Source organism: Rhizorhapis sp., from assembly GCF_035276005.1.
Taxonomy (GTDB): Bacteria; Pseudomonadota; Alphaproteobacteria; order Sphingomonadales; family Sphingomonadaceae; genus Rhizorhapis.
Window position 1 is genome coordinate 1 of record NZ_DATEMB010000047.1, and the last position, 55,652, is coordinate 55,652.

General features: G+C 61.2%; 56 protein-coding genes, 1 tRNA gene and 1 pseudogene (1 of these 58 running past the window's edge). 36 read left to right on the forward strand and 22 right to left on the reverse strand.

Translation table 11 applies throughout. From position 1 onward, the window contains the following. Nucleotides 1-243 precede the first annotated feature (243 nt). Together VJS46_RS10260 and VJS46_RS10265 are read right to left on the reverse strand one after the other, a co-directional pair. Nucleotides 244-1,275, reverse strand: a complete 1,032-nt coding sequence (locus VJS46_RS10260; RefSeq protein WP_324059947.1) for an MBL fold metallo-hydrolase — start codon at nucleotides 1,273-1,275, stop codon at nucleotides 244-246. Nucleotides 1,276-1,332: 57 nt separating this feature from the next. Further along, the gene (locus VJS46_RS10265) at nucleotides 1,333-2,007 is read right to left on the reverse strand and encodes a peptidylprolyl isomerase (RefSeq protein ID WP_324059948.1); all 675 of its coding nucleotides are present in this window, start codon (nucleotides 2,005-2,007) and stop codon (nucleotides 1,333-1,335) included. A gap of 187 nt (nucleotides 2,008-2,194) precedes the next feature. Between VJS46_RS10265 and VJS46_RS10270 the strand changes: the two genes are divergently transcribed. The 9 genes from VJS46_RS10270 to VJS46_RS10310 all read left to right on the forward strand — a co-directional run bounded on the left by VJS46_RS10270 (nucleotide 2,195) and on the right by VJS46_RS10310 (nucleotide 10,093). Further along, nucleotides 2,195-2,268: transfer RNA gene (locus VJS46_RS10270), tRNA-Gln, on the forward strand. Between the two features lie 555 nt (nucleotides 2,269-2,823). Next, the gene (locus VJS46_RS10275) at nucleotides 2,824-4,032 is read left to right on the forward strand and encodes a GGDEF domain-containing protein (protein ID WP_324059949.1); all 1,209 of its coding nucleotides are present in this window, start codon (nucleotides 2,824-2,826) and stop codon (nucleotides 4,030-4,032) included. A 77-nt stretch (nucleotides 4,033-4,109) separates the two neighbouring features. Further along, entirely contained in the window at nucleotides 4,110-4,607 is a 498-nt protein-coding gene (locus VJS46_RS10280; RefSeq protein ID WP_324059950.1) for an SUF system Fe-S cluster assembly regulator, read from the forward strand. After that, nucleotides 4,604-6,088 carry a Fe-S cluster assembly protein SufB gene (sufB, locus tag VJS46_RS10285; protein WP_324059951.1) on the forward strand — a complete coding sequence of 495 codons (1,485 nt, stop codon included), beginning with the start codon at nucleotides 4,604-4,606 and terminating at the stop codon, nucleotides 6,086-6,088. Before VJS46_RS10280 ends, sufB begins: the two co-directional genes overlap by 4 nt. 180 nt (nucleotides 6,089-6,268) lie before the next feature. Continuing rightward, the gene (gene sufC, locus VJS46_RS10290) at nucleotides 6,269-7,012 is read left to right on the forward strand and encodes a Fe-S cluster assembly ATPase SufC (protein WP_324059952.1); all 744 of its coding nucleotides are present in this window, start codon (nucleotides 6,269-6,271) and stop codon (nucleotides 7,010-7,012) included. Between the two features lie 154 nt (nucleotides 7,013-7,166). Beyond that, on the forward strand, nucleotides 7,167-7,916 hold the full coding sequence (locus VJS46_RS10295) for a SufD family Fe-S cluster assembly protein (RefSeq protein WP_324059953.1): 750 nt from the start codon (nucleotides 7,167-7,169) through the stop codon (nucleotides 7,914-7,916). Nucleotides 7,917-8,058: 142 nt separating this feature from the next. Then, complete coding sequence (locus VJS46_RS10300; RefSeq protein ID WP_324059954.1) at nucleotides 8,059-9,264, forward strand: cysteine desulfurase; 1,206 nt, start codon at nucleotides 8,059-8,061, stop codon at nucleotides 9,262-9,264. After that, on the forward strand, nucleotides 9,261-9,734 hold the full coding sequence (locus VJS46_RS10305) for an SUF system Fe-S cluster assembly protein (RefSeq protein WP_324059955.1): 474 nt from the start codon (nucleotides 9,261-9,263) through the stop codon (nucleotides 9,732-9,734). The genes VJS46_RS10300 and VJS46_RS10305 overlap by 4 nt, the downstream gene beginning before the upstream one ends. Further along, entirely contained in the window at nucleotides 9,734-10,093 is a 360-nt protein-coding gene (locus VJS46_RS10310) for an iron-sulfur cluster assembly accessory protein (RefSeq protein WP_324059956.1), read from the forward strand. Before VJS46_RS10305 ends, VJS46_RS10310 begins: the two co-directional genes overlap by 1 nt. 98 nt (nucleotides 10,094-10,191) lie before the next feature. On the opposite strand, the gene VJS46_RS10315 is transcribed toward VJS46_RS10310, so the two are convergent. Continuing rightward, a complete protein-coding gene (locus VJS46_RS10315; protein ID WP_324059957.1) occupies nucleotides 10,192-10,473 on the reverse strand; it encodes a chorismate mutase in 282 nt (93 codons plus the stop codon). Nucleotides 10,474-10,574: 101 nt separating this feature from the next. On the opposite strand from VJS46_RS10315, the gene VJS46_RS10320 reads away from it, so the two are divergent. From VJS46_RS10320 to VJS46_RS10330, 3 genes are read left to right on the forward strand one after another with little or no spacing between them, the layout of a single operon-like run. Then, nucleotides 10,575-11,588, forward strand: a complete 1,014-nt coding sequence (locus VJS46_RS10320; RefSeq protein ID WP_324059958.1) for a polyprenyl synthetase family protein — start codon at nucleotides 10,575-10,577, stop codon at nucleotides 11,586-11,588. A 37-nt stretch (nucleotides 11,589-11,625) separates the two neighbouring features. Continuing rightward, nucleotides 11,626-14,121, forward strand: coding sequence for an ATP-dependent helicase HrpB (gene hrpB / locus VJS46_RS10325; RefSeq protein WP_324059959.1), 2,496 nt, complete (start codon nucleotides 11,626-11,628; stop codon nucleotides 14,119-14,121). A 53-nt stretch (nucleotides 14,122-14,174) separates the two neighbouring features. After that, on the forward strand, nucleotides 14,175-14,453 hold the full coding sequence (locus tag VJS46_RS10330; RefSeq protein WP_324059960.1) for an ETC complex I subunit: 279 nt from the start codon (nucleotides 14,175-14,177) through the stop codon (nucleotides 14,451-14,453). An 83-nt stretch (nucleotides 14,454-14,536) separates the two neighbouring features. Here the strand turns inward: VJS46_RS10330 and rdgB are convergent, their stop codons facing one another. Together rdgB and rph are read right to left on the reverse strand one after the other, a co-directional pair. Next, nucleotides 14,537-15,166, reverse strand: coding sequence for an RdgB/HAM1 family non-canonical purine NTP pyrophosphatase (gene rdgB, locus VJS46_RS10335; protein ID WP_324059961.1), 630 nt, complete (start codon nucleotides 15,164-15,166; stop codon nucleotides 14,537-14,539). Further along, on the reverse strand, nucleotides 15,163-15,879 hold the full coding sequence (gene rph / locus VJS46_RS10340) for a ribonuclease PH (RefSeq protein ID WP_324059962.1): 717 nt from the start codon (nucleotides 15,877-15,879) through the stop codon (nucleotides 15,163-15,165). Before rph ends, rdgB begins: the two co-directional genes overlap by 4 nt. Nucleotides 15,880-15,987: 108 nt before the next feature. Here rph and hrcA point away from each other — a divergent pair, with 108 nt between their 5' ends. From hrcA to VJS46_RS10360, 4 genes are all read left to right on the forward strand, one after another. Continuing rightward, nucleotides 15,988-17,031, forward strand: coding sequence for a heat-inducible transcriptional repressor HrcA (gene hrcA / locus VJS46_RS10345; protein ID WP_324059963.1), 1,044 nt, complete (start codon nucleotides 15,988-15,990; stop codon nucleotides 17,029-17,031). Continuing rightward, the gene (gene grpE / locus VJS46_RS10350; protein WP_324059964.1) at nucleotides 17,028-17,585 is read left to right on the forward strand and encodes a nucleotide exchange factor GrpE; all 558 of its coding nucleotides are present in this window, start codon (nucleotides 17,028-17,030) and stop codon (nucleotides 17,583-17,585) included. Before hrcA ends, grpE begins: the two co-directional genes overlap by 4 nt. 167 nt (nucleotides 17,586-17,752) lie before the next feature. After that, nucleotides 17,753-19,171: a helix-turn-helix domain-containing protein gene (locus VJS46_RS10355; protein WP_414708000.1), complete on the forward strand. Its 1,419-nt coding sequence runs from the start codon at nucleotides 17,753-17,755 to the stop codon at nucleotides 19,169-19,171. A 101-nt stretch (nucleotides 19,172-19,272) separates the two neighbouring features. After that, nucleotides 19,273-19,674 (forward strand): response regulator transcription factor, encoded by a 402-nt coding sequence (locus tag VJS46_RS10360; RefSeq protein WP_324059966.1) that lies wholly within the window; start codon nucleotides 19,273-19,275, stop codon nucleotides 19,672-19,674. 68 nt (nucleotides 19,675-19,742) lie between these two features. Here VJS46_RS10360 and VJS46_RS10365 read toward each other — a convergent pair. Continuing rightward, nucleotides 19,743-19,892: pseudogene (locus tag VJS46_RS10365) on the reverse strand (glutathione-dependent formaldehyde dehydrogenase); the annotation flags it as partial. 11 nt (nucleotides 19,893-19,903) lie between these two features. After that, nucleotides 19,904-20,563 carry an SRPBCC family protein gene (locus VJS46_RS10370; protein WP_324059967.1) on the reverse strand — a complete coding sequence of 220 codons (660 nt, stop codon included), beginning with the start codon at nucleotides 20,561-20,563 and terminating at the stop codon, nucleotides 19,904-19,906. Nucleotides 20,564-20,771: 208 nt separating this feature from the next. Between VJS46_RS10370 and VJS46_RS10375 the strand changes: the two genes are divergently transcribed. Then, entirely contained in the window at nucleotides 20,772-21,806 is a 1,035-nt protein-coding gene (locus tag VJS46_RS10375) for a hypothetical protein (protein ID WP_324059968.1), read from the forward strand. Nucleotides 21,807-21,864: 58 nt separating this feature from the next. Here the strand turns inward: VJS46_RS10375 and VJS46_RS10380 are convergent, their stop codons facing one another. Then, nucleotides 21,865-23,253, reverse strand: a complete 1,389-nt coding sequence (locus VJS46_RS10380; RefSeq protein ID WP_324059969.1) for a leucyl aminopeptidase family protein — start codon at nucleotides 23,251-23,253, stop codon at nucleotides 21,865-21,867. A 156-nt stretch (nucleotides 23,254-23,409) separates the two neighbouring features. Here VJS46_RS10380 and VJS46_RS10385 point away from each other — a divergent pair, with 156 nt between their 5' ends. From VJS46_RS10385 to grxD, 5 genes are all read left to right on the forward strand, one after another. Continuing rightward, entirely contained in the window at nucleotides 23,410-23,613 is a 204-nt protein-coding gene (locus tag VJS46_RS10385) for a hypothetical protein (protein WP_324059970.1), read from the forward strand. A 121-nt stretch (nucleotides 23,614-23,734) separates the two neighbouring features. Beyond that, nucleotides 23,735-24,274, forward strand: coding sequence for a peroxiredoxin (locus VJS46_RS10390; RefSeq protein ID WP_324059971.1), 540 nt, complete (start codon nucleotides 23,735-23,737; stop codon nucleotides 24,272-24,274). Nucleotides 24,275-24,428: 154 nt separating this feature from the next. Further along, a complete protein-coding gene (locus VJS46_RS10395) occupies nucleotides 24,429-24,755 on the forward strand; it encodes a DUF1476 domain-containing protein (RefSeq protein ID WP_324059972.1) in 327 nt (108 codons plus the stop codon). Between the two features lie 12 nt (nucleotides 24,756-24,767). Beyond that, nucleotides 24,768-25,001 carry a BolA family transcriptional regulator gene (locus tag VJS46_RS10400; RefSeq protein ID WP_324059973.1) on the forward strand — a complete coding sequence of 78 codons (234 nt, stop codon included), beginning with the start codon at nucleotides 24,768-24,770 and terminating at the stop codon, nucleotides 24,999-25,001. Between the two features lie 55 nt (nucleotides 25,002-25,056). After that, on the forward strand, nucleotides 25,057-25,389 hold the full coding sequence (grxD, locus tag VJS46_RS10405; RefSeq protein ID WP_324059974.1) for a Grx4 family monothiol glutaredoxin: 333 nt from the start codon (nucleotides 25,057-25,059) through the stop codon (nucleotides 25,387-25,389). Nucleotides 25,390-25,508: 119 nt separating this feature from the next. Here the strand turns inward: grxD and VJS46_RS10410 are convergent, their stop codons facing one another. Both VJS46_RS10410 and VJS46_RS10415 read right to left on the reverse strand, forming a co-directional pair. Next, entirely contained in the window at nucleotides 25,509-25,937 is a 429-nt protein-coding gene (locus VJS46_RS10410) for a VOC family protein (RefSeq protein ID WP_324059975.1), read from the reverse strand. 105 nt (nucleotides 25,938-26,042) lie between these two features. After that, entirely contained in the window at nucleotides 26,043-26,783 is a 741-nt protein-coding gene (locus tag VJS46_RS10415) for a Crp/Fnr family transcriptional regulator (RefSeq protein ID WP_324059976.1), read from the reverse strand. A 175-nt stretch (nucleotides 26,784-26,958) separates the two neighbouring features. On the opposite strand from VJS46_RS10415, the gene VJS46_RS10420 reads away from it, so the two are divergent. Further along, entirely contained in the window at nucleotides 26,959-28,257 is a 1,299-nt protein-coding gene (locus VJS46_RS10420; RefSeq protein WP_324059977.1) for an MFS transporter, read from the forward strand. Here the strand turns inward: VJS46_RS10420 and VJS46_RS10425 are convergent. Both VJS46_RS10425 and VJS46_RS10430 read right to left on the reverse strand, forming a co-directional pair. Further along, nucleotides 28,254-28,478 carry a hypothetical protein gene (locus tag VJS46_RS10425; protein WP_324059978.1) on the reverse strand — a complete coding sequence of 75 codons (225 nt, stop codon included), beginning with the start codon at nucleotides 28,476-28,478 and terminating at the stop codon, nucleotides 28,254-28,256. The genes VJS46_RS10420 and VJS46_RS10425 overlap by 4 nt on opposite strands. Nucleotides 28,479-28,586: 108 nt before the next feature. Further along, complete coding sequence (locus VJS46_RS10430) at nucleotides 28,587-30,269, reverse strand: type I secretion system permease/ATPase (RefSeq protein WP_324059979.1); 1,683 nt, start codon at nucleotides 30,267-30,269, stop codon at nucleotides 28,587-28,589. A 156-nt stretch (nucleotides 30,270-30,425) separates the two neighbouring features. On the opposite strand from VJS46_RS10430, the gene VJS46_RS10435 reads away from it, so the two are divergent. Next, nucleotides 30,426-31,898 (forward strand): oligosaccharide flippase family protein, encoded by a 1,473-nt coding sequence (locus tag VJS46_RS10435; RefSeq protein WP_324059980.1) that lies wholly within the window; start codon nucleotides 30,426-30,428, stop codon nucleotides 31,896-31,898. Here VJS46_RS10435 and VJS46_RS10440 read toward each other — a convergent pair. Genes VJS46_RS10440 through VJS46_RS10455 form a run of 4 tightly spaced genes read right to left on the reverse strand, consistent with a single transcriptional unit; the run spans nucleotide 31,867 to nucleotide 36,527 of the window. Continuing rightward, nucleotides 31,867-33,075 carry an ABC transporter permease gene (locus VJS46_RS10440; RefSeq protein WP_324059981.1) on the reverse strand — a complete coding sequence of 403 codons (1,209 nt, stop codon included), beginning with the start codon at nucleotides 33,073-33,075 and terminating at the stop codon, nucleotides 31,867-31,869. The genes VJS46_RS10435 and VJS46_RS10440 overlap by 32 nt on opposite strands. Further along, nucleotides 33,075-33,779, reverse strand: coding sequence for an ABC transporter ATP-binding protein (locus VJS46_RS10445; protein WP_324059982.1), 705 nt, complete (start codon nucleotides 33,777-33,779; stop codon nucleotides 33,075-33,077). The genes VJS46_RS10440 and VJS46_RS10445 overlap by 1 nt, the downstream gene beginning before the upstream one ends. Before the next feature lie 4 nt (nucleotides 33,780-33,783). Next, nucleotides 33,784-35,136 (reverse strand): efflux RND transporter periplasmic adaptor subunit, encoded by a 1,353-nt coding sequence (locus VJS46_RS10450; protein WP_324059983.1) that lies wholly within the window; start codon nucleotides 35,134-35,136, stop codon nucleotides 33,784-33,786. Further along, nucleotides 35,133-36,527, reverse strand: a complete 1,395-nt coding sequence (locus tag VJS46_RS10455; protein WP_324059984.1) for an efflux transporter outer membrane subunit — start codon at nucleotides 36,525-36,527, stop codon at nucleotides 35,133-35,135. Before VJS46_RS10455 ends, VJS46_RS10450 begins: the two co-directional genes overlap by 4 nt. A 159-nt stretch (nucleotides 36,528-36,686) precedes the next feature. Here VJS46_RS10455 and fabD point away from each other — a divergent pair, with 159 nt between their 5' ends. The 5 genes from fabD (at nucleotide 36,687) to mltG (ending at nucleotide 41,266) form a co-directional block, all read left to right on the forward strand. Beyond that, nucleotides 36,687-37,622 (forward strand): ACP S-malonyltransferase, encoded by a 936-nt coding sequence (fabD, locus tag VJS46_RS10460; protein WP_324059986.1) that lies wholly within the window; start codon nucleotides 36,687-36,689, stop codon nucleotides 37,620-37,622. A 94-nt stretch (nucleotides 37,623-37,716) separates the two neighbouring features. After that, nucleotides 37,717-38,454, forward strand: coding sequence for a 3-oxoacyl-[acyl-carrier-protein] reductase (fabG, locus tag VJS46_RS10465; protein ID WP_324059987.1), 738 nt, complete (start codon nucleotides 37,717-37,719; stop codon nucleotides 38,452-38,454). Between the two features lie 98 nt (nucleotides 38,455-38,552). Continuing rightward, nucleotides 38,553-38,789 (forward strand): acyl carrier protein, encoded by a 237-nt coding sequence (locus tag VJS46_RS10470; protein WP_184475079.1) that lies wholly within the window; start codon nucleotides 38,553-38,555, stop codon nucleotides 38,787-38,789. A 114-nt stretch (nucleotides 38,790-38,903) separates the two neighbouring features. Next, entirely contained in the window at nucleotides 38,904-40,163 is a 1,260-nt protein-coding gene (gene fabF, locus VJS46_RS10475) for a beta-ketoacyl-ACP synthase II (RefSeq protein WP_324059988.1), read from the forward strand. A 131-nt stretch (nucleotides 40,164-40,294) separates the two neighbouring features. Beyond that, nucleotides 40,295-41,266 carry an endolytic transglycosylase MltG gene (gene mltG, locus VJS46_RS10480; protein ID WP_324059989.1) on the forward strand — a complete coding sequence of 324 codons (972 nt, stop codon included), beginning with the start codon at nucleotides 40,295-40,297 and terminating at the stop codon, nucleotides 41,264-41,266. Between the two features lie 469 nt (nucleotides 41,267-41,735). On the opposite strand, the gene VJS46_RS10485 is transcribed toward mltG, so the two are convergent. The 5 genes from VJS46_RS10485 to serS all read right to left on the reverse strand — a co-directional run bounded on the left by VJS46_RS10485 (nucleotide 41,736) and on the right by serS (nucleotide 47,164). Next, nucleotides 41,736-42,062, reverse strand: a complete 327-nt coding sequence (locus VJS46_RS10485) for a PilZ domain-containing protein (RefSeq protein WP_324059990.1) — start codon at nucleotides 42,060-42,062, stop codon at nucleotides 41,736-41,738. 239 nt (nucleotides 42,063-42,301) lie between these two features. Next, on the reverse strand, nucleotides 42,302-43,636 hold the full coding sequence (gene rimO / locus VJS46_RS10490) for a 30S ribosomal protein S12 methylthiotransferase RimO (RefSeq protein WP_324059991.1): 1,335 nt from the start codon (nucleotides 43,634-43,636) through the stop codon (nucleotides 42,302-42,304). 266 nt (nucleotides 43,637-43,902) lie between these two features. Continuing rightward, the gene (locus tag VJS46_RS10495; protein WP_324059992.1) at nucleotides 43,903-44,961 is read right to left on the reverse strand and encodes a M23 family metallopeptidase; all 1,059 of its coding nucleotides are present in this window, start codon (nucleotides 44,959-44,961) and stop codon (nucleotides 43,903-43,905) included. 51 nt (nucleotides 44,962-45,012) lie between these two features. Next, on the reverse strand, nucleotides 45,013-45,780 hold the full coding sequence (surE, locus tag VJS46_RS10500; RefSeq protein ID WP_324059993.1) for a 5'/3'-nucleotidase SurE: 768 nt from the start codon (nucleotides 45,778-45,780) through the stop codon (nucleotides 45,013-45,015). Nucleotides 45,781-45,880: 100 nt separating this feature from the next. Further along, on the reverse strand, nucleotides 45,881-47,164 hold the full coding sequence (gene serS / locus VJS46_RS10505) for a serine--tRNA ligase (RefSeq protein ID WP_324059994.1): 1,284 nt from the start codon (nucleotides 47,162-47,164) through the stop codon (nucleotides 45,881-45,883). 123 nt (nucleotides 47,165-47,287) lie between these two features. On the opposite strand from serS, the gene VJS46_RS10510 reads away from it, so the two are divergent. The 3 genes from VJS46_RS10510 to dksA all read left to right on the forward strand — a co-directional run bounded on the left by VJS46_RS10510 (nucleotide 47,288) and on the right by dksA (nucleotide 49,748). Further along, nucleotides 47,288-47,728, forward strand: coding sequence for a host attachment family protein (locus tag VJS46_RS10510; RefSeq protein ID WP_324059995.1), 441 nt, complete (start codon nucleotides 47,288-47,290; stop codon nucleotides 47,726-47,728). A 164-nt stretch (nucleotides 47,729-47,892) separates the two neighbouring features. Then, nucleotides 47,893-48,720, forward strand: coding sequence for a hypothetical protein (locus VJS46_RS10515; protein WP_324059996.1), 828 nt, complete (start codon nucleotides 47,893-47,895; stop codon nucleotides 48,718-48,720). 563 nt (nucleotides 48,721-49,283) lie between these two features. Further along, entirely contained in the window at nucleotides 49,284-49,748 is a 465-nt protein-coding gene (gene dksA / locus VJS46_RS10520) for an RNA polymerase-binding protein DksA (RefSeq protein ID WP_324059997.1), read from the forward strand. A gap of 149 nt (nucleotides 49,749-49,897) precedes the next feature. Here the strand turns inward: dksA and VJS46_RS10525 are convergent, their stop codons facing one another. Further along, complete coding sequence (locus VJS46_RS10525; protein WP_324059998.1) at nucleotides 49,898-50,053, reverse strand: YdcH family protein; 156 nt, start codon at nucleotides 50,051-50,053, stop codon at nucleotides 49,898-49,900. 178 nt (nucleotides 50,054-50,231) lie between these two features. Between VJS46_RS10525 and VJS46_RS10530 the strand changes: the two genes are divergently transcribed. The 4 genes from VJS46_RS10530 to VJS46_RS10545 all read left to right on the forward strand — a co-directional run. Beyond that, nucleotides 50,232-50,429 (forward strand): YdcH family protein, encoded by a 198-nt coding sequence (locus VJS46_RS10530; RefSeq protein ID WP_324060002.1) that lies wholly within the window; start codon nucleotides 50,232-50,234, stop codon nucleotides 50,427-50,429. Between the two features lie 266 nt (nucleotides 50,430-50,695). After that, nucleotides 50,696-51,145 (forward strand): DUF1465 family protein, encoded by a 450-nt coding sequence (locus VJS46_RS10535; RefSeq protein WP_324059999.1) that lies wholly within the window; start codon nucleotides 50,696-50,698, stop codon nucleotides 51,143-51,145. 377 nt (nucleotides 51,146-51,522) lie between these two features. Further along, nucleotides 51,523-53,418 (forward strand): autotransporter assembly complex protein TamA, encoded by a 1,896-nt coding sequence (locus VJS46_RS10540; RefSeq protein ID WP_414708001.1) that lies wholly within the window; start codon nucleotides 51,523-51,525, stop codon nucleotides 53,416-53,418. Further along, nucleotides 53,418-55,652, forward strand: part of the annotated coding region (locus VJS46_RS10545; protein WP_324060001.1) for a translocation/assembly module TamB domain-containing protein (this coding region is incomplete at its 3' end). The annotated region continues 1,322 nt past the right edge of the window; 2,235 of its 3,557 annotated nt are in view. The genes VJS46_RS10540 and VJS46_RS10545, both read left to right, overlap by 1 nt.

Here is a 55,652-nt window from a genome sequence, read left to right on the forward strand (position 1 = left end):
GAGCCACTGGACGATGAAGCGCATGCCGAAAATGACCTGCGCGCCCATGCCCACGATCACCCACCAGAGCTCAGAGGTGCTTTCGACCTTGAAGAAAGCGAGAATATCGATCAGCGGCCTCCCATCGCTTTGCCGTTTATAGAGTGATTCCGGGCCGGATGGAATCATCTGGCGACTCGGAAATCACGAAAACAAAAGAAGTTAGGCTCCCTCCGGTTCGATCAGAACCGGAACGAGTCTAGTTCAGCGCCGGGACCACCACTGGATGCCTTGCGCGTCGTATTTCACGCTCGCAAGGCCTCTTGCACGCAGGCAGGCTAGGTGCGCCAAAGTTTCCCCCACTGCCATGATCTCCAGCCCCGGCGTAATCTCCCGCCGGAAAAGGACGGAATAAAGATCAGCGGGCCGCATAGGGACTTCAAGTGCCTCGGCAAGGGTGGTGAGGCTGCGTTCATGTCCCCCGATCAAATGGCCGATACGCTGGTGCAGGCCGTAAAAGGGCTGGCCATGGGCGGGCAGCACCATGACGTCATTAGGAACCAGTTCCCTCAACCGCTGAAGGCTGGCAAGCCAGAGCGTCAGCGGGTCGGCATCGGGCTCATAAGGATAGACCGAGACATTGCTGGAGATGGTGGGCAGGACCTGATCGCCGGAAATCAGAAGCTTTTTCTGAGGATTGTACAGGCAGGCATGTTCGGGCGAATGTCCCTTGCCGACAATGACGTGCCATTCGTCCCCACCAATAGCGACGCGGTCGCCATGTTCCAGGGCATGGAACGCGTTGGGCAGCGGATGCAGCATATGAGCGAACTGGCCGAAGCGGGACTTGAACCTGTCAATCGACGCTTCCGAAAAGCCCGTTGACAGGTAGAACCGAACCGCCTCCTCCGGCGCCGCCTTGCCAAGATCCGCAGCAAGCATGCGAAGCACGAAATATTCGAGGCGCGACATCCAGAGCCGGGAACCGAACTCGGCCACGAACCAGCCCGCAAGGCCCGTATGGTCGGGATGCATATGGGTGCAGAAGATGCGGGTGGGCCGGCCGCCATCGAACAGCGTTGCCGTCATGGTGCGCCAGGCGCTGATGCTCTCTTCGTTACGGAAACCGGTGTCGACGACTGCCCAATTTTCCCCGTCGCGCAGCGCCCAGACGTTTATGGCCTCGATCTTGCCGCCCATGGGCATGGTTGCCCAATAGACTCCCGGCGCAACCTCCCTGTATTCGCCGCTGCCGATGGCGGGTCTTTGGAGGTCCACATAGGTGAGTTCTGTCATGCCATTCCTATGTTGCAATCGCGAACCGGACGCAACCATTGAGGAAGGACCTGCCAATCAGCGGGGATTTTTCTTCATTTTAGAAAAGTCGGGAAGCTGGATCAGCCAAGGCTTGGACCGGCCCGTGGGGCTGGCTGTTCCGTCAAGGCGTAGCGCTTTGACCAGGCGGACCGGTCGAAGAATCATCTGCCCGCGCATGGCGCCGGTTCCGCCGCCCGTGGGCTTTGCAAGGATGCGGCGCACCACGTCCATGCCGGATACCACATGGCCAAAGGCGGCGTAGCCTGCGCTTTCTTCCCGCGCGTCGAGCGACGGGTTGGGGCCAACGGTGATGAAGAAATTCCCCATGGCTGATCCGGGCCGATCCCGCCGGGCCATTGAGATGGTGCCGTCAAGATGGGTGATCCCGGTAAGGGAGGTCGGTTCATGCTCCACAGGCGGCAGCGTTCGCCGGGCGTCCATGCGAGTGCCGCCCTGTATATAACCGTGCCCTGCAATATTCTTGCGCCGCGCGGCGCGATAGAAGCTGGTGCCGTCGAGGCGGCCGTCATCCACATAGGCCAGAAAATTGGCCGTCGTTTTCGGCGCGCGGCGAGAGTCGAGCGCCACCACGATCTCGCCCTCCGACGTCAGGAGACGAACCCGGACCAGGACGGGCTCCTCCGGCTTTGCGAAAAGGGGGCTGTTTGTCAGTATTGCTGCCGCGGCGGCGAGCAGAAACAGGAAACGCATCAGAGAATCTTCACGGCTGGAGGGCTGCCTTTAACCGGATCAGCCTTCCTCTGCCAGTCCGCACGAAAAGCTTGGAAGAGCGTGCTCGACAGGCCGTGCGATTTTTTAGCGGGCGGGAGCGCGACGGAAATTTACCGCACCTCCCTACTTGACCCGCAGAAACCCTGGCCCTATTTGCGCCGCACATTGCCCCGTCGTCTAAAGGTAAGACTACGGACTCTGACTCCGTCAATCGAGGTTCGAATCCTCGCGGGGCATCCAGTTTTCGGCTCGGCCATCGAAAATTTTCGCACCGTTGCGGATCGGCGGATTTCCGTTCCTTGCGGAGTCAGGCTGATGCCGTCGCTCATCCCAAGCCGATGCCCCGGAACAGCCCTGGCGATCAACCTCTGAAACCGTCCAGGCTGGTTTCCTCAGGAGAAATACGGCTTTCGGCAGTGCCGCACATTGCGGGTTAACAGCTTGAAAGCCTGATATTTTTATGTCCTCGTAACATTACTTATTGGCCGCCGGGCATCCGTTGGACATAACTATATCCAGCAAGAACGGGTCCAATCGGTTCAGATAAAAGGGATTTTGCAGAAATGATGGTCTGCCGCTCCGGGTCGTAGGGGAGAGCGGAACACAGGGGGTGGCGGCGAAATGAATCATTTCGCCGCCACAAACCGTCTATACTGCATTTTGGGGGCGCAACTGAATGAAAACAGACAATAACTTCGTCCGGCACATCATCCGTTAACCGATGCCCTGTTAAGGCAGTGTCAGTAACCGCGGCGCCAATATTCAACGGGCCGCGCGGCAGGGTCAGGATGAAAAGTGCGCGTTAATAACAATAATTTTACATTACCGCGCTGGCGCTTCACCAAATGGCTGACCCATGCCGGTCACGATGTTCCGCTGGACATCCGGCAGGCGCTGGTCTCCAGCCTCTTCGGCTCGCTTCCGGTTTATGCTGGCGGCGTGTTCAACACGCTGATGGTGTCTGCGGTCCTCACCGTCCGCCATCCGATTCCGTCCTTCTTTTTCTGGCTGGTGCTTGAATTTGCCGTCTGCACCATCCGCCTGTTCGTTCTGCTTCGCGCGCATAGGGCAGCAGCACTAGGGGAGGACACACATACAGATCTTTACCTGATCTTGGGGCTGCTCTGGTCGTTCAGCGTGGGATATGGCTGCTTCGTCAGCATTTTGAGTGGTGATTGGCTGGCATCGGCCATCACGTGCCTGTCGGCGGCGGCGATGGTCGGGGGCATCTGTTTCCGAAATTTTGGCGCTCCGCGCTTCGTCGCGGTGATGATCGCGCTCAGCCTTGGTCCAACAGCCATAGCCTCGCTGTTGTCGGGACAGCCGGTCCTGCTTCTCAGCCTCGCCCAGATACCGATCTATTTTGTCGCAATGACGATCGCTTCCCAACGGCTGCAGGAAATGTTCGTTTCAACGATGATCGCCGAAAGGGCCAATGAACATCTGGCGCGGCACGATCATTTGACGGGATTGCTGAACAGGGGCGGACTTCTGCATGAGCTGGCCGTGCGCCTTTCGAAAAAGACTGGCCGCGCTGGTGGCTGGGCTCTTTTCTATCTCGACCTGGATGGCTTCAAGGCAGTCAATGACCGCTACGGTCATGGCGTGGGCGACCAGCTTCTCCAGATGGTCGCTGCCCGCCTGAAAGGCTTCGCGCCCGAAGACGCCATTGCACGGATAGGAGGGGACGAGTTCATCGTGCTTAGCTCGGTCGGCGAACGGGCGGCGGCGCAGCTGATGGCGGAAAGGCTGGTCCTGGAAGTGTCCAGCGCCGCCTATGCAATCGGTCCCTGCTCGGCCCGGATTGGCCTCAGCATCGGCATTGCACTTTATCCCGAGCATGGACGCGACGTGGAGACCCTGCTGCATTCGGCCGATACGGCCTTGTACCAGGCCAAAAGTTCGGGGGGGCGCCGCTGCGCCGTTGCCGAGGCCGAAGCCGCCGATTGGCGTGTCTTTCCGGCTGATCAGCCATCCTTGCAGTCTGTGGCCGGAAGGCGGTAGAAAAAGCTTGATTTCCGGGGCCGCCGCCTCCACATGCCCAATCGGAACGATTCAATCCGATTTGTGGAGAGCGGGCTTTGCGGCTTTCGAGCCTTGCCGATTATGCCATTGTCGTCATGTCCGCCATCGCGCGGCATGATGGGGATGTGCGCTTTTCCGCCACCTCATTGGCGGAAGAGACCGGAGTGCCCTTGCCGACCGCGCAAAAGCTGATGGGCAGGCTGGCGGCGGCCGGATTGCTCGAATCGGCACGGGGAACGGGCGGCGGATTCGCGCTTGCGCGTCCGGCAGGCGAGATCAGCCTTGCCGATATTGTCGAGGCTGTCGAAGGGCCGATCGCCATGACGGCCTGCATCGAAGAAACACGTCATGAATGCGCGCTAGAGGAAAATTGCCGCGTGCGGCCGCATTGGAGTGCGGTGAACGGGGCCATTCGCGGTGCTCTCGCGGGAGTGTCATTGGAAAGCCTCGCTGGAGAAATTACTCCTCCTCCGTTCGTGTCGAGCGAAGTCGAGACACGTCATTCGGAGCCAACGTCCCCCGACTTCGCTCGGGACGAACGGATCAAATTATGACGAACGAAACCACCACCGTCCGCAATGCCGAAGCGCTCGCCGCTGCCGAGAAGGCGTCGAAATACGAATTCGGTTGGGCGAGCGATATCGAGCAGGAGTTCGCGCCCAAGGGCCTGAGCGAAGACACTGTCCGTTTCATTTCGGCCAAGAAGGGTGAGCCGGAATGGATGCTGGAATGGCGCCTGAAGGCCTATCGGCTATGGCTGACCAAGGAAGCGCCGGATTGGGCGAAGCTGGACGTACCGCCGATCGACTATCAGGAGGCCTATTATTATGCCGAGCCCAAGCAGAAGGCTTCGCTGAAGTCCCTCGACGAACTGGATCCGGAAATCCGCCGCACCTATGAGAAGCTCGGCATTCCGCTTGAGGAGCAGAAGGTGCTCGCCGGAGTGGAGGGCGCGCGCAAGGTCGCGGTCGACGCTGTGTTCGATAGCGTTTCGGTGGCGACGACCTTCCGCAAGGAACTCTCCGAGGCTGGCGTCATCTTCCTCTCGATCAGCGAGGCCATTCGCGAGTATCCCGAACTGGTGAAGAAGTGGCTGGGCAAGGTCGTGCCGCAGCATGACAATTATTTCGCCACCCTCAACAGTGCGGTCTTTTCGGATGGGACCTTCGTCTACATCCCGGAAGGGGTCCGCTGCCCGATGGAGCTTTCCACCTATTTCCGCATCAATGCGGAAAATACCGGGCAGTTCGAGCGGACGTTGATCGTCGCGGACAAGGGCTCCTATGTCTCCTACCTCGAAGGCTGCACGGCGCCGCAGCGCGACGAGAACCAGCTCCATGCAGCCGTGGTCGAGCTGGTCGCGCTGGAGGATGCGGAGATCAAATATTCGACCGTCCAGAACTGGTATCCCGGCGATGCCGAGGGCAAGGGCGGCATTTATAATTTCGTGACTAAGCGCGGACTTTGCCAGGGCAAGAACAGCAAGATTTCCTGGACTCAGGTAGAGACGGGATCGGCCATCACCTGGAAATATCCGAGCTGCGTGCTGGCCGGAGAGAACAGCGTCGGGGAGTTCTATTCCGTTGCGCTCACCAACAACTACCAGCAGGCCGATACCGGCACGAAGATGATCCATCTCGGCAAGAACAGCCGCTCGACGATCATTTCGAAGGGCATCAGCGCGGGCAAGTCCAACAACACCTATCGTGGCCTGGTGCGCGTTGCGCCGACCGCAGAGAATGTGCGGAACTTCACCCAGTGCGACAGCCTGCTGCTGGGCGATCAGTGCGGGGCGCATACCGTGCCCTATATCGAGGTGAAGAACCCCAGCGCCCAGATCGAGCATGAAGCGACGACATCGAAGATTTCGGACGACCAGCTTTTCTACGCGATGCAGCGCGGGCTGGATCAGGAAACGGCAGTGTCGCTGATCGTCAATGGCTTTGCGAAGGAAGTGCTGCAGCAATTGCCGATGGAATTTGCGGTCGAGGCGCAGAAGTTGCTGGGGATCAGTCTTGAGGGAAGCGTGGGATGATGAGCCGCCCCACCCCAACCCCTCCCCTTCAGGGGAGGGGCTTGACACTGAGGGATGAGGCGAAGCGCCTGAACACCCCTCCCCTTCAGGGGAGGGGCCTGATAGGGCCGAGGCGTTTGGGATCAGTCATGGGGGAAACGACTGCGCTCGATACGAATGGATTGGGAAGTCTGTAGATAAATGCTGAAAATCAATAACCTCACCAACGAAATCGACGGCAAGCCGATCCTGAAGGGCGTGTCGCTCACCATCAAGGCGGGCGAGGTGCATGCCATCATGGGTCCGAATGGGGCGGGCAAGTCGACGCTCGCCTATACGCTGGGCGGCCGGCCCGGCTATGAGCCGACTGGCGGCGAGGTCTCTTTTGACGGTGTGAACTTGTTCAGCTTGGAGCCGCATGAGCGGGCCGCGGCCGGAGTATTCCTCGGCTTTCAATATCCGGTCGAGATACCGGGCGTATCCAACCTGCAATTCCTGCGCGAGAGCCTCAATAGCCAGCGCAAGGCCAATGGCCTCGAGCCGCTTTCGGGCGCGGAGTTCATCAAGCTCGCCAGGGAAAAGGCGGCGCTGTTGAAGCTCGACATGGAGATGCTCAAGCGTCCCGTGAATGTCGGCTTTTCGGGCGGCGAGAAGAAGCGCAACGAAATGGTGCAGATGGGCATCCTCGACCCCAAGCTGGCGATCCTGGACGAAACCGACAGCGGCCTCGACATCGACGCGCTACGCACGGTGGGCGAGGGGATCAATGCGATCATGCGGCGGCCGGACAAGGCGGTGCTGCTCATCACCCATTACCAGCGGCTGCTCGATTATGTGAAGCCGGACTTTGTGCATGTGCTGGCTGCCGGGCGGATCGTGAAGTCAGGCGGGCCGGAACTGGCGCTCGAACTTGAGCGCGAGGGTTATGCGGAGGTTGTGGCGTGAGGATGGTCCTTCATATCCTCCCCGGAACGGGGAGGGGGACCGCCCGAAGGGTGGTGGAGGGGGCTTCCCTCACCATGCCGCGCCAAGAGGAAGGCCCCCTCCACCACGCCGCTTCGCGTCGCGGTCCCCCTCCCCCTGCCGGGGAGGATATGGCATGACGCTCACCCTTCCCAGCACCCATGAGGAGGCGTGGCGCTATAGCGACATAGAGGCGCTTGCCACGATCTGGCCGGTGCCTGAGGCAGAGCGCATTGAGGTGCCTGCTGGAGAGACAGTTGCTCGGCATTTGATTCAGGATGCCGATGACGACGAGGTCATCGTGCGTGACTATGCGATCCGGATCGAGGATGGAGCGCGGCTCGATTTCCATATCCTCAATATGGGCGGGCGGCTTGGGCGAGTGACGCTTGACGTCACGCTCGGCGAGGGCGCGCATTTCGAGCTGGGCGGGGCGATCCTTGGATCGGGTACGCAGACGCTGGAGATTGTGACGACCGTCCGCCATGACAAGCCGAATGCGTCGAGCAATCAGACCGTCCGGTCGATCCTGTCGCAGCGGGCGACCGGCAGTTTTCTGGGCGGGATAAAGGTAGCCCGTCATGCGCAGAAGACCGATGCGGAGCAGTCGGTCAAAGCTATGCTGATCGACCGCACGGCGACGGCCAACGCCAAGCCGGAGCTGGAGATTTTCGCCGACGATGTCAAATGCGCCCATGGCGCGACCGTGGGCGAGCTGGACAAGGCAGCGCTGTTCTACATGGAAAGCCGGGGCATGGAGCCTGGGCTGGCCAAGACGCTGCTGCTGCGCGCCTTTATCGCTGGTGTATTCGACGATGTGGCGGACGAGGCGCTGCGCGAGAAGATGGAACAGGCGGCACTGGCGAAGCTGGAGGCGATGGTATGAGCCCTCGTGTGACCCTCCTTTTATCGTCATCCCCGCGAAGGCGGGGATCCATCCCCCGGCCTTCTGTCCAGCTATGGATATGGGAGATGGATTCCCGTCTGCGCGGGAATGACGAATTAAATTTTTCCGAGGTGGTTGAGGAATGAACGCAACCCTCCTTTCGAAAAGCTGGCGTGCCGATTTCCCCGGCATTGCCGACTGGCATTATCTCGACACCGCAGCGACGGCGCAAAAGCCCGCGCAGGTGATCGAGGCGATCGCGCGGGCCTATGGCGAGGATTATGCGACCGTGCATCGGGGCGTCTATGCGCGTTCGGCCAATATGACGCTGGCCTATGAGGCGGCGCGGCGGAAGGTGGCGCGGTTTCTCAACGCCTATTCCGACAGCGAGATCGTCTATGTGCGTGGCGCGACCGAGGCGATCAATCTGGTCGCGCATAGCTGGGGCGGAGCGAATCTGAAGCCGGGCGACCGGATCATGCTCTCCGTACTGGAGCATCACAGCAATATCGTCCCTTGGCAGCTTATCGCTGAGCGGACGGGGGCGGAAATCGATGTCGCGCCGCTGACGGAAGACGGCAGGATCGACCTTGACGCCATGCAGGCGATGCTGACGCCGAGACATAAGCTGGTGGCGCTGGCGCATGTGTCCAACACGCTGGGTTCCGTCCTGGACGTTCGCCGTGCGGCGGACATGGCGCATGCGGTCGGCGCGAAGATACTGATCGACGGGTGCCAGGCAGTGCCCCGGCTTGCCGTCGATGTGCAGGCGCTTGATTGCGATTTCTACGCCTTTTCCGCGCACAAGCTTTATGGTCCCTCCGGTATCGGCATACTTTGGACGCGTGCGGAGATTTTGGATGCCATGCCGCCCTATCAGGGTGGCGGCTCGATGATCGAGAAGGTGACCTTCGAGAAAACGACCTATGCCCCCGCTCCGACACGATTCGAGGCGGGCACGCCGCATATTGCAGGCGTGGTTGGGCTTGCCGCCGCGATCGATTATATCGAGCAGATCAGCCTGGGCATCATCCACGCGCATGAATGCGCGCTGGTGGAGCAGGCGAGGGAGGCGTTGCAAGGGCTCAATAGCGTTCGCGTCTTCGGGCCGGAGGACACAGCCGGCATTTTGAGCTTTGAGGTCCAAGGGGTGCATCCCCATGATGTGGCCACCATATTGGATGAAGAGGGCGTAGCCATTCGCGCCGGGCACCATTGCGCCCAGCCGCTGATGCGCCATCTGGGCGTTGAGGCGACGGCGCGGGCGAGCTTTGGCGTTTATAATGACGAAAATGACATCGCGGCGCTGGTGCGCGGAATAGAGCGTGTAAGGAAGATCTTTGGATGAACGAGGAGCGGAAAATTTCCGTCGAAGAAGTGGACAGCGTCACCTCGCCGCCCAAGGCGCGCGTGGACGATACCGAAAGCCTGCGTGAGACGATGGAACGCAAGCGCGATTATCTGGAGGGCTTTTTGAGCCAGACGCCCTCCGGTGTTTCGCCCGGTGAACCAGGCGGCGACATTTATGAAGGCGTCATAGCGGCCCTCAAGGAGATCTATGACCCGGAAATCCCGGTCAATATCTATGATCTTGGGCTGATTTACGGCGTGGATGTCACCGGCGATGGCCATGTTGTCGTGACGATGACGCTGACAACACCCCATTGTCCGGTCGCGGAATCCATGCCCGGCGAGGTCGAATTGCGTGTCGGTTCTGTTCCCGGCGTCGGGGTTGCTGAGGTGAACCTTGTTTGGGATCCGCCGTGGGACCCGCAGAAGATGAGCGATGAGGCAAAGCTTGAATTGGGAATGCTGTAATGGCCGTTGAAACCAGGATCCGCGCCCGTCCCGCCGCCGTCACGCTGACGGCAGCAGCCGAGAAGCGCATCGCCGACCTTATGGCAAAGGCGCCCGAGGGTACGATCGGCGTCAAGCTGTCCACTCCGCGCCGGGGGTGTTCCGGCCTTGCCTATTCGGTGGACTATGTGACCGAAGAGGCGAAATATGATGAGAAGATCGAAACGCCTGCCGGCACCTTCTACATCGACGGCGCGTCGGTGCTGTATCTGGTAGGATCGACGATGGACTGGCGCGAAGATGATTTCACCGCGGGATTCGTCTTCGACAATCCCAACGCCAAGGGCAGTTGCGGCTGCGGGGAAAGCTTTACGGTTTAGGGCGTTGCCTGCGCCGCGCCCGATGTGAAGCCGCTCGCCGAGTCATCCCGTCGTCCCTGAGCACGAAGGTAGGGACCCCGCTGCCTTTTCAGGAAAGCCTACTTCCCCTCTCTTATGCCCTCATGATGCCGGATGACTTCATCAATGATGAAACGGAGGAATTTTTCAGTGAAGTCGGGATCCAGCTTGGCATCAACCGCTAACTGCCGCAGGCGCGTGATCTGTTGTTCCTCCCGTCCCGCATCGGCGGGGGGCAGGGCATGCTCGGCCTTGTACTTGCCGACTGCCTGAGTGATCTTGAATCGCTCGGCCAGCATGAAGACAAGGGCCGCATCGATATTGTCGATGCTTTCACGATAGCGTTTCAGCGTCTCATCCATGCCCGAATCCCTTCCTCAAGGCGGCTTTTTGCGAAGAACCGGTGCAGAGGCAAGCTATTATGCTTGCCTTATTGTTCCGCCATCGCCACATCGCGCCTCATATGACTGCCACCGTTCACCAACTGAATCGCCGTCCGGCGCCCTCGCTGGAACCCATGATGTCGCTGGTTGCCGACGACATGCACGCGGTCAACAGCGTCATATTGGAACGGATGCAGTCGAAAATTCCACTGATTCCCGAACTTGCAGGACATCTGATCGCAGGCGGCGGCAAGCGGATGCGGCCCATGCTGACACTCGCCTGTGCCGAATTGCTGGAATATCCGGGAACACGCCACCACAAGCTGGCGGCGGCGGTGGAGTTCATTCATACCGCCACTCTGCTTCACGACGATGTCGTGGACGGATCGGGCTTGCGGCGCGGACGCAAGACGGCCAACATCATCTGGGGTAACAGCGCCAGCGTACTTGTGGGCGATTTTCTCTTCAGCCGCTCCTTCGAGCTGATGGTCGAGGACGGTTCGCTCAAGGTGCTGAAAATTCTGTCCAATGCTTCGGCTGTGATCGCCGAGGGCGAAGTCAACCAGCTCACCGCCCAACGCCGCATCGATACCGATGAGGAGCATTATCTGGAGATCATCGGGGCCAAGACCGCTGCGCTGTTCGCCGCTGCCTGCCGTATCTCGGCTGTGGTGGCCGAGCGGGACGAGGCGCAGGAATTGGCGCTGGATTGCTATGGCCGCAATCTCGGCATCGCCTTCCAACTGGTTGACGACGCCATTGATTATTCGTCCGATGAAAAGACGATGGGAAAGGACGCGGGCGACGATTTCCGCGACGGCAAAGTGACGCTGCCGGTGATCCTCGGTTATGCGCGCGGTGATGATGAGCAGAAGCGCTTCTGGCGGGACGCCATTGCGGGACACCGGACAAGCGATGAGGACCTCGCCCACGCCACCCGGTTGCTCGAGCAAACGGGTGCCATTGCCGATACGCTGGAGCGCGCGCGGCATTATGGACAGCGGGCGATCAACGCGCTCGGCGGCTTTCCGGGCGGCAAGGCAAAAGCCGCACTGATAGAGGCCGTAGAGTTCGCAATCGCGCGGGCCTATTAATCTCTTCTCCAGCGGGAGAGGAGAAGTGACAGAGGCCATGACGCTTCCCATAAATGCCGTTCTGCCTGAACTGCTTGCGACCTGGGGGGAGCGGAGCAATGCCGTGCTTGTTGCGCCGCCGGGGGCGGGCAAGACCACGGCAGTCGCCCCGGCCCTGCTCGAACAGCCCTGGTGCACCGGACAGGTGCTGCTGCTTTCCCCCCGCCGCCTTGCAGCGCGGGCGGCGGCTGAGCGGATGGCGCAACTGGCGGGCGAACCGGTGGGCCAATCCATCGGATACGCCACGCGCATGGATAGCAGGCAGTCGGCGAAAACCCGTGTCCTGGTACTGACCGAAGGCATTTTCCGCAACCGGATACAGGATGATCCCGAACTTTCCGGGGTTTCCGCAGTGCTGTTCGACGAAGTGCATGAGCGCAGTCTGGACAGCGACTTTGGCCTGGCATTGGCTCTGGATGCTCAGGAGGCGCTGCGGCCCGATCTCCGGCTGCTGGCAATGTCGGCGACCCTGGATGGCGCGCGCTTTGCCGCCCTGATGGGAAATGCACCGGTCATCGAAAGTGAGGGCCGGTCCTGGCCGCTTGAACTTCGCCATATCGGGCGCTCGGCGGAAAGGCGGATCGAGGATGAGATGGCGGCCGCGATCAGGCGTGCGCTCGCGGAGGAGGCCGGCGATCTCCTCGCCTTCCTGCCTGGTGTCGCGGAAATTGAGCGGACAGCCGAACGGCTGGAGGGGCTCTCGCCGGTCATCAGGCTACACAAGCTGCATGGTTCGCTGGAGCCTGCTGAGCAGCGGGCGGCGATCCGGGCGGCTGAACCCGGGACGCGCAAGGTCATCCTGGCGACCAGCATCGCTGAAACCAGCCTGACCATCGACGGCGTTCGGATCGTCGTCGACAGCGGCCTTGCTCGCCGCCCTCGTTACGACCGGTCCGCCGGGCTCACCCGGCTGGTGACGGAAAAGGCCAGCCAAGCCGCCGCGACTCAGCGTTCCGGCCGCGCGGCGCGGCAAGGACCCGGAGTAGCTTACCGGTTGTGGGAAGCAGCGGCGATGAGCGGAATGCCGCCCTACGATCCGCCGGAGATATTGGAAAGCGATCTCTCCGCCCTGATGCTCGATTGCGCGCAATGGGGCCTCAGCGATCCGGCGAGCCTCAAATGGATCGATCCGCCACCGGCTGCCGCCGTGCAGGAGGCACGCCACAGGCTGGGCGTCCTGGAAGCGCTCGACGGGGAAGGGCGGATTACCGGGTATGGCAAGGCCATTGCGCGCCTGCCGCTGGAGCCGAGGCTTGCACACATGCTGGTCCGCGCTGGCGAGATGGGGCTCGGGCGTCTTGCCGCTGAAGTTGCGGTGCTGATCACCGAGCGGGGTCTGGGTGGCAGTGATGTTGACTTGACGCAGCGGCTGCAGCGTTGGCGCCGCGAGGGCGGTAGAAGGGCTGAGGCTGGAAGGGGTTTGGCCAAGCGTTGGGAACGACTCACCCCCCGTCCGCTCGCAGGCGGAGGCAGGGGAGGGCAGGCCGCTCCCCCGCCCCTTACATCCCCTCTCGCAAGCGGGAGGGGAGAGGATGCTGGCATCTGCCTGGCCCTCGCTTTTCCTGACCGGGTATCCCGCCGCCGCAACGCCGATGGCGCGAATTGGATCAGCGTGGGAGGCAGAGCTTTTCGGTTGGATCCGCTGTCGCCCCTGGCACGGGAGGAATGGCTTGCCGTGGGGGAGGTGCAGGGGAGTGCCGCCGGAGCGCGCATTCTTTCGGCGGCGCCCATTGCTGAGGCGTCAGTACTTGCCCTGTTTCCCCATCGCGTGGAAGAGAAGCGCGTCGTTCGTTTCCGGCCGGATACGGGCGGGGTCGAGGCGCTGAGGGAGCGGCATCTGGGCGCCGTTCGGCTTTCGAGCGGACCCGACGACAGACCCAATACTGATGCTGTGACAGGGGCCCTTTTGGAAGCGGTACGGGCCGGGGGACTGGACTTGCTGCCCTGGTCCGACAATGCGCGGTCCTTGCGGGTGCGAGCGATGTTTGCGGGGCACACGGAACTCAGCGATGCGGCGCTGCTCGAACAACTTGATGAATGGCTGCCACCCCTTCTGATGGGCAAGAGGCGCTTGTCGGCGGTTGATCCGTCGGCACTCTCCGGTGTCCTTGAAACCTTGGCCGGCTGGGAAGGAAAGCAGGATATCGACCGGCTTGCGCCGCCCGATTTTGTTTCCCCCGCCGGCAGCCATCATGCGATCGACTATGGCGCTGAGGGCGGCCCCAGGGTGGAACTGCGCGTGCAGGCTCTCTTTGGCCTCGCCGGGCATCCCTGTGTTGGAAGCGGCCGTATTCCCCTGGTTCTGAGCCTCACTTCTCCCGCCGGGCGCCCCATCCAGACGACACGGGACTTGCCTGGCTTTTGGGCAGGGAGTTGGACAGCCGTGGCAAAGGAAATGCGGGGGCGCTATCCCAAGCACCCATGGCCCGACGACCCGGCCTCGGCGAGCGCAACATTGCGGACCAAGAAGGCGGATGCGCGGCGCAACTCTTGACGAGCCGGGCGGATTTGGGCATCGGATCGCCGACCAGCCTTAGCGGAGCCACCATGTCAGCACGGATCTATCAGCGACCCAAGAACGCCATGCAGTCGGGCCGTGCCAACACGGACAAATGGATGCTGGAATTCGAGCCCGCCGACGCGCAGCGCCCGGACCCGCTGACTGGCTGGGCCGGTTCCTCCGACACGCGCCGGCAGGTGAAGCTGATGTTCCCGACGCTGGAGGCGGCGAAGGCCTATGCCGACCGCGAAGGCATTGCCTATCATGTCGTCGCGGCGCCGGAGCGGAAGCTGAAGATTCAGGCTTACGCTGACAATTTCAGGTAGGACTGCTTTTCCGTCGTCCCCCGCGATCCTCGCTCCCTCTCCCTCGAGGGAGAGGGCTTTCATGTACAGATCGTCAGGAACGCCTAGAAAACCGCCGCTACCATCTTTGCGAACGCGTCAGCCCGATGGCTCATGGCGTGTTTTCGTTCGGGCTCCATCTCGCCAAAGCTGATGGCGTGGCCATTGGGTTGGAAGATTGGGTCATAGCCGAAGCCCCGGCTGCCGCGCGGCGGCCAGGTGATGACGCCGTCGACCCGCCCTTCAAATGCCTCCACATGACCGTCCGGCCAAGCGAGCGCCAGGGCGCAGATGAAATGCGCGTCATGGCCGGCTTCCGGCCCCTTGGCGATCAGATTGTCCCGGACGAGGCGCATGGCAAGGTTGAAGTCGCGGTCAGGTCCGGCCCAACGCGCGGAGAAGATGCCGGGTTCATTGTCCAGCGCCTCGACGCAAAGCCCGCTGTCGTCCGCCAGTGCAGGAAGGCCTGAAAGGTCGGCGGCCTGCAGCGCCTTCAACTCCGCATTGGCGATGAAGGTCGTGCCGGTCTCATCGGGCTCCGGCAAGTCCAGGTCGGCGGCGGAAACCGGTTCGATGCCATAGAGACCGAGCAGGTCCTTGATCTCCCGCACCTTCCCGGCATTGTGGCTGGCGATTACCAGCTTGCCGGGCTTGAGCTTGCGGATCGCCTGCCGGTTGATGTCGCCCTTTGTCACCGCCCGGTCGCCCGATCCTGTGCCGCGAAGATCTGGTTGCAGCCGATGCGGGCGAGGCGCAGCAGCCGGAGCAGGCCCTCCTCATCATAGCATTCCCCTTCGGCCGTGGCTTGCGCTTCGGCGATCTTGCCGTCGCTCGTGAGGACGAAATTGGCGTCCGCGCCAGCATTGCTGTCCTCGTCATAGTCAAGGTCCAGAACCGGCGTGCCGTTATAGATCCCGCAACTGATTGCAGCCACCTTCTGAATGATGGGGTCTTCCGCGATCAGTTCCTGTGCGATGAGCTTGTCCACGGCGAGGCGAAGGGCCACCCAGGCTCCGCTGATGGATGCCGTGCGTGTGCCGCCATCGGCCTGGATCACGTCGCAGTCGAGCACGATCTGCCGCTCGCCAAGCTTCTTGAGATTTGTGACCGCGCGCAAGGAGCGTCCGATAAGGCGCTGAATTTCCTGGGTGCGCCCCGACTGTTTGCCTTTGGCAGCCTCGCGGTTGCCGCGCGTATGGGTCGCGCGGGGAAGGATGCCATATTCGCCGGTGACCCATCCCTCGCCCTTGCCGCGCAGGAAGGGAGGCACGCGCTCTTCGACCGAAGCGGTGCAAAGGACACGGGTATTGCCGAAGCTGACAAGGCAACTGCCCTCTGCGTGAATGGTGAAACCGGGTTCCATGGTAATGACCCGCATTTCGTCGGGCGCGCGGCCGGATGGGCGCATCTGTGTCTCCTGTGGCTGTCGTGCAGGGGCTTTAGCGGCAGAGCGGAAGCTGTGCCAGTGCTCATTCGGTATATTGAGCCTTCACCTTCCATTGCCTAGATAAACGTCATGACGGTTGCACCGATCAGTGAACTCAACGAACGCGCGCGAGATGTTTTTCGTGTGGTGGTGGAGAGTTATCTCGGAACTGGCGTTCCGGTGGGATCGCGGACAATCAGCAAACTGTCCGGCCTGAACCTGTCGCCCGCCTCCATCCGCAATGTGATGCAGGATCTTGAGGAACTGGGCCTGCTCGCCGCACCGCACACCTCCGCTGGCAGGATGCCAACGGAAAGCGGACTGCGCTTGTTCGTCGACGGGATGATGCAGGCGTCGGAACCGTCAGAGGAAGAACGGCGGGCGATTGAATCGCGCCTGTCTGAGACAGGTCCGATCGAGGAAGCCCTGACCGCCGCGAGCGCGGTGCTATCGGGCCTTTCCGCCTGCGCAGGCATTGTGCTGGTGCCCAAGCGCGAACCGGTGCTGCGGCAGTTCGGCTTTGTCCCCCTTTCGGAGCGGCAGGCACTTGCCGTATTGGTGGGAGAGGACGGAAGCGTGGAAAACCGCATCGTTGACCTGCCCAGGGGCGTAGCTCCTTCGGCACTCAACGAGGCGGCGAATTATCTAAGCGGGCGCTTTGCGGGCCAGACATTGGCGCAGGCGCAGGCAAATCTGCAGCAGGAAATCCGGGCAGGGCAGATGGCCCTTGACGGCGCCAGCGGCGAACTGGTCGAGCGGGGCCTTGCGGTCTGGTCGGCGGACAGCGAGGACCGGCCAGTGCTGATTGTGCGGGGACAGGCGAATCTGATCGATGAAGCCGCCGCCGAGCATCTTGACCGCGTCAGGCAGCTTCTGGACGAGTTGGAGGGCAAGGAGGAAATTTACCGCCTGCTCGACAGCGCGCGGAACGGAAGCGCCACCAAAATATTCATCGGATCGGAGAACAAACTTTTCTCGCTTTCCGGCTCATCCGTGATAGCAGCCCCTTATCGGAGCAGGGACGAGCGCGTCGTCGGGGTGGTGGGAGTTATCGGCCCGACGCGCTTGAACTATGCCCGCATCGTTCCCATGGTGGACTTCACCGCACAGACCTTATCGAGATTAATGAGATGACAGAAGACAAGAAAGTAGCACAAGACACTGAAGTTACTCAGGATTTGCGCGAAGAGGGAGAGCAGGAAACTTTCTCCACGCCGGAAATAGACCGGCTGGCAGAGCTTGAGGCCGATCTGGAACGGGCGCGGCAGGACATTCTCTATGCCCAGGCCGATACGCAAAATGTACGCCGTCGCCTTGAAAAGGAAGTTCAGGATGCGCGCGCCTATGCCGCGACTGGCTTTGCGCGGGACGTCCTTTCCGTCGCCGATAATCTCGGCCGGGCCCTTGCGGCCATTCCGGCGGAACTGCGTGACGACGAAAAGCTGAAGGGACTTGTTGTCGGGCTGGAAGCCACTGGCAAGGAGCTGGAAAGTGTTTTCCGCAAGCACGGCATCGAGAAGATCGAGGCGATGGGCCAGACGCTTGATCCGAACCGCCACCAAGCGATGATCGAACTTCCGAGTGATGCCGAGCCGGGCACGGTCGTTCAGGAGCTGCAGCCGGGATATATGATCAAGGATCGCCTACTGCGGCCCGCCCTGGTGGGGGTTGCGAAGAAGCCGGAATAGGGACGGTTTTTAGGTGGAATGGGACGTTCCATCTGATTTTGTCCGTCGTCCCTGCCCGCGCAGGGACGGCGGCTGGTTTTGCCTAAACGGCAACTCGGCCCAAAAGCCGCAGCCCCTTGCATCGCCCTCCCATCTTTGCAAAACTATATTTTGCAAAGGAATGAGTGGTGGGAAAGCAGCGATTATATGCCGGAGAACGGCTGCGTGCCTTGCGGCTTCGGCTGGGGTTGTCGCAGTCCGTCATGGCGGCCCGGATCGGCATTTCGAATAGTTATCTAAGCCAGCTTGAACATGACGACCGGCCGATGACGCCTGCCATCCGGCAAGCGATTACGCATGCCTTTCCCCTGAACGGCGCGGATTTCGAGGTGGATGATGAGCAGCGCCGGACGTCGGGCGTGCGCGACGCGCTTTCCGATCCGCTGTTCGCCGGGATGGAGGTTTCCGACGGCGCCATTGACCGGCTGGTTGAGTTGCAGCCCGCCATAGCGGATCGGCTGACCGCGCTCCACCACGCCTATCGGGGCGCGATCAACCGGCTGCAATTTGTCGATGATGTCATTTCCAGCGAAGTCGGAATGGACGGCCGCCTGCCCTGGGAGGAAGTGCGCGACTGGTTTCATCTGGCGGGCAATTATGTCGATCCCATCGACCGGGCCGCCGAGCAGATGGCTGCCAGTCTTTGGCACCATGATCAGGTTCCCGACGAGGGCATATTGCGCCGGTTGCACGACAGGCACGGGGTCACGGTCGAATTCACTTCGCGGGAGGAAAGCGCCCGCCTGCTTCGCCGTTATGAGCGGCGCAGCCGGACCCTGACCCTGTCGAGCGCGATGCCGCCTGACAGCCGCCGTTTCGCGCTGGCGCATCAACTTGCCGCCTTGGAACTGGAGCAGGAGATCGCCCAGGTACGGGACGAAGCGGAACTGCGTTCGCATGAGGCTCGGCAACTATTGTCCATCGGCCTCGCCAATTACGCGGCGGGAGCTCTGCTGATGCCTTATGACCGTTTCCGCAGGACAGCGCGCAGCCTGCGCCATGATATTGACCGGCTATGCCAGCATTTCTCGGTGAGTTTCGAGCAGGCCTGCCACCGCCTTTCCACATTGCAGCGGCCGGGGGAGTGCGGAACCCCCTTTTTCTTCTGCCGCGTGGACATGGCGGGAAACATTACCAAGCGGCATTCAGCGACGCGGCTTGAATTTGCCCGATTTGGCGGAGCCTGTCCGCTCTGGATCGTACATGAGGCGGTGGCCATCCCCGACCGGATCGTGGTCCAGCTTGCCCAAACGCCCGATGGTGCGCGCTATGTCTGCATGGCCAAGGGCCTTGTGAAGCCGTCGGGCACCTATGCGCGTGCGCCCCGCCGTTATGCGGTGGCGCTGGGATGCGAGGTCGAGCATGCGCGGAGCTTTGTTTATGCCGATCAGCTTGATATAGCCAATGAACAGGCGGCGACCCCCATTGGGATCAGTTGCCGGATTTGCCCGCGGCTCAACTGCGATCAGCGCGCCTTTCCTCCAGTGGACCGGAGCCTTTCGGTCGATCCCGACCTTCGGGAAGTCGTGCCTTACCGGATCAAATAAGGCTTTGTTCCTGATAGGCAATAATACGTAAAGACGGTGATCCATCACTTGCGGCAGGCTGCGCCATCGAGCGGGCGCGTTTCTCCGCGGTGGAAGGGTCAATGCCAAAAGACAAGATCAATGGTTCGAAAGCGCGGCCCTGCGTAATGGTGGTGGAGGACGACGCCGCCATCAGGCGCTCGCTGCAGCTTCTGCTGCGGTCGCGGGGATATGATGTGCGCGCTTATGCCTCGCCGCGCTATGCCTTGGCGGACAAGCAGAATCGGGATGCCGCTTGCCTGATCGCCGATCTGCTGCTGCCCGGCGTGGACGGGTTGATGCTTCTTTCCGATCTGCGTGCCGATGGATGGGACGGCCCGGCGATCCTCATCAGCGGCTATATCACTCCCGAGCGCCGGGCACAGGCGGCCCATACGGGATTTGACGCCGTACTGGAAAAGCCCGTGGGAGACATAAAGCTCGTCGATACGATGAGCAACCTGATCGCGAGCCGGAAGGTTTGATACAAGCGGATGGATCAGCGGATGGGCGTTGTCATGCCCTTAAGACCACCTTGGTCCATTCAGAGCCCTGGGATGACGCCGTCATATAAGTGGAGGTCCGATCCGCAAATGGCGGTCGAGGTCACCTTTATTATGGCATCGCGGGGATTGACGATCTCCGGATCAGGAACGGTCTCCACACGGACATCCCGTGTTCCGTGCCAGGTCAGGGCGCGCATTTGCAGTCCTCTCAATGCTCTTGATTGTTCGCATGGGCGATTTCGCCGGTTTCCATCAGCATCTTGAAACGTTTGAGTTCCTGCCGCGCCTGCACCTCCGGTTCCCGCCGGAACATGGCGGCGATAAGGGCTCCAGCCATGCCGAGCGGCGGCCGGTAGCAGATGATGGCCTCCACCAGCGTACCACGGCCACCGGGCGCGTCGCGGAAGGCGACATGGCCCTCCGTCCTGATCTCCGAGCCCTTGACGGACCGCCAGGCGATGAGCTCATTTTCCCGTTCTTCGACAATTTCGGTTTCGATATCGACGGTCCCTCCGGCGGGCGCTTCTATCGTCCATGTGCTGCGGCCGGATTGCTCCTCCTGTTTTACTGCCCGGACATTTTCCATGAAGCGGGGGAGATTGCCGAAGTCGCGCCAGAAGGCATAAAGCTCCCCCCGGGGGCGGTTGATCGTGATGGTCTTTCCCACCGTCCTCTTCCGGTGAAAATGCCGATGGAAGCCCCGCCGGGCTGCTTCGGGAGCATCGTCATGGGAACCTGTCCGGCGCCGCCTGCCATAATTCCTGGCTGCTACAGCGGTTAAGGCGATGCCGCCCACTCCAAGGGCCAGGAGGGAAATGGCCTTGATGCGGCCCCCGTTCGATCGGCCGGTCCGAAATAGCTTTGCCATAGGCGCCTCCGTTCGTCCGCAACGAACGAGGGGACGGAGGAAACGATCCGGCCTATCCCAAAAAATGGTTCAGCGGGGGTACAGGCACCACTTTCCTATTAAGCCGAATGCGCCGCTTGGATGGCCCTGACTGTTCAGGAGGGCCGGTTGCGCCGGCAGTTCCGGCTCCATAGGATTGGCGCGCATGAAGATGCGGGGAAACGATCCCATGACCATGAAATCCATCAGGCGCTGGGCACTGGCGAGCGGAACGCTGGCAGTGCTGACGTCGATCCTTTTTTCTACTGCCGGCGGCGCGGCGCCAAGGGAAAGGCTCCGCGAAGGGATTGCCGCTCCGGCACGTCCCGGGCCCGGAAAGGCTCGCGATTTCGGGTCTTCGGGCCTATGGTCGCGGGCGGGCGATGGGACCAATGTGCTTCGCGATCTTCATGCGACGCGGGCGATGGATCTTATCCAGATTCGTACGCCTCGTTCCAAGCCATTGCTGATCGAGGATGTGAGCGCCGACCGCGTACGCCATTTCCTCGACATCTATGACCAGAAAAAGAAGCCAACCGTTTCCAATCTGACAGTGCAGCGCATCCAGGCAGGTTTCACCAAGCGCGGCATTCGCTTGCGCTATGGCAGCAACGGCATTGTCATACGCGATTTCCGGCTGACCCATCTCGGGCCCAATCGCTTCCAGGGCGATATTCCTGTCGGTATCGGGATGCTGGATGATGTCCATAACGTTCTTGTTGAACGCGGCGTCATCGAGAATGTCCTGACCGAGCTTCCCAACCAGAAGAAATATTGGAACGCCGACGGGATCAGCATGGAAAGGCGCGTGCACGATGTGGTGCTGCGCGACCTCGTGATCCGTAATTGCAGCGATGGCGGGATCGACAGCAAGGCGACCAATGTAGTCATCGACCGGGTGAGGGTGGAGGGATGCACCAGAAGCCTCAGGCTATGGGAGGACGCAAAGATCGGCACCTTTGAAAGCATCGATCCCGTAAAGCATGGCGGCACCGGGTCGGCGGCTCATATCGGCCTTTATAACGGCGTCAGCAATGTGACGATCGGCAAGCTGGTGGTGCGGTCAACAAAGCCGACGCCAATTTTCCTCATGGAATCCAAGACGCCCGCGACCGTGGTGGTGGATAGCCAGGACATCAGGGCACCAAAAGGCACGCCTTTGGTCGGCGGCACACATGCCGATCTGCTCAAAGTCATATGGAAAAGCGGACCGCCGAGATTATGACCTTTGCCCTGCGACCACCTGTTTCCTCTCCCACTGGCGAGGGAAAATCCCGCTTCAATCACCCATAGCGCTCCGACAGCATGCCCCAGGCTGCCCTCAGCCCCAGGGCATCGCCGCCCTTTGGCCGGCCTGGCTTGGCTGTAGGACGCCAGGCGAAGGTGTCGAAATGCGCCCATTTGACCCCTTCAGGTACGAATTTCTGCAGAAAGAGGGCTGCCGTGGTGGCGCCCGCAAAGCTGCCTTCACCGGCATTATTGATGTCGGCTATGTCGGATTTCAGCATGTCGCCATAGGGCGCCCAGAGCGGCAATCGCCATAGCGGATCATCCGCCTCGGTGCCGGCGTGGGTCAGTTGGTCCGCCAGCGTGTCGTCATTGGCGAAAAGCCCCGGCAGATCGGGCCCAAGGGCCACGCGCGCAGCACCCGTCAGCGTCGCGAAGTCCAGGACCAGTTCCGGCCCTTCTTCACCTGCGCGGGTCAGCGCGTCGGCAAGGACAAGGCGCCCCTCGGCATCGGTATTGCCAATCTCCACCGTCATACCCTTGCGGCTCGCCAGCACATCGCCGGGCCGGAAGGCATTTCCGCCGATCGCATTTTCCACCGCCGGAATAAGAAGGTGAAGCTGCACTGGGAGCCTTGCACCCATGATGAGACGGGCAAGGGCAAGTGCATGCGCCGCGCCGCCCATATCCTTCTTCATCAGCCGCATGGCGCTGGAGGGCTTGATGTCGAGGCCGCCGCTGTCGAAACAGACGCCCTTGCCGATGATGGCGACCTTCGGGTCCTTGCTATTGCCCCATCTCATTTCAACGAGCCGGGGAGCAAAGTCTTTTGCAGCGGCGCGGCCAACGGCGTGGATCAGTGGAAAGCCATTTTCCAGTTCATCGCCGTGCGTTACGCTGATCTTTGCGCCAAATTCCTTGGCCACCGCTTCCGCCGCCGCTTGAAGGTGCGGCGGTCCCATGTCGGCGGTAGGGGTGTTGACCAGATCGCGGACCAGCGCAGTCGCTTCCGTAAGCCGCACCATTTCGTCAATCCTGCCGGGCTCGCTGGTCAGCAGGACGCGCGGTCCGGCTACCTTGTCGCTCTTCTTGTACCGGTCGAACCGGTATTGGGCCGTCAGCCAGCCGAGCATGGCGGGCCCAGGTTGAAGGTTTTCCAGGCGATAACTGCCCTCGGGGAGCGCCTCCCCTCCCTTCGCCAAGCACCAGCTAGAGAGTTTTTCAACATTCGCTACGCCCAGAACCACTGACCATTCATCCGCCTTGTCTCCAGGAAGAATGGCCATTTCCGTGCCTTTCCCGCTGAACTTCTGTGCTGCGATGGCGGCCCGGCTGCGGGCTGGCTGTTCCTTCAGCCAAGCGGCAAAGCCTTTGTCGTCAACAAGGTGGATGGAACGCGCCGGTTGTCCGGTGTCGGGTTTCAATCGATCAGAATAATCAGTCATCCTTCGACCTTATTGCAACCAAGGGGGAGGGGGAATCCCCCATTTTTACGTTAGCGCCTTTCGTGATAAAAAAGGCGGCGGCCGCGGGCGCCCGATGAGGAAACCTCGGCCGTCCCAAGCGTTATCCCGCCGACTGTTCTTTCGTAGGAGGGCAATATGGACATTACCGAAAACAAGGCCGAACGCGCGGTGCGCGACCGCGCCCTCGCACTCGCCGACAGCGGCCGTTTCACCGCAGCGCTTGAAGTCGAGCGGGCGTTGATCAGCGAAGGCTGGCCCAATGCGCGCCGCACCATGGCGAGCGAACTTTTCCGTCAGACCATCCACGAACATTGCCGCGTGGCGAGAACTCGCCACTGAACGAGCTCTATTAGAAAATTTCGTTGATTGATTGCATCAATCAGTTTGGCAGCGAAACTCCGTTTGCTGGGAAGGTGTTTTTCATGTTGAAAGCCTCTCACAGCAAGACAAGGAGTTCATCATGCTTGGCCGTCAGGTTCCCGACGTTACTTTGAAAACCCGCGTTCGCGACGAAAGCATCGGCGGAGACAATCCCTTCCGCTGGCAGGATGTGCGCACCGGTGATCTGTTCCGGAACAAGCGCGTCGTGGTCTTCTCCCTCCCAGGGGCCTTCACCCCGACCTGCTCGAATGAGCAATGTCCGGCTTTCGAGCGCTTCTATGACGACTTCAAGGCCGCTGGCGCGGACGAGGTCTATTGCGTGTCCGTCAATGATGCGTTCGTCATGTACCAGTGGGGCAAGCACCTTGGCATAAAGAAGGTAAAGTTGCTGCCGGACGGCTCCGGCGACTTCACGCGCCGTATGGGCATGCTGGTCAAAAAGGATCATCTTGGCTTTGGCGATCGTAGCTGGCGCTATGCGATGGTGGCCGACGACGGCGAAATCGTCGCCTGGTTCGAGGAACCCGGCATCAACGATGTTGGCTCGGACGACGACCCATATGGCGAAACCCGCCCAGAACCTGTGCTTGAATGGGTGAAGTCTCACCCCAGGGACTAACGCCCTGAAGTCCTTGCAGCATAGGTGATCGGACCTGCCCCCACCCCGGGCAGGTCCGATTTTATGTTGCGGGACCGGTCATCCAACCCGTTGCGTAATCTCTGCGTCCCGCCTATTTCCGTTGGAACTTAGGTTGATAAGACAGGACGGGCAGATGACGAGCTTCCATGATCGGGAAAAGGCTTTTGAAGCGAAATTCGCGCGCGATGCGGAAATGCAATTCAAGATCATTGCTCGCCGCAATCGGCTGCTGGGGGAATGGGCGGCCGGGAAAATGGGCCTCACCCGCGAGGAAACGGATGCTTATGCCAAGGCGGTCGTTCAGGCGGACTTTGAGGAAGCGGGCGATGAGGACGTGATTCGGAAGGTGCTTGGTGATCTTACCTCCGCTGGCGTTGAAGCCGACGATCTCATGGTGCGCAGCGCGCTCGAGGAAAAGGCCGTCGAAGCGCGGCGCCAGTTTATCGAAGCCTCTCAATAAGGAACGTGCCTGATGGCGATGGCCGCGCAGGAAATCGAGAACATGATCCGGCGGGCGATCCCGGATGCCGAGGTCGAGATCACCGACCTAGCAGGTGACGGCGATCATTATGCCGCGCGTGTAGTGTCGGAAACTTTCCGGGGGATGAGCCGGGTGAAGCAGCATCAGACCGTATATGCTGCTCTCGGCGGCCGGATGGGCGGGGTGCTGCACGCCTTGCAACTGACGACGGCGGTCCCCAACTAACGATCATGCAGCTTGCCCGGCGCGTCACGGGCCATTTTATAGACTGGAGCAGAATATGACCGACGCCGTTCAGGCGCGCATTGGGGAAATCGTGAATTCCGCTGATGTTGTGCTGTTCATGAAGGGCACGCCGCTCTTCCCCCAATGCGGCTTTTCCAGCCGTGCGGTGGCTATTCTCGACCATCTCGGTGTTGCCTATGGCAGCGTTGACGTGCTTCAGGATCAGGAAGTGCGTCAGGGCATCAAGGAATTTTCCGACTGGCCGACCATCCCGCAGCTCTATGTGAAGGGCGAGTTTGTCGGGGGCAGCGACATCATGATGGAAATGTTCGAAGCCGGTGAACTGCAGCAGCTTATGGCTGACGAGGGAGTCGCTCGGGCAGAGTGATATCTGCCCGGCGATGGCGACTATCGCGGCACCACTCCATCAATTGCGCGAAAGCCGGAGCCAATCTGTCTTGGGTCCCTGCTTCGTGGGAATGTTGGGAACGGCAGAGACGCTCTAAATCATGACTGGATTTGTTCCAGACCGCCTGCCATCGCGGCTTCTACATCCATCCAGACGATTTCCCAGATATGGCCGTCCGGATCCTCAAAGCTGCGGTTGTACATGAAGCCGAAATCCTGAGGGCCCCGGGGTTCCTTCGCGCCTGTGGCTAGCGCCTTTTCAACGGTTGCATCCACACCGGCCCGGCTTTCTTCGGAAACGCAGAGCAGCACCTCCGTTTCCTTCCATGCGTCGGTGATCTTCTTTGACGTGAACTGCCCAAATTTCTCATGGGTCAGCAGCATCACAAAAATCGTGTCCGACAGAACCATGCAGGACGCCGTCTCGTCGCAGAAACGCTCATCCCGCTTGGCCCCGATAGCCTGATAGAAAGCAGTGGAACGGGGAAGGTCGATGACCGGCAGGTTCACGAAGATCATCTTTGGCATTGCGGCTCTCCTCAGCGAATCATTGTGGTAATTTTGTGAACCAATAAGTTACAAAAAACAACTTTCAAGAGTTGAGGGCGTATTTTCTGTTGGAGCCGCTGCAGCTTATGCTTGTTCGGCGAGCGCTTCCAGCCGTGGGCGGTCAAGTATCTCGACCGTGCGGCGATCGGGCAGGGCAATAACGCCCGTTCCTTTCATCTCGGACAACTGCCGGCTGACGGTCTCGATCGTCAGGCCCAGTATATCCGCGATCTGCTGTCGCCCGAGCGGCAGGATGAACCGGTCAAGAGGAGCAGGGCCATCCTGATCGTCTTTCCGCGCAAGCCGCCGCGAAATGTCGAGCAGAAAGGTCGCGATCTTTTCGCTCGCGCTCTTCCGGCCCAGCAGCAGCATCCATTTACGTGCCCGGTCCAACTCATCCAAAGTGCGGCGCAGCAGCCGATGCTCAAGATCGGAATGCGACCGGGCGAACTTGTCAAAAGCGGATCGGGAAAAGAGGCAGAGCCGGGATTCCGTTAATGCCGTCACATTATGGGGACTTTCCTTGCCAAATGGCCGTCCGATAAAATCGGAGGGATAGACTACTCCGACAATCTGTTCGCGGCCGTCGCTGGTCGAGGTGGTGAGCATCATCGCGCCCTCAACGACGTTGGCGACGAGCGCCGCTTCCTCGCCTTCCCACATCAGCATCTGCCCTTTGGGAATCGTGACTTGCCGTCCAAGGCGGATGAACTCCTTCCGCTCATGGCAGTCCAAAGAGGCGCAAATGGCGTGGTCACGAACTGCGCACGCACTACATGGGGTTGTATCGGCACTGTTTCCGGCGCGTGAGAAATTTTCCGCCATGGGCTGCGTCCTTGCGGTGGATCAAAATTGAGTGGCAACTTTGATCCATGGCGTTTTCGGCCTCAGCGCCTATCCGTAATATTCCTTATAGCGGCAGATGGAACGGATTTGCCCTTGGTCCGCCTTTACAGTGGTGGCCACAAGGCTGATAATCCTTTCGACTTGGGGAATGGTTATGTCCGCACCTGACCTATCACTGCTTTCCAAGCGCCGCTTTGGTCCGGTGTTCGTGGTGATGTTCCTGGGCGCTTTCAACGACAATCTTCTTAAGTTCGCGCTTCTGTTCCTCGCCAATTTCAGCCTCTATGTCGATGAGCCAGGCAAGGGAGAGATGCTCGCCACCATCGCGACGGGCCTTTTCATCCTGCCATTTTTCCTGTTCTCCGCTCTTGCCGGTCAATGCGCCGACGCCTGGAACAAAACAAAGGTGATGCGCATCGTCAAATGCGCCGAGGTCATCATCATGGGATTGGGACTGGCCGGCTTCTGGACGGAATCGGTACCGCTGCTGCTGGGCGCCTTGTTTCTGCTCGGCGTCCATTCCGCTTTTTTCGGGCCGATCAAATATGCCATCCTGCCCCAGCATCTGCGTCCCCACGAGATCATGGGCGGAACTGGGCTGGTCGAGGCGGGAACCTTTGTTGCGGTGTTGAGCGGCCAGCTTCTTGCCGGGGTTATTCCTCCGCGGGAAGCGGGGCTCGTGGCGTCGGTTCTGGCGATCACTGGCCTGATTGCCAGCCTTGCCGTTCCCTCCGCTCCCGCTTTGGCGCCAGAACTGCGGATCAACCGCAACATCTTTCGAAGTACGTGGCTCATCCTTAAGATCGCTCGCCATGGCCCAGGAGTGTGGCCGAGCATTCTTGGGATAAGCTGGTTCTTTTCAGTGGGAGCGGTTTTGCTCGCCGAACTTGCACCGCTAGTCAGCGGAACTTTGGACGCAAGCCAGCAGGTCGCCACCCTGTTCCTGCTTATTTTTTCCGTGAGCGTTGCAATCGGGTCCATGCTGGTCAACCGATTGCTGAACGGGGAGGTGTCCGCACGCTATGTGCCGGTGTCGGCCCTCGCGCTCGCGGCGCTGCTCATCGATCTGTCCTTCGCGGCCAATGCCTTTATGGTGGAAGTGCCGGGCGCGTCGATTGCCGCGTTCATGGAAAGCCGGGGTAGCCTCCGCATTGTCATCGACCTTGCAGGGATCGCGATTGCCGGAGGCATGTTCATCGTGCCGCTTTATGCCATCCTGCAGACACGCAGTCCGCCACGCGAACGGTCGCGCACCATTGCGGCCAACAACATTGTCAATGCCGCTATTGTGGTGCTGACCGTTGCCGTTGCGACATTGATGCTGGCTCTCGGCGCGAGCGTGACGGACATCATCGCTGCCCTTGGTATCGCCACATTGCTGGTCGCTGGCCTGTCCTGGTGGCTTCTTTCCGAAGCCGCCATGCACCCTTTCCTCCGCCGCCTGATCGGTTAGCGGATGAAGAACAGGGCCATGCCGGAAACGAAGCCGGCAAGCGAAATATAGCCGACGCACATGGACATCAAATCCTCCAGCCTCGCCATTGCGCTGCGGCGGGAGAGGGGGAAGGGGATGACATCAGCCGCGTCGGACTGAAGTTCGGAAACCTTGATATCTGCCTTGGAAAGCGCCGCCATGATCTTCACCCGATCCGCTGCTGTGTTGCCAGCGATCACAATGGCGGCATGTGGTAAATATCGGGTGAAGATCGCCGTCGGGAAGCGGCGGATGAAGGTCCGATATGGATAGTTCTTTTGGAATAGGACTGATGGCGGGAGGGGAGTTCACGCGCCGGCCAGTTCCTCCAACACCCGATCCTTGGCGCCAAGGGATTTCACTCGCCCGCCAGCCAGGTGAAGCACCTGATCCGCCGATGCCAGGATCGACTTGCGGTGCGCCGCGATCAGGACAATGCCTCCCCGATCCTGGACCTTTCCGATCGCCGCCGCCAGAGCCGCTTCGCCATCAGGATCGAGGTTGGAATTGGGTTCATCCAGCAGCAGCAGGAAAGGATCGCCGAAGAGCGCGCGGGCGAGGGCCAGGCGCTGCCTTTGCCCCGCTGACAGGAAGCCGCCCTGGGGGCCCACGGCGGTGCCATAGCCCTGAGGCAGCCGCTTCACCAGTTCGTGAACGCCCGCCATGCGTGCCGCCGCGATGATGTCGTCCGGCTCGGTATCTGGCCTGAACCGCGCAATATTGTCCGCGATGCTGCCTTCGATCAACTCGGCATTTTGGGGCAGGTAACCGATGGCCCGCCCGCGCCTGTCCTCAGCATATTGGCCGAGCGCTGCACCATCTAGCCGGACGTAGCCATGCGTCGCGGGCCAGATCCCGGCCAAGCTTCGAAGCAGCGTCGATTTGCCTGATCCGCTGGGACCGATAATGCCCATCACATGACCGGCGGACAGTTGGAAGCTCACTCCCGCCAGGGCCGGCCCTGCTGCCCCGGGGGGGATCACGGCCAATTGCTCCACGCGCAGTTGCTCCTGCGGCGACGGCAATTCCAGGGGCAATGCCTCTGCCGGAACATCCGCCAGATAGCGTTCCAGTCTTGTCCAGCTCTGCCGGGCTGCGGCAAGCCCGCGCCAATTGCCGATGGCCTGCTCGACCGGCGCCAGAGCGCGTGAAGAGAGAATGGAACTGGCAAAAATCACCCCCCCGGTCGCCTTGCCCTCTATGACCAATATCGCTCCCACCGTCAGTACCAGCGACTGAAGCGCCATTCTTGCCACCTTGCTGGTGCTGCCCATGGTGCCTGCTGTGTCGGCCAAGGCCTGCTGCGCGCTCAGGAAAGCCCCGCTATGCTCGTTCCAGCGGCGTTGAAGACTGGGCCCCATGGCCATTGCTTTCAGCACCTCGGCATGGCGGCGGCTGCTTTCTGCTATGGCAAGGCGGCGGTTTGCGGCCTGCGCCAATAATTCGGTGGGCGCTCGCGTCAGCCGGTCGGTTGCGAAAGTGAGGCCGAGGAGCACAAGCCCACCCAGCAGCACCGTAAGCCCCAAAGACCAGTGCAGCAGCGTCAGCACCAATATGAAGAAGATCATCCAGGGAAGGTCGGCCAGGGCCAGCGGACCGCCGCTTGCCAGAAAATTCCGGACCTGATCGAGATCCCTGACCGGTTGAAGGCTCTCTCCTTGCCCCGGCCGGCTGATCGCCAGTTTCGGGATCAACGCGAATATGTGCTCGCCAAGATCATGGTCGATGGTGGCGCTGACCCGGCCAAGCAACCGGGCGCGAATGATGTCCATGGCGGCCTGAAAGCCATAGACAAGCATGACGATCAGCAGCAAGCCCCAAAGCGTCGGCAAGCTGCTGGCCGGAAGCACCACGTCATAAACCAGCATCATGTAAATCGCGCCGCCCAGCAGCAGGACATTAAGCGCTGCGCTCAACATTATGATGCTGGCGAAGGCCGACTTCGATTTTCTTAGCACTGCGTTGATGCGGGAGGGATGTTCGGCGGGCATAGGGGCCAGGAAAGGTCAGAGGGTACGCAGATATAATCCGCCAGCTCTGCTGCTCCCCATGCCAAAAGGGTCCGTTTCGGCGGAAAGCTTTATTTGCGAAGCTTTTTTGCGTAGGCGAAGAACCTGACCCTTGGGGTTCGTCGGGAGTGCATAGGCTTGTCAGGTTCAGGGGATCCGCCCCGGCGGGGAACAAAGGCGTTTCTGGCTGCCTCTGCCGTGGCGCAGATCTGCGCGCTCGCCCGTTACACGGTGCTTGCGCGTTTGCTGGGCCCCGAACAGCTTGGGCTGGCGGCCATTCTCATCCTGACCGCACAATTTTTCGAGTCCGTGACTGACAGCGGCAGCGACCGTTTCCTGGTGCAGGACAAGGCTGGCGACGATCCGGCGCTCTTGCGCCTAACGCATCTGGTTTCACTCGGGCGCGGATTGTTGATCGCGGCGGGTCTGGTCATCCTGGCGGGGCCGATTGCGGCCCTGGCAGGAGCAGCGGAACTCGCCCCGGATATTGCCGTGCTGGCCGTCGCGCCGCTGGTGATGGGGCTCGTCCACTGGGATTATCGCCGCCAGCAGCGCGCAAGTGATTTCAGGGGCGAGGGGCGCATTGTACTTGTCGCCGAAGTGGTCAGCCTGATCGCGACCACCGGCGCAGCGCTGCTGGTGAGGGATTTCACTGCGATTCTTTACGGCCTGATCACGAGGGCGCTTGTCACCGTGATCATGTCGCATCTGGTGGCGCGGCAACGCTACGCTCTTGGCTATGCAGGCGAATATGCGCCACGGCTGGCGCGTTTTGCATGGCCATTGATGGTCAACGGTCTTCTCATCTTCATTGGCGGGCAGGGCGACAGGATACTTATCTCCAATCAGTTGGGTGTCGCGGAACTCGGCCATTATTCCGCGGTGATGCTGCTCATCTATTACCCCTCGGCGATGGTGATGCGGTTCATGACGACAATGTTCCTGCCGCGCCTTGCCGCCCGGAAGGATGAAGCGGCATGGGACCGGGCTCGCGAGGCGCTGGCGGGGCAGACGATGCTGGCTGCGCTGGCGATGCAATTCGGTTTCGTTCTCGCGGCGCCGATTGCCGTTCTCTTGCTCTATGGCGAGCGGTTCGAGGTGGCATGGCTTGCCGTCGCCCTGATCGCCATCCTTCAAAGTGCCCGGTTCATCCGGATGTGGCCCGTGACCGAAGCAATGGGCCTTGGCCGCAGCCATATTGTGATGGTCGGCAATGGGGTGCGGCTGCTGGCCTTTCCGGGCGCCATCGCAGGACTGGCGCTGCTTGATGGCCTGGAAGGTATTATCGCGGCCTTCATTCTAGCCGAACTCATTGCATTCGTGCTGGGCCTCGCGATGGTGAACCAGGCTCATCGCACGCCGCTTTTTCAGGGGGCGGCACGCTTCTGCTATTTCGTGATTGGGTCGGCGCTGCTCCTGGCGATCGTCATTGCTCAAAAGGAGGCATGGTGGAGCGTCATGGCGGGCGGTGGCGTGTCCCTGCTGGTCTGGGCCGCCTTGCTGATCCGGGCAGAATGGCCGCTGTTGCAGGACATGCTTATCATTCTCGACCGTGCGACCGGCAGGCGCCTGCTGCCCGTCATTCGTGCCGCAGGGCGTCGATCGGGTTGAGCGACGCAGCCCGCTGCGCCGGGAAGAAGCCGAAGATCACCCCGATCGCCGCGGAAAAGATGAAGGCCAAGAGGTTGATCTGCCAGTCAAAGGCAAATGGCACCTGGATCATCGGAGCCACCACTATGCTGGCGATGAGCGCGATTAATATGCCAAGCAGCCCGCCAAGGCAGGCGAGCACCACTGCCTCCACAAGGAACTGCATCAACACTTCGCGCGCTACGGCTCCTATCGCAAGCCGGATTCCGATCTCCCGCGTACGCTCAGTAACGGAGACCAGCATGATGTTCATGATGCCGATCCCGCCCACGAGCAGGCTGACCGCCGCCACTGCGCCCAAAAGCGCCGTCAGTATCTGCGTGGTGCCCTGAAGGGTGTCGCTGATCTGCTTGGTGTCGAAAACGTTGAAATCGTCCTGCTTCCCGCCGTTGATGTGCCGCCGCTCGCGCAGCAGCTTCTCGATGGATGCCTGAACCGTCGTAGTGTCATAGGCATCGTCGACCGCTACCGTGATGGACTCCACATCCTGATTGCCTTCGAAGCGGCGCTGAACAGTCTTGATCGGCATGATGACGACATCGTCCTGGTCATTGCCGAAGCCGCCTTGTCCCCGCACCGCAAGCACGCCGATGACCTCGCAGCTCACATCCTTGATGCGGAAGCGTTCGCCTACGGGGTCGCCTTGGGGAAAGAGATTGGAACGAACCGTATTGCCGATGATGCAGACCGATTTTCCGGCTTGCTCCTCGGCGGCATTGAAGATGCGGCCTTCGGTCAGGTCCCATTTCTGCGCGGCGAAATAGTCGGAGGTCGTGCCGTTTATCGTTGTGGTCCAGTTAGCGGCATTGCGCACTGCCACGGCGGAGGATTGCACTTGTGGCGCGACCGCTTTCACGCCGGCAATCTGTTGGGCGATCGCAGTGACGTCAGCTATTTTGAAATCTGGCGGGCGAGGGCCTCCACCGCCCCGGCCGAAGCCCTGGCCCGGACGGATCTGCAAGATATTTGCGCCAAGACTGCTGATCTGTTCCTGCACGGCCGCAGTGGCGCCGTTGCCCAGAGTCACCATCGTTACGACCGCCGATACGCCGATCACAATGCCCAGGATCGTCAGAAAGGAGCGAAGGATATGCCGCCGGATTTCCCGGATCGCGAGGATGATGGTGGTGCCTAGCATTATGCTTTCACCCCATTTTTGTGGTGCCGTTCGACGAGGCCGTCACGGAAATGGACCACGGTATGCGCGTAGGCAGCCATTTCCTCTTCATGCGTCACCATCAAGACGGTAATGCCGCTGTTGCGGTTGAGGTCGGTCAGCAGCTGCATGATCTCATTGGAGCGTTCCGTGTCCAGATTGCCGGTCGGCTCGTCGGCGAGCAGCACATCCGGTTGCGTGACGATAGCCCGGGCGATGGCGACGCGCTGCTGCTGCCCACCGGAAAGCTCCGCCGGCGTATGATCCCACCAGTCCTTCAGGCCCACTTTCTCCAGCGCCGCCATGCCGGCTTCATGGCGCGCCATCTTGCTTTCGCCGCGATAAAGCAGGGGCAGCTCGACATTTTCAAGTGCGGTGGTCCGGGCGAGCAGATTGAATCCCTGGAACACAAAACCGAGATATTTGCGCCGCAAGAGCGCCCGTTCATCGCGGCTCAGCTTTTCGACCTGCACCCCGCGGAAGGTGAAGCTTCCCCCGGTAGGTACATCGAGGCAGCCGAGAATATTCATGGTCGTCGACTTGCCTGAGCCGGAGGGTCCCATGACCGCCATGAAGTCCCCCTGCTCGATGTCGAGATCAACGCCCTTCAAAGCCTGAAACGCGGCCGGACCTTCTCCGAACGTCTTTGTGACGCCACGCAGCGAAATGAGGAGTGCGTTGTTCACGGAGCTACTTGTCCCTGCTGGCGAGTTGGCCAGTGATGACCTTCATGCCGGGTTTCAGGTCCTTGCCGGTCACCTGGGTCTGGCTGCCGTTGGATTCGCCCACGCGGACATCGATGGGCTGAGGCTTGCCGTCATCGCCCAGTATGTAGATGGTCTGCTTGCTTCCGCGGCCGATCGTCACTTCCTGATTGCCGCGCGCGCGCCGTCCCGGGCGAGGCGGTATCAGCACGCTGGTGACACCGCCCCTCTGCTGGCCGCTGCTGGCCGCCTTTTCCGGCGAGAAACGCAATGCAGCATTCGGAACAAGGAGGACATTTTTCTCCTCGCGCGTGACGATCTCGGCCGTCGCCGTCATGCCCGGCCGCAGGTTGAGCCTTTGGTTGTTCACTGAAAGGACCGCCGTGTAGGCAACCACATTGCCTGTCGATGCGGTACTCGAAGACGAGGACGAAGATTCGCTTTCGGTCGTGTTGGAACCGACATTGACCCTTTCGATCCGGGCAGGGAAGGTCTGGCCTGGGAAGGCGTCCACGGTGAAGACTGCTCGCTGCCCTTCCTTCACTTCCCCCACATCGGCTTCGTCAACATCGACGTCCAGTTCCATTTGCGACAGATCCTCGGCGATGGTGAAGAGAACCGGGGCGTTGAGCGATGCCGCCACGGTCTGTCCCGGCTCGATGTCACGGGACAGCACCACGCCAGTGACAGGCGAACGGATAAGGGCCTTGTTGAGATTCGTCTGGGCGGTAGCAAGCTGGGCGCGTGCCTGAAGCACCTGGGCTTGGGCGGAACGCACAGCCGCGACGGCTCGTCGGGAATCGGCCCGGCCTGCATCGAGCTCCGTCTTCGATGGAACCTTGCCACCCGAAAGCCTGTAAACCTGCTCCAGGCGATCAAGATTGGATTTGTTTTGCGCGGCCGTTGCCTGCGCCTCGCCTACACCGGCCTCGGCGGCTGCCACCTCAGCTCGTGCCTGGTTCACAGTGTCTATGAGGCGCGATGTATCGAGGCTGGCCAGGATCTGGCCTCTTGTCACCCGGTCGTTCACGTCGACATAGACATCGGTGATGAGGCCCGACTGTTCAGAGCCCACGTCCACCTGATTGATCGGTTTCAGATTGCCGGTCGCAGAAACGGTAACGGTCAGGTTCCCCCGCTGCAGATCTTCAGTCGCATATTGCGTTGCATCGCCGCTCGAAAAACAACGGGACAACAAGAAGAGCAGGATCACCAGCAGGGCGCCAATGCCGCCACGCACGGCCCATTTCTTCCACGGTTGTTCCGGCTTCACGCCCAGAAATTCGTGGAGGTCGATGCCATCCTGCGTATCGGTTATTGTTCTGCTCTCGTCGTTCATTGAGTGGTTCCGTCCATCGTCTGCCATCCGCCGCCAAGCGCGCTATATAGCTGTATCAGTGCGAGGGCTTGGTCGGCCTGAGCACTGGCAAGGCCATCGCGCGCGGAGAGCAGCGATTGCTCGGCAGTCAGTAGGGTCTGAAAATCCGTCAGCCCCGCCTGATATTGGCTGCGGGCTAGAAGCGCGCTGTTGCTCGAAGCGTCAAGGGCTATTGCGAATTGCTCCGTCCGTCCCCGCGCCGATTGGACGGCGGAAAGGGCGTTCTCGACATCCTCAAGTGCCGTCAGCACACTTTTCTTGTAAGCGTCAAAAGCGCCTTGCGCTGCGGCTCGCTGCGCCCGCACCTCCGAGGCGCGCTGGCCGCCGTCGAAGATGATCTGCGCCAGGCTGGCGAAGAGCCCCCCGGTAATCACATCCGTGAGCTTGCCGACGGAAAGGGCGCTGGTGCCGACATTGCCCGTAATCTGTAGCGAGGGGAAAAGTTGCGCCTTGGCTACGCCGATGCGGGCGGTTTCGGCGGCAAGCGTACGCTCGGCGCTGCGGACGTCCGGCCGCTGGCGGAGCGTGTCGCCGGGAATGCCGGTCGCAAGACTGGCCGGGGCAATCGGAATGGGGCCGCCCTCCTCAAGCGGTTTCGTGGCAGCGCCGGGCGCCTCGCCGATCAGGACCGCTATGCGGTTGAGTGCCGCGCGATAGCTGCTTTCAAGCGCAGCAATGCTGGCGGCCGTCTGGGCCCGCTGGGCGCGGGCGCTTTCTTCATCCAGTGACGAGACAAGACCTGCCTGAACGCGCCAGCCCGCGATGTTCAGATTTTCAGTCTGGATGTCCAAGGTGTTGCGGGCAATGCCGATCTGTTCCTGCGCCAGCCTCGCCTGAACATAGTTGGTGGCAAGCTCAGCGATAATGGCGGTGCGGACGCTGGCGAGATCATAATAGCTTGCCTGCGCGTCCGCCCGCGCGGCTTCGACCGAGCGGCCTATGCCGCCGAACAGGTCCACTTCCCAGGCGGCGTCCGCGCCCAGGGTAAAACGGCTGCTGTCCTTCGCGTCGCTGTCAAAGTCACGGCCTGCCCCTGCCGAGCCTTCTACTGTCGGAAACAATTGCGAACGTGACTGCACCAGCGATTCACGCGCCTGACGCAGCCGTGCCTTGGCCTGCGCAATGTCAAGATTGGCCCCTATGGCCTTTTCGATCAGGGTGTTAAGCGTCGGGTCGCCAAGTTGCGTCCACCAGTTCGCCAATTCGGCGTCCGTGATCGCGTTCCCCGGAGCCTGATAATATTGTTCCGGCACACCCAGGGTCGCCTGGCCAGGGGCGCGATAGTCCGGCCCGGCAGCGCATCCGCCGGCGCCAAGCGCAAGTCCAAGCGTCAATATGGTGATGTTGCGCACGTAAGGGATTGCTCCGGGGCCAGTTGAACGAATTTGGGCAAGTCACGCTTGCGCAGCGGCCCTTGCCCAACTAGTTCCTGCCCAAATCCACCTTTCACCACAATGAATTTAGTGTCGCAAAGTGTAACTAACGGGGGCGACCGAGGGAGTAGCAGGGGAATGAGGGCTTTCATCTTTCCGGGTCAGGGCAGCCAATCGGTAGGTATGGGCAAGGCGCTGGCCGATGCCAGTCCGGCCGCCCGCGAAGTGTTCCAGGAAGTGGACGACGCGCTGGGCCAACATCTGTTCCGTATCATGTGCGAAGGGCCTGAAAGCGATCTGACGCTTACGGAAAATGCCCAGCCAGCGATCATGGCCAATGCCATCGCCACGCTTCGGGTGCTGGAAAAAGAGGGCGGATTGCGGCTTGCGGACAAAGCCGATTTCGTCGCTGGCCACAGTCTTGGCGAATATACGGCGTTGTGTGCGGCAGAGGCGCTTGACCTTGCCACCACCGCCAAGCTGCTGAAGCTACGCGGCCGCGCCATGCAGGCGGCGGTGCCCGTGGGCGAAGGCGCGATGGCGGCGCTTCTGGGTGCTGACCTTGAAAAGGCGCAAGCGATCGCCTCTGCTGCAGCGGAGGGAGAGATATGTACCGTCGCGAACGACAATGATCCTTCGCAGGTCGTTATCTCGGGTCACCGCGGCGCAGTCGAGCGGGCGGTGCCGCTGGCGAAGGAAATGGGGGCCAAGCGGGCCGTGCTGCTGCCGGTTTCCGCGCCCTTCCACTGTCCCCTCATGCAACCGGCGGCAGATGCCATGGCGGAGGCGCTGGCCAGCGCTGATCTGCGCGCGCCGCTTGTCCCGGTTTATGCCAATGTGCTGGCGGCCCCCATCGCCGATCCCGCCGAAATCCGTGCGCGGCTGGTGGAGCAAGTGACCGGCATGGTCCGCTGGCGCGAGTCCGTGGCGGCCATGACGGAAGCTGGCGTGAGTGAGTTTGTCGAACTGGGCGGCAAGGTGCTGGGCGCGATGGTCAAGCGGATCGCCCCGGACGCGAAGATTACAAGCGTGGTTTCGATGGACGATATCGAGGCATTGCTGGCGGCGCTTTGAGGCTCAACAGGATTACGCAGAGGCGCGGACAGACGCGAGGATATTGTGAGAGGTCCCTGCGCCTCCTCATGAACAGCTACAGGGAGCAATTTTGATGTTCGATCTTACAGGGATGACGGCCCTCGTCACGGGGGCCACCGGCGGCATTGGTTCGGCGATTGCCAGGGCGCTGGCCGGGCAGGGAGCGACCTTGGCGCTGTCCGGGACGAGCGAGGGGAAGCTGTCGGCGTTCAGGGACCAGCTTGGCGGTGGCCATATCATCTTGCCGTGCAACCTGTCTGATGCAGCGGCGGTCGATGCCCTGGTTCCGGCCGCTGCCGACAAGCTCGGAAAGCTCGACATCCTCGTCAACAATGCGGGCGTGACCCGTGACAATCTCGCCATGCGGATGAAGGACGAGGAATGGGATCAGGTGATCCGCGTCAATTTGGAGGCTGCCTTCCGCCTCGCCCGCGCTGCGTGCAAGCCGATGATGAAGGCGCGGTTTGGACGGATCATCTCCATCACGTCCGTGGTTGGCGCAACCGGCAATCCGGGGCAGGCCAATTATGCAGCGTCCAAGGCAGGCCTTGTCGGCATGTCGAAGGCGTTGGCGCAGGAACTGGCCAGCCGGAATATCACAGTGAACTGCGTTGCTCCCGGCTTTATCAAGTCGGCAATGACCGATGTCCTTCCCGACGCCCAGAAGGAAGCGCTGCTTGGCAAAATCCCCGCCGGAAAGCTGGGCGAGGGCGAGGATATCGGCGCGGCGGTCGCCTATCTTGCCAGCAAGGAAGCGGGCTATGTCACTGGGCAGACGCTGCACGTCAACGGCGGTATGGCAATGTTGTGATTGGGCTTTGCGCTACGCAAATAGTCTTGCGAAGGCCGTAATCTGTCACTAGGGCGATTCCGATTGAAAAATTCATATCCCAACCAGAAGGATTTCACATGAGCGAGACTGCCGACCGGGTAAAGAAGATCGTCGTCGAACATCTGGGCGTCGAAGCCGAGAAGGTGAACGAGGAAGCCAGCTTTATCGACGATCTGGGCGCCGACAGCCTCGACATCGTTGAACTGGTCATGGCGTTCGAAGAAGAATTCGGCGTCGAGATCCCCGACGATGCTGCCGAAAAGATCGCAACCGTCAAGGACGCCATTGATTATATCGAGAACAACAAGGGCTGATCTGGCCATTGTGAACCCGATTACGGGCCGATGATCTGAAGGAGCGGCTCTCCGGCCCCGGTTTTCCGTGGATGGAGGGCCGTTTCGCGTAGTAAAACTGAATTGGAGCATGATATGCGTCGCGTTGTTGTAACCGGTCTGGGCATGGTGTCGCCCCTGGGCGCTGGCGTTGAAACAACGTGGAAGAATATATTGGCCTCCAAGTCGGGGGCCGCGACGATAACGCGCTTCGATCCAAGCGATCAGGCATGCCGCATTGCCTGCGAGGTGAAGCCGGCCGATCATGAATATGGCTTCGATCCGGGCAAGCGCGTGGATCACAAGGTCCAGCGGCAGGTCGATCCCTTCATCGTGTACGGCATCGATGCTGCTGGCCAGGCGCTCGAGGACGCGGGCCTTACCGACATGAGCGAGGCCGAACGGTTGCGTGCCGGCTGCTCCATCGGTTCCGGCATTGGCGGCCTTCCGGGCATTGAGAGCGAGTCCATCGTTCTTCATGAAAAGGGGCCTCGCCGCGTATCCCCGCATTTCGTGCACGGCCGCCTCATCAACCTGATTTCCGGCCAGGTCAGCATCAAATATGGCCTGATGGGTCCTAATCATGCCGTGGTCACCGCCTGTTCGACGGGCGCGCACAGCATCGGCGATGCCGCGCGGATGATCGCAATGGACGATGCGGATGTGATGCTTGCTGGCGGCGCGGAGAGCGCCATCTGCCCGCTCGGCATTGCCGGGTTCTCGCAGGCGCGTGCGCTGTCCACCAACTTCAACGATCAGCCGGAGCGCGCCTCCAGGCCCTATGATGTGGACCGGGATGGCTTTGTCATGGGCGAGGGCGCGGGCGTCGTGGTGCTCGAGGAATATGAGCATGCAAAGGCGCGCGGGGCCAAGATTTATGCCGAAGTGATCGGCTATGGCCTCTCAGGCGATGCCTATCATGTGACGGCGCCGCACCCGGAAGGCTCGGGCGCTTACCGGGCGATGGAGATGGCGATGCGGAAATCCGGCCTCGCACTTTCCGATATCGACTATATCAATGCCCACGGTACTTCGACGCCGCTCGGCGACGAGCTGGAACTGTCCGCCGTCCGCCGCCTGTTCGGCAATGCCATTGGCGATCTTTCGATGTCGTCCACCAAGTCGGCTATCGGCCACCTGTTGGGCGGCGCGGGTGCCGTCGAGTCGATCTTTTGCATCCTGGCGCTGCGTGATCAGATCGTGCCGCCGACGCTCAACCTCGACAATCCGAGCGAAAATTGCGCTGGCGTCGACCTTGTCCCACACAAGGCTAAGGAGCGGAAGGTGAAGGCGGTACTCAACAACAGCTTCGGCTTTGGCGGCACCAATGCCAGCCTGGTGATGAAGGCCATCTAGGAGCGATGGCTTCCACGACCGGTCATTCCCGCGAAGGCGGGAATCCATCGTCCCGCGCCGAACCAGGCAGGATGATCAGGAGATGGATCCCCGCCTTCTCGGGGATGACGATGATGGGCGGGAAATAACGCATGCGCCGGATCGTCTGGCTGATCATCCTTGCCGGTCTTGCCATGACCGCGATCCTGGCGTTCAGCTTTGTGCGCGGTTGGTATGGCGATGGACCCGCCGAGAAGGACACGACCTTGATCGTGCCAGAAGGCGCGACGCTGACCGCGGCGGCTCGGGAAATGGAAAAGGCGGGGGTGATTTCCTCGGCAGAGGCGTTCCTGACCCGCGCCAAAATCTTCGGATCGGATGATCCGATCAGGACGGGCGAATATCTGATCCCCGCCCAAGCCAGCAATCGCGCCATATTGGACCTGCTCCAGAGCGGCAAGGTCATCGCGCGACTGGTGACCGTCCCCGAAGGGATGCCGTCGATCCTGGTTTATGAGAAGTTGAAGGCCGAGAAATATCTCGCAGGCGCCATTGGCATCCCGGACGAGGGATCGATCTTGCCCGACAGCTACAGCTATGAGCGCGGCGAAAGCCGGCAGGCAGTGCTGAAGCGGATGCAGGGCGCCATGAAGAAGACGATGGCGGAGCTTTGGCCCAAACGCAGCAAGGACAGCGCCGTCAAGACACAGTTGGAGGCGCTGACGCTCGCCAGCATCGTCGAGAAGGAAACAGGCATGCCGTCCGAGCGCCGCATGGTGGCGGGTGTCTATTCCAATCGGCTGAAGATCGGCATGCGGCTTCAGGCGGACCCGACGATCATCTATCCCATCACCAAGGGCAAGCCGCTCGGACGCCGCATCAAGCGGTCGGAGATTGTAGCGGTCAACGGCTACAACACCTACTCGATGGCGGGCCTTCCCGCAGGCCCGATTGCGAACCCCAGCCGGGCGTCCATCGAGGCGGTGCTGAACCCAGCAAAGACCAAGGCGCTCTATTTCGTCGCGGACGGCAGGGGCGGGCATATCTTCGCCGACACGCTGGAAGAGCATAATGCCAATGTGAAGAACTGGTTCGCCATCCGCCGGGCACGGGGCGAGATGTAAGTCTGGGGATGAGCATAACGATAGCGTTCGATCGACGCTGAACGACCATTCGATCGCAGATTTTGCTTCCCTAGCTCGGTCACGCACGCCGCGCTTTGTGATTGAAGATCGTATAGCGAGCGACGAGAGCCCGACAATCGGCGGTGATCTTCAACTCGCCATCGCCGACAGATTTGGCTTGCGGCCGTTGGTATTGGTGAGACCTTATGTCTTGGGGCAGCCTGCCGCCTACATGAGTTATCTCGGACGCGAACTAACGGACGATTTGACAACTGTCGGGGAAGCGCGAGCATCGCCTATGATGATCGTATAGCGCTGCAGCATCAGCGAGGTGTTGAGGCGAAATTTGCAAGCTTGCCACCGACAATGGTCCCGTTAGGCTGGCTGCCTCTTCACTTCGCCATGAAAAAGCCGATAGCTAGTCCACAACCCACTCTTACCTGCCTTTCGTCATCAGTACGTTGGTGACCTAATCCACCACCAGCGTGAGCGTCCGGAACAGCGTCTTCTCTATCGGCGCGTCGAAGCGGCAGCCTATGTGGTTGCCGTTGCACCAGATAGCGGTGGCGGCGATGGGGCGGCTGCCTTCGAAGCGGAGCCAGAGGCGGTCATTGGCTTCGAAGCTCGCTTCCGTAGCGATGCGGCAGCCATAGATGGAGAGATCGAGAAGCTGGGCGTCGTGGCCGGGAGCGGCGTGATGGCGGATCGAGGCACGCTGCAGGATGACCGAATGGCGAAAGGCCTGACGTTGCTCGGCCAGCGCGGGCGCTACGCTGCGGTATCTTGAGTTACGCAATTCTGCTTCCCCTCCCGTGGGCGGAGTTTAGCGGGGAAAGGTTAGCAATGGGTTAAGCATGGGAGTGGGTGGGGAGTGGGTCTTGTAGGATATCAAAAATTAGTATGGCCGTCGTCCCTGCGCCGGCAGGGACCCAGCTTTTCTTCAGGGGCGCCACCAAAGGCAGCGGGGTCCCTGCTGGCGCAGGGACGACGGAAGCAGTCTGGGATAAATATCCCTTCGCCTCCCAAAAAAGCCCCTTACCCCTTCACCTGCACGCCGAACAGGTCGTGCTCGTCGGCGTCCTCGATCAGGACATTGACGATCTCCCCCGCCTTGAGATCATGGGCGTCACGCAGATGGACTTCTCCGTCGATTTCCGGCGCGTCGGCCTGGGAGCGGCCGGTGGCGCCGCCTTCTTCATCGGCGAGGTCGATGATGACGGGCAGGGTGCGGCCGATCTTTGCCTGGAGCTTGGCGGCGCTGATGGCGGCGGTTTTTTCCATGATCCGCTGGTAGCGTTCTTCCTTGACCTCTTCCGGCACGGGATCGGGCAGTTCGTTGGCCGCCGCTCCCTCGACCGGTTCGAAGCGGAAGGCGCCAACGCGGTCGAGCTGCGCTTCATCGAGCCAGTCGAGCAGATATTGGAAATCCGTCTCGGTCTCACCGGGGAAGCCGACGACGAAGCTGGAGCGGATGGCGATGTCGGGGCAGATTTCCCGCCAGCCCCGGATGCGCTCCAGCACCTTGGCCTCGTTGGCGGGCCGCTTCATCGCTTTGAGCACTGAAGGCGCGGCGTGCTGGAAGGGGATGTCGAGATAGGGGGTGATAAGCCCGTCGGCCATCAGCGGAACGACGTCGTTCACATGCGGATAGGGATAGACATAATGGAGCCGCACCCAGGCGCCGAGGCTGCCCAGTTCACGGGCGAGGTCGGTCATGTGGGCGCGGACCTCGCGTCCCTTCCACTCGCGGGGCTGATGGCGGATGTCGACACCATAGGCCGAGGTATCCTGGCTGATGATCAGCAGTTCCTTCGTGCCCGCCGCGACCAGCTTTTCGGCCTCCCGCAGGATGGCGTCCGGGCGGCGGCTGACAAGATCGCCGCGCAGCGACGGAATGATGCAGAATGCGCAGCGGTGGTTGCAACCCTCGGAAATCTTCAAATAGCTGTAATGGCGCGGGGTGAGCTTGAGGCCGCCTTCGGGTACCAGGTCGACAAAGGCGTTGGGGACGGGCGGGGACGCCTCATGCACCGCATTCACCACCGCCTCATATTGATGCGCGCCGGTGATGGCGAGCACGTCGGGGAAGCGGGCGCGGATCGCTTCGGCCTCATTTCCCATGCAGCCGGTGACGATGACCCGGCCATTTTCGGCCATGGCCTCGCCTATCGCTTCGAGCGATTCCTCCTTGGCGGAATCGAGGAAGCCGCAGGTGTTGACGAGGACGACGTCGGCATCCTCATAGCTCGACGACAGATCATAGCCGTCGGAGCGGAGTTTCGTCAGGATACGCTCGCTGTCGACCAGCGCCTTGGGACAGCCCAAGGACACCATGCCGACCTTCGGCGCTGCAGGGAGGGTGGTGGCCATGCGCGCCAAATAGGGATGATTGGCACAGATGTCACCTGCTTTGGATGGTTCGCTGATAATGAGCTTTTGGTCTCATGCTCTGTTCCCTCTCTCCAGTGGGAGAGGGATACATAGGCTTGGCTGGCGAAGCCCTAGTCGAAGTTGGGTGAGGGGCTTCATGCTACCTATAGGGCGGATGCCCTCACCAACTCCGGCTAGGCTGCCAGTAGCCAAGCCTGCAATGTCCTCTCCCACTGAAGAGGAAAAACTGACCGGCGCACCTCTTTTTAAGATTTCGGCAGATGCAGGAGCGGGTCGACCGGCTTGCGGTCCCGGCGGATTTCGAAATGCAGCTTGGGTTCGGAGACGAAGCCGCTGGCGCCCGAAAGGCCGATGACTTGTCCCCTGGTCACTTTCTGGCCGCGAACGACATTGAGGCTGTCGGCATGGCCATAGGCCGTCACCCATCCGCTGCCATGATTGATGAGGACAAGGCCGCCGAACAGCTTGATCTCGTCCCCGGCATAGGCGACCACGCCATCGGCGGCGGCCTTGATGGGGGTGCCTTTGGGTACGGCGATGTCGAGCCCGTCATTGCGCAGGCCGCTGCCGAACTGGCCGAAGGGAGACAGGACTTTGCCTTTGATCGGCCAGGCGAAGCTGCCAGTGAAGCGGGAGGGTTCGGTGATCGCGGCGGTGGCGGGAAGGGGTTTTGGCGTGGGCGTTGCCCTTGCCGTCTCTTCGCCTTCCCTGAGCGCGGGCTGGCCGCCGGTCAGGATGTCGTCGATGTCGATGCGAAAGGCCGCGGCGCGTTCCTCCATCGTCTGCGGCCGCTTGCCGGGATCGGGCAGCAGCAGCCGCTGGCCATTGCGGAGGATGAAGGGGTCTTCCAGGCCGTTGCGGTCGACAATGTCGCGCCAGGCAATGCCATAGGCGCGGGCGATCGCGATGCCGCTTTCCCCCTCTGACACCAAATGGTAGCGACCGGCGGGAACGCGAAGCTTCTGTCCGGGGCGAATGACATAGGGTGCCTCCAGGCCATTCGCCAGCGCCAGCATTTCAGAACCGGCGCCGGTGCGATTGCCGATGCTGCGCAACGTGTCGCCCGGCTGGACGGTGTAGAGGCTTTCGGCGACCTGTTGGGCATTGGGCGCGACCTTTCGGGCTTCCCAGACCGGTTCGGGCTCGATGAGTGCGACAAGGTCTGTGGGCAGGCGCGGGGCTGCCCTCTGAGGCGCAGGCTTGCTGACGGGCGTATCGGCGCTGGGCGGGATGCAGGCGCCAAGACTTGCCACGACCACCAGGGCAATAGCGAGACGGACAGTGGAACAGGCGCGCTGCGGCAAGGTCCTTCCCCCAAGCTGTTGGTCAGCCTCTTGCTGTTTAACGATCTGGATTCAGCCGTCAAATGCGGAGCGCAACTGGTCCAGGCTGTCATAATGGGTCAGGTCGAGGTGCAGCGGCGTGACGGTGATGTAGCTTTCCGCCGCAGCCTCCAGGTCGGTGCCCTTGTCCGGGGTGCGGATGCTGCTTTCGAGGCCGAACCAATAATAGCGGTAGCCGCGTGGATCGGTGCCCTCGACAATCTTCGAGCGGCCATAGTCGTGGAAGCCCTGCCGCACCGCCCTTATCCCGCGGACCTGTTCCGGCTCGACGGCAGGAAAGTTGATGTTGAAGAGCGTGCGCGGCGCCATCGGAATATCGAGCAGCGGGCGAAGAACCTTTTCACCCCAGGCTTCGGCGCAGGCGAAGGGGACAGTGTCGCCCATCCCCTCGCGCGAATAGGTCTGGCTGAGCGCGATGGCGCGCAGGCCTGCGAGCGATCCCTCCATCGCGGCGGATACGGTGCCGGAATAGGTGACATCCTCGGCAATGTTCGATCCGCGGTTGACGCCGGAAAGAACGAGGTCGGGCGGCGTGTCCTTCATCAAATGGCCGAAAGCCATCATGACGGCGTCGGTGGGGGTGCCGGTGACGCTGAAATGCTGTTCGCCATGTTTGCGGACGCGGACCGGGCGGGTGAGGGTGAGGCTGTGACCGGCGCCCGACTGCTCCTCAGAGGGAGCGACGATCCAGATGTCGTCGGATAGGGTGCGGGCGATCTTCTCCAGAACCTTCAGGCCCGGTGCGTGGACGCCATCGTCATTGGTGAGGAGGATGCGCATTATCTTGCCTTCTCATTGATGCTCTGGCCTCGCCGAGGCAGCGGCCCCGCTTGACACTCGGCAGGAAGAAGCGGGGTCCCTGTCTCTGCAGGGACGACGATTAGTTTTTCGCGGCCTCCAGCTTGGTGATGCCGCCCATATAGGGCGCCAGCACCTCTGGAATGATGACGCTGCCGTCCGCCTGCTGATAATTTTCGAGCACCGCCACAAGTGTCCGGCCGACTGCCAGGCCGGAACCGTTGAGGGTGTGGAGGAAGCGCGTGTTCTTTTCGCCCTCCGGCTTGTAGCGGGCGTTCATGCGGCGGGCCTGGAAGTCGCCGCAATTGGAGACGCTGCTGATTTCCCGATAACTATTCTGGCTCGGCAGCCAGACCTCAAGGTCATAGGTCTTGCGCGCACCAAAGCCCATGTCGCCGGTGCAGAGCAGGACACGGCGATAGGGGAGATTAAGCGCCTGCAATATTCCTTCTGCTGCGGCGAGCATCTTCTGGTGCTCGGCCTCCGAGTCTTCAGGGCGGCAGATGGCGACCAACTCGACCTTTTCGAACTGGTGCTGGCGGATGAAGCCGCGCGTGTCGCGGCCGGCGCTCCCCGCTTCCGAGCGGAAGCAGGGGGTGAGCGCGGTAAAGCGTAGCGGGAGCGCGGTTTCAGGAACGATCTGTTCGCGGACCAGATTGGTGAGGCTGACCTCCGCCGTCGGGATCAGCCAGCGGCCGTCCGTGGTGCGGAACAGGTCTTCGGTGAATTTTGGAAGCTGGCCAGTGCCGACCAGCGCTTCATCCCGCACCAGAAGGGGAGGATTGACTTCCTCGTAGCCATTCCCGCCGCTCTGCCGGTCCAGCATGAACTGGGCGAGCGCACGGTGGAGGCGAGCCATCTGGCCGCGAAGAGCCGCGAAGCGGGCCCCCGAAATGGCTGCGGCGGCTTCGAAATCCAGGCCGAGCGCGGGGCCGAAGTCGGCGTGATCCTGAGGCGTGAAATCAAAGCTGCGGGGCGTGCCCCAGCGGGCTTGCTCCAGATTCTCGCTTTCGTCAGTCCCCAACGGCACGTCATCGGCGGGCAGGTTGGGGATGGCGAGGAGCAGGGACTGAAGCTCTTCGCCGATGGCACGGTCCTCGGCTTCCAACTGCGGCAGGCGCTCCTTCAGTTCGGCGACTTCGGCCTTCAGCGCCTCGGCCTTTTCCATGTCCTTTTGGGCCATCGCCTGGCCGATCAGCTTGCTCGCTTCATTGCGGCGGGCCTGGCAAAGCTGCATCTGCGTTGAAATCGAACGTTTTTTTTCATCAAGCGCAAGCAGCTCAGCGCTGATTGGTTCGAGACCTCTTTTTGCCAGGCCAGCATCGAAAGCAGCCGGATTTTCGCGGATCAGTCGGATGTCATGCATGGCCGACACCTAATAAGCCGGAATGTGACGGTGGCAAGTCCAGTGGTCGAAAGCCTTGCTTATTAGGCAACCGGGGCGCATCCTGCTCGTTCCTTATCCTGTTGCCATAATAGGAGAAGCGACATGAAGCTGGCGCGCGATACCTGTGTCGTCGTTCTGGACGGAGAGAAGGCGCTATTTTTCCGCAATGGCGGCTTTGCTGATGTCCCCAAGCTGGAGCTGGAACGGGAGATCGTGCAGGACAATCCCCCCGATCGTGAACAGGGGAGCGATCAGCCGGGCCGGGCATTTTCCAGTGTAGGCGGGCATCGAAGCGCCTATGAGGAAACCGATTTCCATCAACTCGAGCAGGATCGCTTTGCCGCACAAATGGCTGATATGCTGAAGAAGCGGGCGCTCAACAATGAGTTCGACAAGCTGATCGTTGTGGCGGCTCCCAGAACCCTGGGGGCCATGCGAAAGCATTATCACAAGCAGGTCGAACAGCGGATCGTCGGCGAAATCGGCAAGGACCTGACGGGGCATCCGGTAACGGAGATCGAGAAGATCATCCTTCAGGCGTGAGGGGAGGGCAGGCGTAAGAACCCCCAAATTCCGTCGTCCGTGCCCTTCGACTGCCCGCAGGGCGGGCGCTGAGGATAAGCTGCGGCTTTCGGCCGCAGCCAGGGACCCCGCCTAGCTTGCAAAATTGAGGAAAAGCGGGGTCCCGACGCCTTAATTGGTTTCACATGGGTTCTGGTCAGACCTTCCCGTCCCGCTTCGCCGTGATCCGCCGGCGCGCCACCAGAGCCGCTGCGGCGGCGCCGAAAAGCAGGGCCATGGGCGGGGCGGGGACCTGGGTGCCGCCGGTGCTCGTGCTGGTCGAACCGCCGGTGCTGGTCGAACTGGAGGTACTGCTACCCGTCGAGGAAGAGGTCGACGAACTGGTGCTGCTGCTGGTCGAGGAGGAAGTGGATGAGCTGGTGCTCGTCGAACTGCCGCCAAAGCTCGATGAACTGCTCGATGTGGAGGACGTGCTGCTGACCACGCCGCTGCTGGTGCTGGTCGAACTCCCCCCGGTGCTGGTGCTCGTGGAGCTCCCGCCCGTGCTCGTGCTGGTGGAACTGCCGCCGGTGCTGGTCGAGCTTCCACCTGTACTGGTCGAGCTTCCTCCGGTGCTCGTCGATCCGCCGCTGGTGCTGGAGGAGCTTCCCCCCGAGCTTGTGGAACCGCCACTGGTGCTGCTTGATCCGCCGCTGGTTGTTGACGAAACCACTACGCTGCCGCCGCCGGAGCCGCCGGCGAAGAAGCCGCCGAAGAAACCGCTGCTGCCGCCAAAGCCGCCGCTACCCCCCACGACGACCGGAACAGCTCCGCCGCCAGCCATCGCCATTTCGGCCGGGACAGGGACGGGTGCGGGCGGGAGGGGAACGGGCGCGGCGGGCGTGATCACCGTAACAGCGGCAGGTGCGCAGGATACCGTTTTGACGGTCCGGCGCACACGCTTCACCGACGCCTTTGCCGAAGCCTTGCTGGCCTTCACATATGCAGGACGCGGTGAGGACTCGGCCACATGAACTGCACCGCCGCCAAGGATCGCTCCTCCGCAAGCGCAAGCGCAAAGTTTCGCTAAGGCCATCCGTACTGACATCGCTCGATACTCTTGTTGTTGCCCATGCGAAACGGGGTCTTCCTTCACCGTTACGCTCCCGATATCCGTAAAAAGGGCAGAAGAAGCCGCCCATCGCAATCGGATTAACTGTATTTTTGTTCGGTGGACGTGCGATTTAGTTGCTAATTCGTAACTGAACTTGGTTAATGTCCTGCAATGAAGCGCCGGGTCGAGTTTCTGTTAAGTCCAGGATGGAGCGTCAGGTCATTTTGGATGGACGAAGCAACTGAAACTGCGGATGCTTTCAGTTCGTCCTCCAACCTGACCAAGCGCGCTGAAACTGTCCCATGGCGGGCCAAGGAAGCAACAGATGTCACAGGTTCATGAAAATGAAAGGGCAACTGAAAGAATATGGACGCTTCTTCGAACATGGGTGCTTGTGCGGTTTGTGGAGCACGGGTATAGGCGCCCAACCAAGTCAAATAGTCCAGCGGCTGGCGAGGCTGCGGGCACTGTTGCGGAGGCCTTATGGCATCAGTTGTGAATTCTCCGGAAGATATGGAAACCCCCAAACGAGGACAGGTCATCCTCCCGGATGGTTACCGTCCTTCCCCGGACGAAGAGTTCATGAATGAGCGGCAGCTCGAATATTTCAGGCAATCGCTCCTTAACTGGAAAAAGAAAATCCTTAGCGAAGCAGAAGGCACGCTGGCGGTATTGCAGAATGAACCGCTTCGCGAGCCCGACCTTAATGACCGCGCGTCGAGCGAAACCGACTGGTCCATCGAACTGCGTACGCGCGACCGGCAGCGCAAGCTGATCGCCAAGATCGATGCCGCCCTTCGCCGGATTGACGATGGCGAATATGGTTATTGCGAAGTGACTGGTGAGCCTATTTCGCTAGGCCGCCTGGAAGCGCGCCCCATCGCTACAATGACGGTCGAGGCGCAGGAACGCCACGAGCGCCAGGAGAAGATTTCCCGCGACGATTAGGGAGAACTCCCAGTGGTGCTGGAACCGGCGCTTGCCAAAAGTGAAGTTTCGAACACCCTTCTCCGGGAGCCGGAGACGGGCCTGGCCCAACGCTAATGCCATGTCCGGTCCGGCCCGAAAAGGGCCGGTTCCGGGATCGGGCTTATGGTTCAGTGCGCCTTCAGCTCTTCCTTGATTCGCAATTTCTGTTTCTTGAGTTCTGCAAGGAGAATGGCATCGGGGAGGGGGCGGCTGTTTTCGGCCTTGATGCGTTCGTCGAGGCCGGCATGCTTGGCCTGTAGAGCTGAGATGTGGCTGTTCTCCATATATATCCTCCTGGATGAGTTAGGACATGGAGAACGGAGTAAATCACGAAAATTCCCTCCTGTCTTCCACTCTTTTCTGCCTGTTCGACGGGCCGATTGAGGATTTGCGATGGCCCGTGTCGCCATTCCCTCCTATAGTCCCGCCAACTGCCTTTTCCGGAACGGGAATGCTGTCTTTATGACCCCTGAAGAGATCATGCGCCGCCTGGAAGTCTTGCGTGTTGAACATCGCGATCTGGACATGGCGATCAGCGCTCTGGCCGACTCGAGCGGCCGGGATGATTTGCAACTTGCCCGCCTGAAGAAGCGCAAATTGCGGTTACGCGATGAGATGGCGACGCTCGAGGATGCGTTGATTCCGGATATTATCGCTTAGGATCGTTGGACGGGGGCAGCCTCAAGCTCGTCGTCCTCAAGCAGGCAGGGGACCCCGCTTGGCTGAGCAAGTCATTGAAAACGGAAGCGGGGCCTCTGCCTTCGCTGAAGCGACGGTTTTTGGGGGCGCCTATGCTCTTGTGTCATGCCAGCCGCCCCAATTCGATACGGCGCGGCTCTTCTATCAAAAAGGTGCTTAATGCGCCTGACATCCCCGCATCGTTGTGGCAGTCAAACAAGATGCAGGATGGCACCATATCGCGCGAAATGAGTCGGAAGCTGATTGACAGCCTTTATGTCGAGGCGATGGTCATGGCCGACGAAGCGCGGGGCTATTTCGATGCGCAGGCCGACATGGACCGTGAAGCGCTCGACATCATGGTGCGGGTCAGCTTTTCCTGTGAATCGCTGAAGGTGACGACGCGGCTGATGCACATCATTGCCTGGCTGCTGACCCAGCGGGCGGTGCTGAATGGCGAGCTGCACAGCACGGAACTGTCGGATCCACGGCATCAACTCGGCGACACTGCCCGGTCCGATCCCGGCGTCGTCGCTCGCTTCCCTTTTGCGGCACGGTCGCTGATCGAGGCGAGCCAGGACCTTTATGATCGTGTGGCGCGCCTGCAAGGCAGCATGATCGCGAATGGGGAGATCATGCCCATGATCCCATCTAGTCCCGCCCGGCAGCTTCTCGACCGCCTGGAGCGGAGTTTCTGACAGGTAGCCCCGCAGCGCGCGTTAGCTTTGTGACGTGAAGAGCGGACGTACCGATCAGTGGTGACGACGTTATCCTTTTACGACAGGTCCGTGTTTACCGGACGGTTCGCAAAGACGCAAAGACTCACGGCAACCGTGATTGCCGTCACGGCGGAAAGATACCACCCGGCGCAATTGCCCCTGGCCTGACCATGAGCGGGCTGGCGCAGCCTAGTCCAAATGGTTAGGACAGAACCATGTCCTGTGGCGAATTGCCTTTCCGTTTGCGTGCGATCCGATATTTCAGTTGCGCGTTCATAATCGCCGTTTCGCTCCCGCAGGCTCTTGCGCAGGACCAAGGCGGAAAGGAAGCGCAGCCGCTTGATCCGCAATCGCCAATGGACCCCATGCCCGGACTTGGCGTAGACTGGCCGGATATGGAACGGCCCGACAGCGTAAGTCCGCTGGAGGAGATGGAAGAGGCCACTGCCGAACCCGACGAAAAGGGCGCTGAGGGAAAAACAGTGGCGGCGGAGGTGGAACCTGCGCCGGCGGTCGACTACACCAGCGAGATCAAATATCGTGTCGTGCTGCGGGGCGTGGACGAGATTGCCGATGACCAGTTCCGCGAACGTTTCAATGACTTGTCGGTTCTGCGCCAGGGCGAAGGGGACGAATCCAACGTCGCCCAGATCAACCGCCGGTCCAAGGAGGACATAGAGCTGCTGCAGCGCATCCTGCGTGCGAAGGGCTATTATGATGCGCGTGTCATAAGCGAGCTTGTTCCCGCGAAAGAGAATGAGCGGCTTCAGGTCGTGCTGGATGTCGATCCGGGGCAGCGATATGTCCTCGATGAGGTAAAACTGCCCGGCCTCGAACAGGCGACGGAAAACCGGGACGCGCTGTACAAGGCCTTCCCGGTAAAGGCGGGCGATCCGATCGATGCCGACGAAATTGTCGCTGCCCGGCTTGGCCTGGCGACTGCGCTGGGCGAGAATGGCTATCCCTTCGCAAAGGTCCAGGAGCCGGTTGTGCGCGTCGACAGGGATGATCGGGTTGGCGATCTGACGGTGCCGGTGGAAACGGCGGGCTATCGGCGTTTCGGGAATATCCAGGTGCCGGAGGGCGACATCTTCAGCGCTCGCCATGTGCAGCGCATTGCCCGGTTCAAGCCGGGTGATCCCTATCGCACCTCGGAAGTCACTGATCTCAGGCGGGCCTTGATTGCGACCGGCCTCATTTCATCCGTGACGATGACGCCCAAGGAGACTGGCGATGGGCAAACCGTTGACCTAGCGGTCGATCTGGAGCGCGCCCCTGCTCGCACGGTGGCGGGACAGATCGGCTATGGCACCGGCGAGGGCATTCGTGCGGAGGCGAGTTGGCAGCATCGCAATTTCTTTCCACCGGAAGGGGCGATGACTTTCCGGGGCGTGGCTGGAACGCAGGAGCAGTCGGTCGCCGCCATCTACCGCCGCAATAATTTCCGCAAGCGCGACCAGGTGCTGAACGCACAGGTTTCCGCCAGCAATATCGACCGCGACGCCTATGATGCAAAGACGCTGCAGGTTTCCGGCAGTCTGGAGCGGCAGACGAACCTGATCTTTCAGCGGAAATGGACATGGTCCGTCGGCGCGGAACTGCTGGCTTCTGACGAGCGCGATTCCGTGGGGCCGCTGGCGACGCCGCGTAGGCGGACTTTCTTCATCGGCGCGCTGCCGCTCAGTCTTGCCTATGACGGAAGCGATGACCTTCTCGATCCGAAAAGAGGCTTCAGGCTGGGGATGAGGGTGTCGCCCGAACTGTCCTTTCAATCGGGCACTCTCGGCTATGTCCGGGCGCAACTTGACGGCAGCGCCTATCAGCCAGTGACCGGCAAGGTAGTGCTCGCTGGGCGTGTGCGGCTCGGCACCATTGTAGGTGCGCAGCGCGACCAGATCGCTCCTTCCCGGCGCTTCTATGCTGGCGGCGGCGGATCGGTGCGCGGCTATGGCTATCAGGATATCGGACCGCGCGATGCAAATGACGATCCCATTGGCGGACGGAGCCTCGCGGAGTTTTCGCTCGAAGCGCGTATCCGTTTCGGTAATTTCGGCGTGGTGCCCTTTGTCGATGCCGGTAATATTTCGACGGGCCAATTGCCAAACTTCGGCGATCTGCAACTGGGTGCCGGGCTTGGCCTTCGTTATTATAGCAACTTCGGACCTATCCGGATCGATGTGGGTACCCCGCTCAATCCGCAGCCCGGCGATCCGAAGGTCGCGGTCTATGTATCGCTGGGGCAGGCGTTTTGATGGCCGGCGAAGCTGAAACCCCGCCTCCGCGCCGATTCCGCTTCCAGGCGCGGCACTGGGTGTTCAGCGCGCTGGTCGCCGCGCTGCTTGTGCTGGCGGCTGGTCTTGCCTGGTTGGATACCGGCATGGGGCACCGCTTCATTGCGGACCGGATCGCGATGCTGGCGCCGAACTCCGGCTTAAAGATCCGCATCGGCGGGATAGAGGGGAGCATTTACAAGAAGGCCGTGTTGAAGGACGTCCGGCTCTATGATCCCAAGGGGCTGTTCCTTTCATCGCCGCGCGTGGAACTGGAATGGTGGCCCTTTGCCTGGTTTTCCAATCGGCTGGATATCGACCGCTTGGGCGTACCCGAAGCGACGTTGCACAAATGGCCGAAATTCGTTCCCAGCGCGAAAAAGGGGCCGATTCTTCCTGACTTTGACATCAGGCTGGCGCATCTGGCGGTGGGCCGCTTGTTGGTCGCAAAGCCGATTACGGGCCAGCCTCATCTGGCGGCGCTTGGCGGGCGGGTGGAAATTTTCTCCGGCCGGGCCAGGCTGGACGTTTATGGCCGGGTGATTGGGGAAGATGACCGTATCCTGCTGACGCTGGATTCGCGGCCAGATGAAGACATGTTCGATATCCGGGCCGATGTGAATGCGCCGGAGAATGGTCTTGTGGGAACGCTGGCGGGCCTTAAAGAGCACGCAAGCTTGCAGATTGCGGGCGAGGGGAACTGGACCCGATGGAAAGGAGCGCTGACCGCCAGGCTCGATAACAAACCGCTGGCGGACCTCAGCATGGAGGCGGCAAAGGGACAGTACCGGCTGACAGGAGCGGTGCAGCCGCAGCTTTTGCGTCCGGGCCTGATCGGCCGCCTGTCCGAGCCGAGTCTGGAAGTGGATGCCTCTGGCACATTTGAGCGGCGGTTCCTCAAAGGGCAGCTTGGCCTGCGTTCAGAGGCAATCGAACTGACCGCGCGCGGCGGCATCGACCTGGCGCACAGCCTGATCGACGATTTGCGGATCGAGACATGGTTGCGGCGGCCCTCGGCTTTCGTGAAAGCAGCTAGAGGCCGGAAGGTGGAGTTGAAGTTCCGGCTCGATGGGCCCCTTGATCAGGCGCGGTTCGAATATCTGCTGACGGCACCGGAGCTTGCCTTTGGGGCTACGCGGTTCATCGCCATGCGCGCTTCTGGCGAAGGTCAGGTGCGAAAGGAAGGGCCGACGCTGATCCCGATCGATATGCACGCGCGGCGGATGATCGGTCAGGGTCAGGTGATCGAAGGGATTTTCGCCAACCTGACGCTGAAGGGCATGTTGCAGCTTAAAGGGCAGACCATAACCAGCAACAAGATGCGCCTTTATGCGGCAAAGCTCCGCAGCCAACTGGTACTGCTGGCAGATCTTTCGACAGGCAAATTTGATGCGGCGCTGACCGGAAACATCCGTGGCTTGCTGATGCCAGGTCTGGGACTGGTCGATGTGCGGTCGGATATTCGTGCGGTGCCGGGCAAGGGCGGCGCCTTTTCATTGAGCGGCAGGGCGCGGGCCGATGTGCGGCGGCTGGACAATGGCTTTTTGCGAGGGCTGGCAGGCGGCTTGCCCAGCGTGTTCACCAACCTGTCACTGGGCCCTGACGGGCGGTTGCTGTTGGGCGGCATCAAGCTGGAGGCACCGCAGTTAAGGCTGAGCGCCAATGGCTATCGCCGTCCCAATGGGACTTTCCTTTTGTCCGGCGCGGGAAATCATCGGCGCTATGGTCCGCTGCGGCTGACGCTGGACGGGAGGATCGACCGCCCGAGCGTGGACCTGGTGCTGGCGCGGCCGCTGGACGCGGCTGGCCTCGCCAATGTCCGGGTCAAGCTGACGCCTGATCCCACGGGCTTCGAGTTTACCGTGGAGGGCGGATCGCGGCTGGGGCCTTTTGACGGGGAAGGACGCATTCTGCTGCCGCGCGGCGGAGATGCCGTGATCGATATTGAGCGCCTCTCGGTTTCGGAAACCGCCGCATCGGGTCAGATCAGGCCGGTCACCGGCGGACTTGACGGGCGGCTGGAGATTTCGGGCGGCGGCATGACGGGCTTTGTCGCGCTGCAGCCGGTGAACGGCGTGCAGCAGGTCAGGACGGAGCTGAACGCGCAGAACGCGGACTTCGCCGGACCCCCGGCTTTCCGCGTGCGCCGGGGAACGATGACGGCTTCCGTTATCCTGGGGCCGCAGGGAACCACCGTCGATGCCGCGCTTCACGCT

Coding starts and splice junctions, on each gene's coding strand:
- VJS46_RS10535 (WP_324059999.1), top strand. CDS start 50,696: ATGAGTCGGAAGCTGATTGACAGCCTTTATGTCGAGGCGATGGTCATG.
- serS (WP_324059994.1), bottom strand. CDS start 47,164: ATGCATGACATCCGACTGATCCGCGAAAATCCGGCTGCTTTCGATGCT.
- grpE (WP_324059964.1), top strand. CDS start 17,028: ATGACAGAAGACAAGAAAGTAGCACAAGACACTGAAGTTACTCAGGAT.
- grxD (WP_324059974.1), top strand. CDS start 25,057: ATGACCGACGCCGTTCAGGCGCGCATTGGGGAAATCGTGAATTCCGCT.
- VJS46_RS10540 (WP_414708001.1), top strand. CDS start 51,523: ATGGACCCCATGCCCGGACTTGGCGTAGACTGGCCGGATATGGAACGG.
- rimO (WP_324059991.1), bottom strand. CDS start 43,636: ATGGCCACCACCCTCCCTGCAGCGCCGAAGGTCGGCATGGTGTCCTTG.
- VJS46_RS10300 (WP_324059954.1), top strand. CDS start 8,059: ATGAACGCAACCCTCCTTTCGAAAAGCTGGCGTGCCGATTTCCCCGGC.
- fabF (WP_324059988.1), top strand. CDS start 38,904: ATGCGTCGCGTTGTTGTAACCGGTCTGGGCATGGTGTCGCCCCTGGGC.
- VJS46_RS10295 (WP_324059953.1), top strand. CDS start 7,167: ATGACGCTCACCCTTCCCAGCACCCATGAGGAGGCGTGGCGCTATAGC.
- VJS46_RS10390 (WP_324059971.1), top strand. CDS start 23,735: ATGCTTGGCCGTCAGGTTCCCGACGTTACTTTGAAAACCCGCGTTCGC.
- VJS46_RS10450 (WP_324059983.1), bottom strand. CDS start 35,136: ATGAACGACGAGAGCAGAACAATAACCGATACGCAGGATGGCATCGAC.
- sufC (WP_324059952.1), top strand. CDS start 6,269: ATGCTGAAAATCAATAACCTCACCAACGAAATCGACGGCAAGCCGATC.
- rph (WP_324059962.1), bottom strand. CDS start 15,879: ATGCGCCCATCCGGCCGCGCGCCCGACGAAATGCGGGTCATTACCATG.
- mltG (WP_324059989.1), top strand. CDS start 40,295: ATGCGCCGGATCGTCTGGCTGATCATCCTTGCCGGTCTTGCCATGACC.
- VJS46_RS10260 (WP_324059947.1), bottom strand. CDS start 1,275: ATGACAGAACTCACCTATGTGGACCTCCAAAGACCCGCCATCGGCAGC.
- VJS46_RS10385 (WP_324059970.1), top strand. CDS start 23,410: ATGGACATTACCGAAAACAAGGCCGAACGCGCGGTGCGCGACCGCGCC.
- VJS46_RS10315 (WP_324059957.1), bottom strand. CDS start 10,473: ATGGATGAGACGCTGAAACGCTATCGTGAAAGCATCGACAATATCGAT.
- VJS46_RS10360 (WP_324059966.1), top strand. CDS start 19,273: ATGCCAAAAGACAAGATCAATGGTTCGAAAGCGCGGCCCTGCGTAATG.
- VJS46_RS10370 (WP_324059967.1), bottom strand. CDS start 20,563: ATGGCAAAGCTATTTCGGACCGGCCGATCGAACGGGGGCCGCATCAAG.
- VJS46_RS10515 (WP_324059996.1), top strand. CDS start 47,893: ATGGGTTCTGGTCAGACCTTCCCGTCCCGCTTCGCCGTGATCCGCCGG.
- fabD (WP_324059986.1), top strand. CDS start 36,687: ATGAGGGCTTTCATCTTTCCGGGTCAGGGCAGCCAATCGGTAGGTATG.
- VJS46_RS10430 (WP_324059979.1), bottom strand. CDS start 30,269: ATGCCCGCCGAACATCCCTCCCGCATCAACGCAGTGCTAAGAAAATCG.
- VJS46_RS10265 (WP_324059948.1), bottom strand. CDS start 2,007: ATGCGTTTCCTGTTTCTGCTCGCCGCCGCGGCAGCAATACTGACAAAC.
- VJS46_RS10415 (WP_324059976.1), bottom strand. CDS start 26,783: ATGGCGGAAAATTTCTCACGCGCCGGAAACAGTGCCGATACAACCCCA.
- hrcA (WP_324059963.1), top strand. CDS start 15,988: ATGACGGTTGCACCGATCAGTGAACTCAACGAACGCGCGCGAGATGTT.
- hrpB (WP_324059959.1), top strand. CDS start 11,626: ATGACGCTTCCCATAAATGCCGTTCTGCCTGAACTGCTTGCGACCTGG.
- VJS46_RS10305 (WP_324059955.1), top strand. CDS start 9,261: ATGAACGAGGAGCGGAAAATTTCCGTCGAAGAAGTGGACAGCGTCACC.
- VJS46_RS10525 (WP_324059998.1), bottom strand. CDS start 50,053: ATGGAGAACAGCCACATCTCAGCTCTACAGGCCAAGCATGCCGGCCTC.
- VJS46_RS10440 (WP_324059981.1), bottom strand. CDS start 33,075: ATGCTAGGCACCACCATCATCCTCGCGATCCGGGAAATCCGGCGGCAT.
- fabG (WP_324059987.1), top strand. CDS start 37,717: ATGTTCGATCTTACAGGGATGACGGCCCTCGTCACGGGGGCCACCGGC.
- VJS46_RS10420 (WP_324059977.1), top strand. CDS start 26,959: ATGTCCGCACCTGACCTATCACTGCTTTCCAAGCGCCGCTTTGGTCCG.
- VJS46_RS10375 (WP_324059968.1), top strand. CDS start 20,772: ATGACCATGAAATCCATCAGGCGCTGGGCACTGGCGAGCGGAACGCTG.
- VJS46_RS10410 (WP_324059975.1), bottom strand. CDS start 25,937: ATGCCAAAGATGATCTTCGTGAACCTGCCGGTCATCGACCTTCCCCGT.
- surE (WP_324059993.1), bottom strand. CDS start 45,780: ATGCGCATCCTCCTCACCAATGACGATGGCGTCCACGCACCGGGCCTG.
- VJS46_RS10380 (WP_324059969.1), bottom strand. CDS start 23,253: ATGACTGATTATTCTGATCGATTGAAACCCGACACCGGACAACCGGCG.
- VJS46_RS10320 (WP_324059958.1), top strand. CDS start 10,575: ATGACTGCCACCGTTCACCAACTGAATCGCCGTCCGGCGCCCTCGCTG.
- VJS46_RS10330 (WP_324059960.1), top strand. CDS start 14,175: ATGTCAGCACGGATCTATCAGCGACCCAAGAACGCCATGCAGTCGGGC.
- VJS46_RS10530 (WP_324060002.1), top strand. CDS start 50,232: ATGACCCCTGAAGAGATCATGCGCCGCCTGGAAGTCTTGCGTGTTGAA.
- VJS46_RS10400 (WP_324059973.1), top strand. CDS start 24,768: ATGGCGATGGCCGCGCAGGAAATCGAGAACATGATCCGGCGGGCGATC.
- dksA (WP_324059997.1), top strand. CDS start 49,284: ATGGCATCAGTTGTGAATTCTCCGGAAGATATGGAAACCCCCAAACGA.
- VJS46_RS10310 (WP_324059956.1), top strand. CDS start 9,734: ATGGCCGTTGAAACCAGGATCCGCGCCCGTCCCGCCGCCGTCACGCTG.
- VJS46_RS10395 (WP_324059972.1), top strand. CDS start 24,429: ATGACGAGCTTCCATGATCGGGAAAAGGCTTTTGAAGCGAAATTCGCG.
- sufB (WP_324059951.1), top strand. CDS start 4,604: ATGACGAACGAAACCACCACCGTCCGCAATGCCGAAGCGCTCGCCGCT.
- VJS46_RS10510 (WP_324059995.1), top strand. CDS start 47,288: ATGAAGCTGGCGCGCGATACCTGTGTCGTCGTTCTGGACGGAGAGAAG.
- VJS46_RS10470 (WP_184475079.1), top strand. CDS start 38,553: ATGAGCGAGACTGCCGACCGGGTAAAGAAGATCGTCGTCGAACATCTG.